The sequence below is a fragment of the Pseudoalteromonas sp. G5_S1_54_S4 genome, from assembly GCF_054968565.1.
Genome location: NZ_JBQKUL010000029.1, coordinates 1 through 53,387, shown reverse-complemented (window position 1 = coordinate 53,387; position 53,387 = coordinate 1). Strand labels below are relative to the sequence as shown.

The window sequence follows — 53,387 nt, the reverse complement described above, 5'->3', positions numbered from 1 at the left end:
GTCACACTTTTTGGTTTGTTAGGGTAAGCATTGAGGATAAACTTATCACTGTCTATGAAGGTATTAGCAATAATTTTTACGTTAGAGTAATAAGTAATTTCTATAGCGGTGCCTTTGGTGTTTTTGAAAGTGTTATATCTTACTAGAGCCTTTGATACAGGTTTAACCGTGGCAAATTTCAATGATCCCTTCAATCCCTCAAAAATATTATCTTCAACTGTAATATCATGCGTACCTCCATAGTTATTATTCCACGGGTGAGTAGTTGATACTTGTGTGACATTTTCAAAGTAATTATTACGAATATCAATTCTGAAAGAATTGATATTCGTATCATGGGATGATAAGTGTTAAGATGTTGCTCTTATAGCCGCATCGCCAAAATCAAAAAATTGATTATGTTTAATTGAAATATCTTCGGAGCCTGCAAAAAGGATACCTTGCTCACCCCAAACATAATTAATTGTGTCTGTGGTTAACCCTCTAAAAATAAAACCATTAATTTCTATGAAGCGTGAATTATAAAAGGATAAAATATACTCTCCTTCAAATTGGTCACACTTTTTTAGTATAACGCCAGTATTAGCTGTAATAACAATATTGTTAAGATTTCTAACAATAATAGCTGAGCAGATGTCATAAACTCCTGGCTCTTCTATTTTTAGCGCGGAATTTTCTGCAGTGTTTAAAATCAAGTCTTTTAGTGCTTCTGAGTCATCAATGCCATCATCGGGGATCATTGAGCTCGATGCTTGGCTACTAAATAAAATACTTAAAGAAAGAGCGATAAATAGAAATAAAGATTTAGGCATAAGATTGTCCTTCTATGTAAGAGTTTAATAGGACGTAGTTGCTTTTATATTAAAAAATGAGCCAGACAATTCATTCATCGACTCTTAAAAGTGAATGGTTAATAGCTCTACTCAAAGTGTTAGTAGAGATAGAGCATAATTGCAATAATTACGCTCCAATTCAGGGTAGGATTAATTTTAAAATGAGAAGCGATTATTAACGAGGCTTAACAATCGCAGCAGTTTTGGCTAAAGCGTCATTATCTAAAATAGTAATAAATTTACCTTCTACTTTAATTAAGTCGGCTTTTTGAAAACGGCTTAATAAACGGCTGATAGTTTCTACTGTTAAACCAAGGTAGTTGCCAATTTCGCCGCGAGTCATGGTAAATCTAAATTCTTTACGTGAAAAACCACGCTCACCAAAACGCTCTGATAAGTTATAAATAAAGCTAGCAAGACGTTCTTCAGCTGACTTTTTATTAAGTAATAATAGCATTTCCTGATCGTAGGTTATTTCGCTACTCATTAAACGCATTATTTGTTGGCGCAATTTAGGCAGTTTACCGGCTAGTTCGTCAAGAGTTTCAAAGGGAATTTCACATACCATTGAGGTTTCTAGTGCTTGAGAAAAACTTTGATGTTGCATTTTATTGATGGCGTCAAAGCCAACAAGGTCACCCGCTAAATGAAAGCCTGTAATTTGCTCATCGCCTTGCTCTGACAAGGTATACGATTTAAACGACCCCGAACGAACTGCATAAATTGCATTTAAAGGTGCGCCCGATTCAAATAAGTAGTCACCCTTGTGTAATGGTTTTTTCCGCTCAATGATCTCATCAAGTTTATCCATTTCTTGGCCATTTAAAGAAAATGGTAAACATAACTGGCTAATACTGCAGTTATTACAGCTAATGGCACAATTACCTTTAGCACGACTTTGAGAAAAATCCATAAGTTCAATCCGTTAAATTTCTATGCACAACATTTACCAATGTTAATGCACTAGCTTGTCTGTTGCAATGATCAAAAGGTAGATACCATACCAGATGATAACACTGCCTAATATTATTCGCGTCCAAGGGTGATTAAAAAGCGTATTGAGCTTTTGTGCAGCCACACCTAAGGTGATCATAGCAGGGAACGTCCCTAGGGCAAATGCCAGCATAACCAGAGCACCATTTATGGCAGTGCCACTGGTCATCGCCCATGTGAGCGCAGAATATACTAAGCCGCACGGTAACCAGCCCCATAGTGCGCCATAACCAAGCGCTTTCAATGGGGAATCAATGGGCATTAAATATTTATTAAGTTTAATTAAGTGCTGCCAAATGAGGGTTTTGCCAAGTTTTTCGAGCCATTGTAATGTCGCGGCTAAGCGCATGATATAAACGCCGACCAGTAACATAAACACGCCCGCTAAAAATGATAAAAACAGCGCAAAGGCCGAGTTTTGTGTGGCAAATTGACTACTAATACCGGCAACAAGGGCACCAGCTAGCATATAACTTAGCGCTCTGCCGCTATTATAGGCTAGAGAATATAACCAAGTTTGGCGCTTGTTACTGGCTAACTGTAATGAGCTGGCAATGCCGCCGCACATAGCAATGCAATGGCCACTGCCAATCAACCCCATTAAAAAAGCACTAACAAAAATCGGGTCAATCATTACTTTTATTATGTTGCTCTTTATCGTCTTCAAACAAAATACTGTGGCCTTGCTTGTTTAAATCAGAGAATTGCTCGCCTTTTACTGCCCAAAAAAACACGCCAATGGCAATTAGTACAAACAAGATAGCGATAGGAACTAAAATATAAATTATGCTCATAACTTTAATAGCCTTAGTGAATTACATATCACAATAATAGAGCTGGCAGACATACCAATTACCGCCATCCATGGCGCAACTAAGCCCATAGCCGCTAGCGGTAATATAGAGCCATTATATAATAAAGAAAGCGCCAAGTTTTGCTTAATTATACGCCGTGTTTGCTTAGCAATCGTCAACAAATGATCAATAGAGGCTAAATCACTGTTAAGCAGCACAACATCGGCACTGTTTTTAGAGATATCAGCTCCTGTTTCCATGGCGATTGATAAGTGGGCGCTGGCAAATACTGGGCTGTCGTTTACGCCATCGCCAACCATAGCAACAACTTCACCTTGAGTTGACCAATGATCAACGGCGTCTTGTTTATCTTTTGGACTACAACTGGCTTGTACTGAATCAAGCTTTAATTTTTTTGCCACCTTGGCACCGGCATCTGAGGCGTCACCTGTTAGCATATGACAACTTAGATTGGCAGCCTTTAACGAGTTAATGAGTTTATCGGCATCTGTTTTTACTTTATCAACAAAGTAAAAGCGTGCAACGGGTTGCTTGTTTATGTAAAGGGTAGCTTGCGCATTGGTTTTTTTGGTATCAAACCAGCCACTTTTACCAATAGCGTAGTGCGTATTATCGTATTGAGCGCTGATCCCAACCCCTGGATGGAGCTGTACATCGTCAAATTTACGCTGACCTTTAAACTCTTTAAAGGCACTAGCAATAGGGTGCTCAGAATAGCTCTCAAGCTGTGCTGCAATATCAAGAATTTGCTCTTTGCTGTATTTACCATCAAGTATGTCAACAACGTCGAGGCTAAATTTACCTTGCGTAAGCGTACCGGTTTTATCAAAAGCAACTAAAGTAAGTTTTGAGAGTGTTTCGAGCACATGTGCTTGCTTAATTAATATACCTTTACGAGTTAAGGTAGCCACAGCACACGTTAACGCGGTTGGAATAGCTAAACTTAATGCGCACGGGCAGGTGGCCACTAACACCGATATAGTGATCCAAAAAGCGACATCAGGGTCAATTTGATACCAGCCAATGGCGGTTAGAGAGGCAAATACCAGTAATACGGCAACAAACCACTGCGCTACTTTGTCGGTAATTTCTACTAACCGTGGGCGTTTTGTTAGGGCATTATGTTGCAGGCGAATAATTTGATTAAGCAGGGTATTTTGGCCCAGCTTATTGATTTTTATTTCAATAATACCATCATGATTAACCGTGCCCGCATACACGTTATGATCAATATACTTTCGTACTGGCTGATGTTCACCAGTCATCATAGACTCATCAACACTGGTGCTGCCTTTGACTAAGATGCCATCGGCAGGGATAGTTTCGCCTGCTTTTATTAAAACGATATCGTTAAGCTTGAGCTTTTTAGCGGCAATTATGTGCTCTTTGCCGTTTTCATCGAGTGTACGGGCAGTCAGTGGCAGTAGCTTTTGTAAGTTGGCTGTAAATTCACTAGCCTTTAAGCGCGCTCTAAATTCTAAGTATTTACCTAATAAGAGTAAAAAGGTAAACATACAAATAGATTCAAAGTAAACTTCACCGACTTCCATTACGGTGGCGTAACAGCTTGCGCCATAGGCACCAAAAATCGCCAATGATACCGGTAAATCCATATTCAGTTGTTTTGCTTTTAAGCCGTTAATTGCATTACTTAAAAAGGGCAGGGCGCTGTATAAAATAACGGGCGTTGCAAGGATCAAGCTGATCCATCTAAAGTACTGTTCAAAATTACTGTCCATCCCAGAGAACATGCCAAAGTACATAGCAAAGGCAAACATCATCACTTGCATGGTCATTAAGCCTGCCACGCCGAGGCGGCGAATATAGGCTTTAGCTGTTTGTTGTTTTTGCTGGGCTTCTACATCTGATTGGAATGGATAGGCTTTGTAACCTATTTCAGCCAGTGAGGTGATTAGCTCACTTAAAGGGGTTGCGCTTTTATCCCATTGGATCATAGCGCGATTAGTTGAGGTGTTTACATCAACGCGCTTTACCGATTTAAGGTTAAGTAATTGCTTTTCAATAAGCCAGGCACAGGCGGCGCAGGTAATGCCCTCAACACTGAGAAGCACCTCAGAGTTGTCGTTATGCGTACTGATAAACTCATCTTGAATATCTTCATTGTCATAGCTTTTAATAAAAGCGAGTTGTTCAGGGACGAGTTGCTCTACTTTACCGGCACTAACAGTGCGATATTTGTAGTAGTCGGTCATCCCTTGGTCAATGATATTTTGTGCAACAGCTTGGCAGCCAATGCAACACATTGGCTCAGCGATATTGTCTATAACAACATGTGCGTTAAATCCAGCAGGCACACTTTCAAGACAATGAAAGCAATTTTTAGACATACTAAATACTACTTATAGTTAGGAGTCACTAAAACGGTGGCGGTGGTTGGTAAACTAACGTTTTCTTTCATTTTCCAACTGTTATCAACGGGTTCAATAAACACCGAATATGCGCCTGGTATATAGCTTTCTAATAATGCAGTGAACTCTTGATTAGCATTTGGGGTGAGAGTGGCCTCAAAATCGTGCGCTTTTATGGTACGGTGAAAAAACGACAATCTTAATGCGTGTATATTACTGGTATCGCCTTTGGTAAATTTAAAGCTGACACGCTCATCTGATATATTTAGGTCGCCATGTAAATACAACGCTTTTGCTTTATCAAACTTAACGAGTTCTAAGTTGATTGCTTTGCCTTTTTTATAGTAATCATCTACAACCATATCTGGGCCGTTACCAATGGCTGTAATAAATAAACTAATGCAGCCAATAATTGCAGCTAAAGGAAAGAAGATTAAAAACCAAGGCCAAAAATTTTTATACCACGGAGTCGGTTGCATAGTCGCTCTAAAATTAATTAATGTGCGGCTATATTATAATAAATAGAATGAAAAGACTAAAAAAAAGCCTCCGAGTGGAGGCTTTTTTGATCTGAATTAATCTACTGAAATAAAAAGATTAAAACTGAAACGTTTTGTTAACTTTATCGTTATTTATCTTGCGATAAGCTGTAAACGTAAGCAGTTAATAGGTGAATTTTATCTTCGCCTAAAATCTCTTTCCATGCAGGCATTACACCAGCACGGCCATGGTTAAGTGTTTCTTCAACAGCGCGTTGAGAGCCACCGTATAACCAAATGTTATCAGTTAGATTTGGTGCACCAAACGGTAAGTTGTGCGCTACTGAACCTTTACCATCTGCACCATGACATGCTGCACACATCGCGAATTTCGCTTTGCCTGCATCGGCATCTTTTTGGTTAACAGTACGGCCAGATAGGCTAAGTACGTAAGCCGTCATTTCTTTAACGCCTTGCTCACCTAATGCATCACCCCAAGGTGGCATTGCTGCAACACGACCTAAAAGTAATGTTTCTCTGATCTTGTCAGGAGAGCCACCGTACAACCAATCGTTGTCAGTGAGGTTAGGGAAGCCAGTACCACCACGAGCATCAGAGCCATGACATTGTGCACAGTTTTGTGAGAACAAACGTTGACCAATTTCAACTGCGAGTTGACCTTGAGTTTGCTCATGTTTAGTGCCGCTTTCTAGCGCAACTTGCTGTGCTGCATCACCAGCAAATTTAGACTCTACTAAATCTAGAACAGGTATTTGAGCCAATTCATTAAAAATAGGACCAAAACGTTCTTCAGCAGCGCGGTATTCAGCATCTAGCTTTACAAAACGGCCATCTTCTTTCGCTTCAAGGACTGCTTCTTTCGATTCAGTTAAAGAGGTAATACCTTGGTTTGAGCTTGTCCATTTTGCTAAACCTTCCCAATTACCTAAACCTGGGTAGGCTGCTAAGTAATAAACAGACCACACAAACGTTGCGAAGAACATGTAAGTCCACCATTTTGGTAGTGGATTGTTTAATTCTTCAATGCCGTCAAACTCATGTCCACAGCTTTCACCTTCTTTTACGCCTACATAGTTTTTTAAGTTCCAAACTAGTAGACCAAAGATAATGATTAAGCATGCAAGGGTTAATACAATAACCCATATACTCCAAAAGCTAGTCATTTCTCAGACCCCTTTTCCTCGTTAGAGAGTGTATTGTTGTGTTTTTTTTCATCTTCAAATATGACATTAGCAGCGTCTTTAAAACGACTTTTACTACGCTTGCTATATGCCCATCCAACAATCACAATAAATAATACTAAAATTACCAGAGTCAAAATGCCTCTGTATGTCCCGTAGTCCATAATAATCTACTTCAAATGTGTGCCAAGTTGTTGCAAATAAGCGATAAGGGCTTGCATTTCTGTTGCACCTTTACCGTCATTCATTGCGTCAACTTTAGCAATGTCAGCGATTAATTCCTCGTCACTGCCATAACCTAGACCCGGGTGTTTTGGGTTTTCTGGATTGATAGCAAACGTGTCACGGAAAATTTGTAGTTTTTTCAGAGTCAGACTTGTATCAAGCGTGTTCTCTGCTAACCAAGGGAAACTTGGCATATTAGACTCAGGAACCACGGCACGTGGATCCATTAAGTGCGCATAATGCCAATCATCTGAGTAACGTTTACCTACTCGTGCTAAGTCAGGGCCAGTACGTTTAGAACCCCAAAGGAAAGGGTGATCCCATACTGACTCGCCTGCTACAGAGTAGTGACCGTAACGCTCAACTTCATCACGAAATGGACGGATCATTTGAGAATGACAGTTAGCACAACCTTCACGTACATAAATGTCGCGACCTTCAAACTCTAGTGCGTTTAACGGGCGTAACCCATCAACTGGCTTGGTTGTATCGTCTTGGAACATTAGCGGCGTAATTTCTACTAATGCACCGAAGCTGATTGCGAAAACAGTCAAGATGGCCATGAGGCCAATGTTTTTCTCGATAATTTCGTGTTTGTTTTGTGAATTTTTATTGCTCATTATCTAACTCCGTTATGCTAACTGCGCTTGTTCATCAAGTTCTAACGAGTTATTTTTCGCTGAAACTGTACGATAAACGTTATAAGCCATAACCAGCATACCTGTAACGATGAACACACCGCCTAAGAAACGCATAACATAGAAAGGATGAGAGGCTTCTAACGACTGTACAAAGCTGTACATTAATGTACCGTCAGAGTTAACTGCACGCCACATTAGACCTTGCATTACACCTGAAATCCACATTGCAACAATGTATAAAACAACACCCACTGTGTGTAACCAGAAGTGTGTATTGATTAATTTGATGCTGTACATACGACCTTGCGAGAATAACGCAGGGATAAGGTGGTAAATAGCACCGATAGAAATCATCGCAACCCAACCTAATGCACCTGAGTGAACGTGACCTACAGTCCAATCTGTGTAGTGCGATAACGCATTAACAGATTTAATTGCCATCATCGGGCCTTCAAATGTCGACATACCGTAGAAAGACAATGAAACCACTAAGAAACGTAAAACTGGGTCAGTACGTAGCTTATGCCATGCACCTGAGAGCGTCATAATACCGTTGATCATACCCCCCCAAGACGGCACGAATAAGATAATAGACATCACCATACCTAAGCTTTGCGTCCAATCAGGAAGCGCAGTGTAGTGAAGGTGGTGAGGACCTGCCCAAATGTAAAGCGAGATAAGAGCCCAAAAGTGAACAACCGATAAACGGTATGAGTAAACTGGACGACCCGCTTGCTTTGGTACAAAGTAATACATCATACCTAGGAAGCCAGCAGTTAGAAGGAAACCTACTGCATTGTGTCCGTACCACCACTGAACCATTGCATCAACCGCACCGGCGTAAATTGAGTATGATTTAGTTAGTGAGACAGGAACAGCCATGCTGTTAACAATATGAAGTACTGCAACAGTAATAATGAAACCAGCATAGAACCAGTTAGCTACATAAATATGCGCTACTTTGCGTTTTGCAATAGTGCCCATAAATACAATAGCGTAAGTTACCCAAACAACAGCAATTAAGATATCGATTGGCCACTCAAGTTCTGCATACTCTTTAGAACTTGAAATACCCATAGGTAGAGTAATTGCTGCTAGAACAATAACTAACTGCCAACCCCAAAAGGTAAAGGCGGCTAATTTGTCTGAAAGAAGGCGCGTTTGACATGTACGTTGTACGACGTAATAAGACGTCGCAAAAAGTGCACTTGTACCAAATGCGAAAATTACTGCGTTCGTGTGTAACGGACGAAGTCGAGAGTAAGTTAACCATGGTGTGTCAAAGTTAAGAGCTGGCCAAGCTAATTGGGCAGCTATCAGAACCCCAATACCCATGCCAACGATGCCCCAAATCACTGTCATAATAGCGAATTGGCGTACAACTTTATAATTGTACTCAGTTTGTGATGCTACTGTTTGGCTCATTTTCTGGCTTCCGCTGCAATAAATGCGTTTAGAAATGAATTACCTACTTGTAAAAGTAGGACCTACTATTATTCCAAAGTATACTATCTAAAACCCACAATATGTGGTTGTTAAAGATAATAATCTCAAGAAATACTTGTTTTTTTTGCGGTTGAAATGATAAATTTTTTGGCCTTAAAAAGATAGGTCAATTGCGTAATAATATGACATCAATCAAACTTTATTAACTTGCTGTCTATTTTTTGAGGTGATTTGTACCTTACTTGCCCATTAAAGCCGATAATCAACCAACGTGTCCAAATGTTGGACTAATACATTAGATACTTTGAGAACCTGCATGTATATATATAGAGTATGTTTACTTTCTTTTCTACTATTCTTACTAGGTTGTGACTTTTCTGGATCAACACCAACACCAAAAGTAAATCAATCACAAACAGAGTGTAAAAATAACAACCCGTGTATTTTTCCAAATCAAGTTAAAGTTTGGCTAAGCGAAGAAACCCTATCACCAGAGACACCGTTTTCAATTTACACTCAGTTTCCGACTGGTGTAACAATAACTGCAGCTAAATTAGAAGGCGTTAGCATGTATATGGGTTACATTCCCGTACAATTTAAAAATCAGGGCAGCGTTTGGGTAGCTAATACTATGGTAGGGATTTGCTCAGAAAAGAACATGGTGTGGAAGCTTATTCTTACTACTGTCGATACAAACACTGGCATAAGTGAAAATGTTGAATATTTTTTTAACGTTACCTATTAAAGGCTTTCTACTCAGGCGTGGGTTTTAACTGCGCCATTCCCGTAAAATTATAGCGGCAAAGCCAAATGCCTCACATTTAATAGTTATTTGCAATTAAAGTCTATCTGATAAAATAACCATTCTTAATATAGCTTTTACATATCCATTTACCTTCCAAGTTTATAACTTAAGCTCTGCTTGGCTTACTTATTCAATTGTGCTCATACGTGCAATAAAGCACCCATGTCATTAATATGTAGATTTATCTAATGGATCCACTTTGATAGCCGTTTTTAGTTTAAGCAGCCCGTCTTAAACCTTCAATACACATAAAATTTGCATGATTAAAACTTATAACAAAAAAATTCAGACTAAATAAACAATCTACTTGCATAAATATGGTTAGTAATTAACACCTAGTTTTACCGTTTTAATAACGAGCTGTGATTAACATGTTAATTTTCCTGTTTAGGGCACATTATTGTAATAATTACATTTGATTACAAACTCTACTCATTTGATTTCAGCTGTGTTTTTTATGTGATTGCTTGGTCTTTAGTTTATGATTTTTAAATGTTTTTATTAATTAACAATGAAACATACTGTAACCTTTGTTCCTTTCGTGGGACGTCTTAATTTTCATTGATTGCATGGTGATCGTTCGTTAAGTTTTCATTCAGTTAAAGGCGCCTAAGTTGCTCTCGCTCACTCAAAATTCTCATAAAAGTGAGCATTACCAATTTAGGTAAATTTTCAACAAGTAGGGTTCATCCATGAAAAAATCAACTCTTGGTTTAGCTGTAATTGCAGCGATCCCAATGTTCTCAAGTGTTCAGGTTTTAGCTGCAGACGAAGCAGCAAAGTCAATTGAAAAAATTCAAGTAACGGGTTCTCGTATCAAGCGTTCAGATATGGAAAACGCAAGCCCTGTTACACTTATCGGTGCAGACGACATCAAAGCAATGGGCGCTACAAGTATTGATAGCGTATTACAGAAAATGACCGCTACAGGCGGTGCAATGACAAACCCAGGCGTTAATAATGGTTCTGGTGGTAATGCCCGCATAGACCTTCGCGGTCTGGGTTCAAGTCGTACTCTAGTACTTGTAAACGGTCGTCGCATGATTGCATCGGGTACTGGTGCAGCATCAACTGTTGACTTAAATACAATCCCTGTTTCTATGATCAAATCAGTGGAAGTACTAAAAGATGGCGCTTCTGCAGTTTATGGTACTGATGCAGTTGCTGGCGTAGTAAATATTATCCTAAAAGATAATTTTGAAGGCCTAGACATGAATGTTAATTCAGCAATTACTGGTGAAGGTGACGCAACAGAGAACTCAATTGATTTCACTGTTGGTAGCTCATTCGATAAAGGTAACATTGTTATCGGCATGCAATACACTGATCGTGGTAAAGCATCTCAAGCTGATCGTGATTTCTCAAACTGCCCAATTGCTGAAGGTGCTAACGGTTTATATTGCACTGGTTCTTCATACAATGAAGGTGGTCATATCTGGAATGGTACAAGCGAGAAAGGGACTATCCTTGATGCTAAAGGTGAAGAAATGCAAGTATCTCTAATCAATGATAATGGTGTAACAGGACGTGGTGGCGATTACCATCGTTATACTAACGAAGATGCTTATAACTATTCACCAGCAAGCTACCTGTACACGCCAATGGAGCGTTTAAACTTAACAGGTATCGCTACATACGAACTATCTGATGACACGAGTGTATTTGCTGAGTTTACTTATACGAAGCGTTGGTCAGAGCAACAGATGGCACCACAGCCAGTTTGGTTTGATTTTGAGTACGACACTGCGACTATGGGTAACTCATTATTAAGTCAAAGCTATGATAAGCGTGTTGATTTAGATGGTGACGGCTATTTAGATAAAGATGCTGATGGTAATTACATCACACAAGAAACGAATTACGTAAATGGTGATGCAATTTCTTACGGCCGTCGTATGTCTGACACCGGCGCGCGTTACTTTGAACAATCAGTTGATACTGTTCGTGCAGTAGTGGGCGCTGAAGGTTTTGTTGGTGATTACTCTTGGGACGTGTCAGCGAACTTCGGCCGTAATGACTCTGTTGACAAGCTAAGCAACTTACACAATATGGGTGCTATTCAAGATCAAATCCTTGAAGGTAAATTTAACCCACTTGATCAATCAGCTTGGGTTTCTGAAGATTTCCGCAAAAATGTGTACACTGAAGTTAATAACGGCGGAAGCCAGCTGTTTATTCTTTCAGCATCTGTATCGGGTGAGTTATTCGAATTACCAGCAGGTTACTCTGCATTTGCTGCAGGCATAGAGCGTCGTCAAGAAAAAGCATGGTTTACACCTGACTCTTTAACTGCACAAGGCCTTGCAAACGACCCTATGGTTGAGCCAACAGCCGGCGGTTTTGACGTAAACGAAGCTTATGTTGAATTTGCTATACCTCTACTAGCAGATGCTCCTCTTGCACAAAATGTTGAATTAAGTGCAGCTATTCGTGCATTTGATTACAGCACATTTGGTTCAGATGAAACTTGGAAACTAGGTCTTACTTGGAAAGTAAATGATGAACTAATGCTACGTAGCGTCGTTTCAACAGCATTCCGTGCGCCAACGGTTTCTGAGTTGTACTCTGGCAATTCACCATCGTTTGACCAAATTGATTATCCAGGTGCTCAAGACCAAGCAGAAGTAACTGTGGGTGGTAATGATTCACTTACTCCTGAAGAAGCAGATACTTTAACTGCTGGTGTCGTATACGAGCCACAATGGCTTGACGGCTTCTCAATGACGCTTGATTACTATGAAATCGATATTGAAAATGCAATCACTAAAGTAGATAGCCAATATATTGTTGATCAGTGTTTAAATAATGGTACAAATGCTAGCACTGCACTTTGTCAGTCAGCAGGCGTATCTATGGATGCAACTGGCCGTGTTAAATTCAATAATCAATTACAAAACGTTGGTTCTGAAAAAACATCTGGGGTTGATTTAAATCTTGCATACAGCTTTGAAGTGGCTGGCCTGAACTGGAAAACAAGCTTAGACACAACTTACTTAGATGAATATGTTGTAGAAGTTACTGGTGACCCAGTTGACTATGCAGGCATTATTACATCAGGAACGGGTGGATATGCTGACTTTAAATCTAACTTAACTGTAAGTGTTGCAGGCGATAACTGGGATGCACAATACCAAGCTCGTTACATAGCTGGTATGGATAGCTTCGCATGTATCGGAAAAGAAGATTCTTGTTATGCACCAAGCACTCCAACAGTAGTTTACCATGATATCAGCGGTAATTACTTAGTGAATGACACAGTAACTTTATCTGCAGGTGTAAACAACTTATTTGATAAGCAACCTCCTTACTACACAGGTAATAACGATTCAAATACTGACCCGTACACATACGATGTACTAGGTCGTCGTTTCTTCGCAGGTGTAAACGTTAAATTCTAATTTTAACTAATTAGAACCATTAAAAGGCCTAGTATTTACTAGGCCTTTTTTGTTGAACAAAATTAAAGAGGCACGTAAACTCATGTAGATAATCAAAGGAGGCATCATTGTTAAAGCAAGACGAAAATTTATCGTTTGTTATTGAACCGCAATTATCACCGCGTGCAGAGCAGCGTCTCGATCTTTATTTTTCTATCCCAAATGAAATGGGTATTAATGCACAAACACTTAGCGAAGAGTCTTACTTTAATAATCAATTTAAATCTTTTGTAGCCTACAACGCTAATAATATCCATCTTCCATTGGTAAGAAGCCGCTTTGTGAGTAAAAACAAAGGGGAGCAACAAGACTACCGACAAAATCTAAATTTATATTGTTATCAAGTACGCCTTGCTATTGATGCTGATATTAAAGATGCGTTAAAAATTCAAGAAAGCGATGAATTTTATCAACGGGCTATGGAGCTTTGCGAGCAAAGCCAAAGTCTACTCAGAAAACTCAGACGTTACACCCCTGATAACGAAAAGCTGATCCCGTTTTATACCAATGCCGATAACTACCTAAGCTGGCAGATTGAACAAACGTTTTTAAAGCTGCTTGATGAAGGGCCGCGTAGTAGCGATCACGCTAAAGAGCGAAATGACTTATTAAACTTTTGTAAGTCAGAAAGTGAGTACCGAGCAGAGCAACAATATAATTCTGACCCAACACTTAAAGACGCCAACAGAATCACCAATAAAATGCGCCTATTGCAGCGTTTAATAGAGCATGGGGTGATTTTACAGCGCCAAACCCGTTATCTTAATAGTTATTTAAAACGCTTGGTAAAAGGCTCTGTAACAGCCGTTATAATGGCTTTTGTGATGGTGGTTATTTTAAATGCACGTTCTACCTTTACTGAAATAACCGCTTCATTGATTTTGATTTTAGGGGTTATTTACGGGTTAAGAGAGATATTTAAAGAGGATATCACTCGTATTATTTGGCGTGCTATTGTGCGAGGGCGGCCAAAATGGCGCTTTATTTTTAAAAACAGTATCACAAAAGATAAAGTAGCGAGCCAGTTTATTTGGTTAGAATATACGCGGTTTAAAAAAATCCCTAAAGAAGTGAGGAAAATTTTTTCTAAGCGTCGTCAGCAAAACAAACAGGCGGCGCAATGGCTGCATTTTGCTAGTGAAACCCGGGTAAGTGCTAAAGAATTTTTGCCAGGCTACGATAGCTTGCAGCAAACGCTGCAATTTAATCTCGCGCCGTTTGCACGTTATTTAAAAAAAGGGGAAGGGAAGCTCTATCATTTAGAAAACAATAAAATTTCTAAACAGGGAGTAGAAAGGCGCTATCAGTTAAACATGGTATTGGTTCTAACCGAACCGGATAAAACGCTCTATCAGCGTTACAAAATCACTTTAAACCGCAGTAAAATAGTCAACATAGAGCTTATTTACACCAGCGATGCAAAAAAAGAGGAATAACATACGTTATTCCTTTGTTGTCCTTATTTATCCGTTAGCCCTTTTTTGCTGAAAAGCGTTACTTTGTCTGATACCAGGGTAATTTCGATGTTTTTAGCGTCATCACCCCAAGTACAGCTAGTATGTAATGTTTTTTCTACACAGTTATCAGCACTGCCTAAAAGTGCTTCAACTTCTGTTTTGTCCATACCAATTTTAATTTTTTCGTAATTTTCCATGCTTACTTTTGAACAAGCAGCAAGACTCAGTGCTGCAGCAATTATTAGGAGCTTCTTCATAATTATTTTCCTACTGTTAATGGTTAAATTTTCGAATTTGTACAATCATACCCATACGTGGATGATCAAAGTAATGAATATCTTCGCTGAAAACGCGTCTAAATTGTGAAAAACGGGCTGATTCTAGCTCACCATTATCTTGCTTTTCACTAATATCGAAATCCGCATTAATGTATAAATAATGGCGTAAATGTATTTTCAATAAGCCATCTAACTCCCATTTCATGGTCGGAGACTGTGCTTCATTAAACAATGGCTCAGGAGTATCAAGTAAGCTAATAAAGTCGGAATTGGCGTAACTAAAACCGGTGTTCATATTGTTTTTTAATTGGTTGCCTGCAAATAAGTGCATACTAGGGGAGCGTGATTGACTTGCGCCTTCAAACCGCCAGCCGGTATGTAATATAGGGGTGAGTCCTTTGCGGTCTAAAGCTTGGCGTTGTTGTTCAAACTGCAGTTGTTCAGGAGCGAGCAGGTAAGTTTGCTCCATCGTATCTTGTACTGGTGCTTGAGGGGTTACTGGCAGCACATCGTAACTTTTTACATAATCAATGCTGTCATTACACGCTGCAGACTGTGGGTTTGAATTAACCAAAGTGTCAGCAAATGTACGTGTTTGAAAGCGTGGGTCACCGTTTATACACGCGTCCATTGCTTGGTTTTTATAAGCAGAGGCCAATAAATCTAAGGTGTTTTTATCTTCAATGGCGTCATGCTTTAAGCTAAAGTCTTCTTGTAAGTAAGGAGCAGGGTGCTGTTTAAATATTAACACCTCTACTTCAAACCAGCGCTCTGCAAATGCAGTACTGCTAAATAAGCAGCATAAAATAACCAGCGATTTTTTCAGCAACATTAATGGCTAACCTTTTTTTCGAAATCTGCAATCATAGCAGTGATCATTTTTAAGCGTTCACGGGCATTCGCCTCGCTAATGGCAAAGCGTAATTTATTTGCGCCATCCATTTTATAAATGTGTGGCGCACTTTGTATCAAACCAATAATGAAGCTAGGATTAACCTTGGTATTTTGACTAAACTCAAAGTAGCCTCCTTTCGGGTTAGCTTCTATTTTGGTTATGCCCAAATTGCTCGCCTGCATTTTTAGTTGTTGTAAACTAAATAGGTTTTTAGCTGCATCAGGTAATAAACCAAAGCGGTCTATCAATTCTACTTGCAGTTCATCAATATCAGCAAGGTTAGCACAACTTGCTACACGCTTGTACATACCTAAACGCGCGTTAACATCATGAATATAATCATCAGGTAACAAGGCAGGTAGCTTTAAATCAACTTCGGTTTGTTTTTGTAATAGATTTTCAAGGGTTGGCTCTTGACCATTTTTAAGCGCGTTAACAGCCTGTTCAAGCATTTCCATGTATAAATTAAAGCCAATGGTTTGCATTTGTCCAGATTGATCGTCTCCTAATAGCTCACCGGCACCACGAATTTCTAAATCGTGGGTTGCTAAGGCAAAGCCTGCGCCTAAATCTTCTAATGAGGCAATGGCATCTAAACGCTTTTTCGCATCTTTAGAGAGCGCTTTAGGGTTACCTGTGAGTAAATAAGCATAGGCTTGGTGATGACTTCTACCAACACGTCCGCGTAGTTGATGCAGCTGAGCAAGACCGAGTTTATCGGCTCTGTCCATAATAATGGTATTTGCTGTGGGTACATCAATGCCGGTTTCAATAATCGTAGTACATACCAGTACATTGTATTTTTGGTGATAAAAATCGGTCATGATCTGCTCAAGCTCTTGCTCTCGCATTTGCCCGTGGGCTGAGGTAACTGTTGCCTCAGGCACCCATTCGCTAATTTCTTGAGCAACACGCTCAATGGTTTCTACATTGTTGTGTAAAAAGTACACCTGGCCGCCGCGTTTAATTTCACGCAGTACCGCTTCGCGAATAAGCTCTTCGTCGCGTTGGCGCACAAAAGTTTTAACGGCTAAGCGTTTAGCTGGTGGGGTAGCAATAATAGATAAATCGCGCATACCACTCATGGCCATATTTAAAGTACGGGGGATAGGCGTAGCGGTCAGGGTGAGTATGTCAACATCAGCTCTCAGGGCTTTAATTTTTTCTTTTTGGCGCACCCCAAATCGGTGTTCTTCATCAACAATTAACAGGCCTAAATCTTTAAAGTTGATGTCTTGTTGAATTAGTTTGTGCGTGCCAATAACCACGTCAAGCTTGCCATTACTCATTTTTTCAAGGGTTTCTTTTTGCTCTTTAGTTGAGTTAAACCGAGACAATACACCCACTTCAATTGGAAAATCAGCAAAGCGGTCTTTAAAGTTATCGTAGTGTTGTTGAGCAAGTAGGGTGGTAGGGACTAAAATAGCCACCTGCTTATTATCGTTAACCGCAACAAACGCTGCACGCATTGCTACTTCGGTTTTACCAAAGCCTACATCACCACAGACTAAGCGATCCATGGCTTGTTTTGATTGCATATCACCCAGTACAGCTTCAATAGCGTTACGTTGATCATCCGTTTCTTCAAACGGGAAGCTATCACTAAATTGACGATAAGCTTGGCCATCCAGCGTAAATTTATTACCCGGCTTTGCTTGGCGCTGAGCGTAGATATCGAGCAATTCAGCAGCGACATCGCGTACTTTTTCAGCGGCGCGTTTTTTTGCCTTATCCCACGCATCAGAGCCGAGCTTATGCAGTGGGGCACTGGCTTCTTCACCGCCAGAGTAACGGCTAAGCATATGAAGCGCTGATACCGGCACATAGAGCTTTGCTTCACCGGCATAAATAATGGTTACAAATTCAGTAACCACACCGGCAGCATCAATTGTTTGCAGTCCTTGATAACGGCCAACACCATGGTCAAGGTGCACAACCGGTTGGCCTTCTTTTAACTCTGCTAAGTTACGAATTAGCGCATCTTGGCTTGCTTCATATTTGTGCTTACGGCGTCTGCGTTGTGATACTTTAATTCCAAGCAATTCTTGCTCAGTAATAATGCTCAGGCTAGGTTTTGTGCTAAGCACGACACTTTGTTCAAGTGGGCTTACAATTAAGCCAACGTCACTACTGCTGTTGGTAAATTGCTCAAAAGTATCAAATTCTTTAAATTTTAAGCCGCTGGGTCTTAATATACTCAGTAAGGATTCACGTCGACCATCCGACTCAACACTAATGACAACTCGGCCTTTTTTCTTTTTTTGCTCTGCCACATAGCTAATGAATGCGTTGTAAGGTTCATGTTGTTTATGATCAATGCGGACATTGGGTAATTCATTAACGGCAAGGTTTTTATTGCCGGCTTTAGTACCTAATTTTGCTTGCGATAAACGAATGCGGCCATAATTACCTAAGTTTGAAAATAGCTCATTGATTGGCTGGTACAATTCATCCGGTGGTAAAAGTGGGCGCAAGGGGTCCACACGGCGGTTTTCATAGCGTACATTAACATCGTGCCAAAAATTATCCGCCGCATGTTCTAAATCGCCTAATTGCATCACGGTTGTTGATTCAGGCAAATAGTCAAAAATAGTCGCCAAGCCATCAAAAAATAATGGCATGTAGTATTCAATACCTCCAGGCCAATTACCTTTACTAACTTGCATATAGACAGAGTCTTGCTCTGCGCTTGCGCCAAACTTTTCACGATAGTTTATTCTAAAGCGTTCAATATCCGTGTCGTTAGTGGGGAATTCATGGGCAGGGAGTAACTCAATTTTTTCAACTTTTTCGTCTGAGCGTTGTGTTTCCACATCAAATAAGCGAATGGTATCAAGCTCGTCATCAAAAAAATCGAGCCTAAATGGGTGTTTACTGCCCATCGGATATAAATCAACAATAGAGCCACGTATTGCATATTCGCCATGCTCCATAACTTGTTGCACGTGCATGTAACCCGCTTGCTCTAAGTTTTCACGCAAAGCGTGGGTGTCTAATCTATCGCCCACTTTAAAATTAAGCGTTGAACCGTATATAAACGAAGCTGGGGCCGTGCGCAGCATCAGCGTTGATACAGGCATAATGAGCACGCTTTGTTGCTCGTTTTTCAGGGTATTAAGTGTTGCTAAGCGCGCGGAAATAATATCTTGATGGGGAGAGAAATGATCATAAGGCAATGTCTCCCAATCCGGAAATATCATTACCGGGTTATCCGGAAGCAAATACTCTAATTCGGTTTCAAGGCGCAAAGCACTTGGTGTATCTGGCGTAACTATTAACACTAAGTTATCTTGTTGTTTTACACCTTGTGCAATGGCAATGCTCAAGCCACTGCCTAAAAGCTCGCCCCATTGAATTTTATCTTTTTGAGATTTTACCCAAGGCAAGGCTGCCCATTGCTCAAACGCCATTAATTACTCCATTAAATTAGGCTCTTAGCTGCTAAGAGCCATACTATTATTTAGTCGCGATAGATTTTTGTTAAATCTTGATAATGATCAATTCTGCGGTCGCGTAAATACGGCCAGATACGTCTTACGTTCTCGCTGCGTTTTTGATCAAGTTCAACCATTAATATTTGTTCACTTTGGTTATCAGCCTCTGCCAATATTTCGCCTTGGGGACCTGCAATAAACGAGTTACCCCAAAATAGAATGCCGTCACTTTGTCCACTCGGGTCGCGCTCAAGACCAACACGATTACAGCTAATCACTGGAACGCCATTGGCTACCGCATGGGCTCGTTGGCTAATAACCCAAGCATCTTTTTGGCGGGTTTGCTCATCTTTATCATCGCGTGGATCCCAGCCAATGGCTGTTGGATAAATTAAAAGCTCTGCACCTGCCATCGCCATTAAACGCGCCGCTTCAGGAAACCACTGATCCCAACACACCAGTACGCCAAGTTTGCCCACTGAGGTTTGAATAGGCTCAAAGCCTAAGTCGCCAGGAGTAAAGTAAAACTTTTCATAAAAGCCAGGGTCATCCGGTATATGCATTTTACGGTATTTACCGGCAATACTGCCGTCTTTTTCGAGCACCACTGCGGTATTGTGATAAAGGCCTGTAGCGCGCTTTTCAAATAAAGACGCGACAATCACGATACCAAGCTCTTTAGCAAGTTCACCTAACGTATTACTACTCGGCCCAGGTATTGTTTCGGCTAAATCAAAGACGTCGACATCTTCGGTTTGGCAAAAGTATAAACTACGGTGTAACTCTTGTAGCACAACAAGTTGTGCACCTTGACTGGCTGCATCGCGAATGCCAGCAATTGATTTTTCAATATTGTGTTCAGCGTTGTCACTGTTGCTTTGTTGCACTAAGGCAACTGATAAATTTGCAGGGCTTGTCATTGTGCTGCTCCAGCTAAAAATCCACGAGGTAATTGCATTGTAATGCAGTGAAGACTGCCAAATTGCTCAATAATAGGTAAACAATTTACCCCAATAATTGTGTGACCTGGGTATGCTTTTTGAACCTGTGTTAACGCGCGTTGGTCGTTTACATCGTTATAAGTAGGCACTAATACCGCATTGTTAATAATTAAGTAATTTGCATAGGTGGCGGGTAAGCGCGTGTTTTCATCATCGTACACGGCTTTTGGCCATGGCAACTCAATTAGCTTATATGGGGTGCGATCGGCAGTTTTAAAGCTTTGTAGTTGCTTTTGCATGGCATTAAGCGCGCTGAAGTGCTCATCGCTTTTATCGTCACATTGCACATACACAAGGGTATTATTTGGTGCAAAACGCACTAAGGTATCAATGTGGCTGTCGGTGTCGTCACCAGCTAGATAGCCATGATCAACCCATAAAAAATCTGTTGCGCCCAAGTGCGCTTTTAAAAGCGCTTCTATGTCACTTGGGTTTAAATTTGGGTTACGGTTTTTATTAAGCAAACATTCGCTGGTTGTTAGCAACACACCATGCTCGTTTATTTCAATACCGCCACCTTCAAGTACCATATCGAGCGCTTGATAGTGGTTTTTTTTGCTACTTAACTCTTTTACCAAAGTACGATTAATTTGATTATCTAATGCGCTTTCAAATTTATTGCCCCAACCATTGAAAGTAAAATCATATACTTTTAGTTGCTCAGGTGAGTCAATAGCGCTACAAGTAAGCGGGCCATGATCGCGAGCCCACGTATCATTGGTAGGGGTTACTACAAAATGAACACGATTCAAAGGGATGTTAGCGCTATTTAGCAATGCTGTAATATGCATTTTTAAGGCGCTATTATGCGCCACAATCACAAGCTTTTGCTGCGTTGTTATATGCTTAGCAAGCTCAATATATACAGGTTCTACACGGGCTAAATTATCAGCCCAATCTGTGTCTTTATGCGGCCATGTAAGCAGAACAGCGTCTTGCTCGGCCCATTCAGGTAAAAGTCTAAAGTTCATGGATTTTTAATACAAATAAAGATGGGGCTAGTTTAGCAGTTCAATTACTGCTAAGTCACTTCTAAATGAGCGTTTGGCTCACAATTTTAAAGCGATTTGAGAAGTAAATAAACGCTAGCTTTTATCGTTTGTACTCTCTTTGGCTTTTTCAAGTTGCTGGCGTTTTTTAAGCTGGCGAGTTTGCGCATGTAAGCTGGCTCTTACAACCAGCTCTTGGTCGCTGTCTCTTATTGATACAAATAACAGGGTATATTGGTAATGTTCATTATCTTGTTTTTCAATGGCAACCACTTCGCTATAACAATACACTGCAGAGGCCTCGTGTTGTAAAAAAAGTTTAGTACGAAACTTTTGCCCTAATGTATACAAATGTTCACTGGTAAACTTAATGCCGCCACCGCCGTAACTGTCGCAATAGATTGAGTTATCTTCTGGTTGTTCAGAGGCTAAAATATGACTCATGATCAAATCTATTTTGCGCGACTGAGCTTGTAAAAAAGTAGTTAGTTCTTGGGCAATATCACCTAAATTACGCAAAGGGCCTAAGGCGCTTTGCTCTAAACTGCTTACTTCGTTAGCAAGTTTAAATAAAGGCGGAATATCAGCCTCAAGTTCAGCTAAGCTTTTTGGCACAGCCGAATCATCTACGGCAAACAGATTGACGCGATTACTTTCATCAATTTGAAAATAAAGCTCAAAATCTGATAATTTTTGATTATTCATATGTAACTCCTATCCGTTAATAGTAGCGTTGCGACTACTAAATTACTACACAACACGCCAATAAAATTAAGCTAAATATCTGTTTGCCCTCATTATAAAAAGCCAAATCAACTAAAATTGCGCTAACTTTCAATATTTACCAAACAGGCATAATGATTAAAAAAGTTTTAAAAGGTAATACGTTTACATTGCACTATGTATGTTAGCAACTAATAAATAACCAATAATTAACAAAACTCCTTGTAATTAGCCCTAAAACTCGTAATCTTACGGTAATAATAATAACAAGGGACTACCCACGTGGCTCGAGGACTTAAATTAGCCAGTACATTCTCAGACATATCCACGCAACTGCGGCGCTTCGTGTCTAAAATTGTGTTGCCTGACGATGTTGATGATATTGTTCAAGAAACCTTTGTTAAAAGTTATGAAGCTGAATTAAAGCAAGATATTCAATACACCCGTAGCTACATGTTAAAAACAGCTAAACACCTAGCACTTAATCATATAGCTAAATGGGATAATAAATTTAGTACCCCTTTAAATCACGAAACTGAACTCCCCAAATTGCTTAAATCAATGCAATTAGAAGACGAATACACCTCTAAAGAGCGTTTTTTATTATTTTGTCGGGCGACTGAGCAATTAAGTCCTGTTGTAAGAAAGTGCTTTATTTTAAAAAAAGTCTATGGAATGAGCCAAAAAGAGATCGCACAGCAAATGCAGCTAAGTCAAAGTACGGTAGAAAAACACATTGCCAAAGGGTTATTAAATACCATGCTATATATGCGCGAACAGTCACACGATGAGAGCGACCATTGCCAACAAAGTGCGGACATAATGAGGGCAGCAAAATGAATAACATCCATCAATTTACCTCAAAAGAATTAATATTAGAAAAAGCATCGCAATGGATCAGTGCTATTGACCGTGGCCTTACAAAAGAAGAGCAAGAACAATTTAAACTGTGGATGCTACAAAGTACTGCTCATCAAAATGCGGTGTATGAATTAGCTCAGCTTTGGGATGACCTGAGTGTACTTAATGAACTCAGCGTATTATTTCCAAATAAACAATCGGCTAATAGCAAAACAAAGCCTGCGTATGTATTTGGCATGGCAGCAAGTATTGTTGCTGCATTAATGATGTGCAGCTATTTATTGCTAAATATAGATAGCAATTTCAACAAAAATTTAGCCAAGGTAAATTATACAAAAATTTATAAAACAAAAGTTGGCGAGCAAGCAACCTATGTTTTACCAGATGGCACAATTGTACAACTTAATACCAATAGCTCATTGGAAGTCGCTTATAGCCAAGGCCGTAGGCAATTGTTACTAAGTCGTGGCGAGGGGCGTTTTAATGTTGCTAAAGATGCATTACGCCCATTCAGCGTGATGGCCGGTGATAAAAGCTTTACCGCTCTCGGCACTGTATTTAATGTGCAGCGCAATACTTCGTCAGATCTAGAGCTGGTTGTTACTGAGGGTAAAGTGATGATCACCGATCCTAGCGTTGCTGTTAATGCTGATGATTTTAAAGCGTATCAACAAGCTGATAATAACAATCATGAAATTCGTCAAATTAATGCCAATATTGTGATTTCCGGTGAAAAAGCCATTATTGAACAAAGCGTTACCAAACCAATCACACAGTTATCGGTTGATGATGTACAGCGTGACTTAGCTTGGCAAAATGGCATGTTGATATTTAATGGTGAGCAACTGGTTGATGCCTTAAACGAAGTCAGCCGTTATACCGCTACGCGGTTTGAACTATCATCTGATGAGTTAGCCCGTATAAAAGTGGCCGGTGTTTTTAAAGCGGGTGATGTGGCAGGGCTGTTAGAGAGCTTGCAAAATAATTTTTCGATTGAACATGAACGTTTAGGCGAGCATGTTGTTAGCCTAAAATATCAAAAAAAATCATAGGTAATCGTAATGAAAATCACACCATTGTTAATCAATGTTGCTCATAAGAGTGTAAAAAGTAATTTAAAGATTAAAAAAATGATAAAAAACTATAGAGGATTTTTGTTTGCTAACTGTTTATATAAGTTGCGCAGTAACCATACGTGCCATTTAACTCAATTTGGCCTTGTTGCACCGCTGTTTTTTAGTATCAGTGTGTATGCAAGTCAAACCGAGGGGCAAATGATGCAATTTGATATAAAAGCGCAACGAGCAGACAAAGCCTTAATAGAATTTGCTAAGCAAACAGAACAAACTGTGGTTTTTTCGTATGAACTTGCCAAGCAATACGAAGCAAATTCGTTGTATGGATTTTATTCTCAACTTGATGCACTAAAAGCATTACTGGCTGAGACACAGCTCGATGCGGTTGTTGATCAAAATGGTTTACTGAGTATTAAACTCAAACAAATCAATAGGAAAGATAACAACATGATGAAGCTTTCAGGAGTTAGTGCAGCTGTATTACCTGCTTTACTTGCAGTTAATTCACAAGGAATCAATGCCGCTGAACAAAGCGCAGAACAAAACATCGAAAAAATTGCTATTGTAGGTAGTCGTGTGGCAGGGCGCTCAGTTGAAGACTTACCTGTCCCCGTTGATATTTTAAGTGCAGAAGCACTCGAAAATACCGGCCAAACAGAAGTTGGCCGCATGCTTCAAGCTATTGCACCTTCTTTTAACTTTTCAAGTTCATCTATCAGTGATGGTACTGACGCATTAAGACCAGCAACGCTACGTGGCCTAGGGCCAGATCAAACGTTGGTATTGATCAATGGTAAGCGTCGTCACCAAGCCAGTATTATTCATATTAATACTTCGGTGGGGCGTGGTACGGCGGGTACCGATATGAACGCTATTCCAGCCTCAGCAATTAAACGTATTGAAGTACTGCGTGATGGCGCTGCGGCTCAATATGGTTCTGATGCAATTGCCGGTGTTATAAATATTGTGCTCAAAGATGGCAGCGAAGGTGGTAAAGCCGCTATTAACTACGGTGAGTATTCAGAAGGTGATGGCGAAACTGTTAACATCGACTTTAATAAAGGCTTTGCTTTAGGTGACAATGGTTATTTAAATACAACTATAAACTACCGTGACCGCGCACCAACTAACCGTGCAGGGCTTCATGGTTCATGTCAATTTTATGGTTGTACTGAGCTCAGTGACGGCACGTTACTGGCAGGCGACCCGCGTGAACTAACCGCGCCACGCGATACATTTAGAATTGGCGATGCCGACTCTCAACAATTTGGTTTAACGGTTAACACCGGCTACGAATTAGGAGCGGGTGAACTATACGGTTTTATTACCTACTCAACGCGTGATAACGAATCAGCAGCATTTTTCCGTCATAATGCCAATGCCGGTGGTAACCCAGTATTACAAGATGGTGATGCGACAGTTCCGGCTGGCTTTTTACCAAAAATAAACACTACGATTGACGATATTTCATATAATTTTGGTTATAAAACGCAGTTTGATAACGACTCAAGCTTAGACTTATCGTACACCTATGGTGAAAACAGCATTGATTACACCACTAGCGATACGATTAATGCCTCTTATGCCAACTTCTTACGTTACGACCAAGGCTTGAGCGCCGCAGATATTCGCGCCACTATTCCACGTGAAGGTTACGCGTATGGTATGGAGTTATCACTGCAAACAATTAATCTTGATTTTACTCAAAATTTTGATGATTACTCATTTGCAATGGGCGCAGAAATACGCACCGATGAGTACCGTATTCTAGAGGGCAGTGAATACGCATACCGCGATTACGATACCAACAATGGTGTTAATATTTATGATGGACTGAGCGGTGGTATTGGTAGCGAAAATGCATCAGGTGGCACACAAGGCTTTGGTGGTTCATCGCCAGCATCGTCGGTTGATGAGTCGCGCGATGTGATCTCGTTTTATTTAGACGTTGAAGCTTACGTTATTGAGGATGTGATTATCTCAGGGGCGTTACGTTACGATAATTACAAAGGATTTGGCGATACAGTTAACTTTAAACTCGCGGGTAACTGGTCATTAACCGAAGATATTTCACTTCGTGGTGCATTAAGTTCAGGCTTTAGAGCGCCTTCAATGCAGCAGTTGTACTTTAACAATATCAGCACGCAGTTTGTTGTTGGCCCTAATGGCAATTTAGTGGCTGAAGAAGTGGGCACGTTTAGAAACGATTCAACCCTGGCGCAAAGTTTAGGTATTCCTAAGTTAACAGAAGAGAAATCTCAAAACCGCAGTTTAGGTATTGTTTATAATGTAAGCGATAATATTAATGTAACGCTTGATTACTACTCAATCGATATTGACGACCGTATTGTAATTAGTAATCGCTTAGGCAAAGGTTTATCAAACAGCCTTGATGCCGCGTTACTGAGCTCGGGTGCTGGTGCAGGACAGTTTTTCTTAAATGGGGCTGACACAGAAACGCAAGGTATCGACTTTGTAGCTACATGGAATACAGAAGGCCTAGGCGGCACACTTGATTTTACATTAGCGGCCAACTTTACCGAAACCGATGTGGTGTCGTTATTTACACCTGCAGGTTCTGGTCTTGAAACCGTGCCAGTCGATGATGTGTTTTCTGATCAAGAAATTTCTATCATTGAAGAATGGCAACCAGAAGATCGCATTAACTTAAGTGCGCTTTATCGCCGTGACGATTGGACTGTTAATTTATCACTTAATCGTTTTGGTGAGTACACAGTTGAAGATGGCGGCCGCCAGACTTACGGTGCTGAAATTTTAACTGACATTAAAGTTAATTATTTTGTAACTGATAACTTATCGGTAAATATTGGCGCAAATAACTTATTTGATGTTTATCCAGATGAAAACACCATAGGTAATTCACGTTCAGGCACTATTGTAGATGCTCAAGGTAATACCATTGTCAGCAGTGATGGGGTATTTAAGTACTCTCGTCGTTCAGCGCCATTTGGTTTTAACGGTGCTTACTACTACGTAGGTGCAGAATACCGCTTTTAATAAGGGTCTGTTGACCTTTTTGGATTAAAATTTGTTCAAACTAGGAGCGGTTTAATCGCGGCGCGAGGTTTGTAACCTAGTGGGCTCGATAACTGCTCCTGCGTTATTCTACTGGCTTACATCCATGTAAGAATAAGTAAAAACCGAGCAAAGCTTCCGCGTCCTGCTCACGCCCCTTACCTACATCCATGTAGGCAACAAAGGGTAAATCGCCCCTAGGCAAAACCCTTCGGGCAGCGCCTGTTTGGTATTGATGCTGCGTTATCGCCTATTTATGGGGAATAACCACACCACATAGGCTCTGCCTTGCCTAAATACCAAACAGACTGCTGCAAATTCAACCTTAAAAGGTCAACAGACCCTAATAACTTTCCTATTGTTATTTAACAACCAAAGGGCCGTAAGGCCCTTTTATAGTTTTTAAACTTAATGTTTTTGCATTTTACTCATTTCAGCATGACAGCTTTGCATGGTAAGCAATACCTTTGACAGCGCCGCTTCACAATCATGTGATTGAGGCTTTTTTAACGCTGTTTTGATTTCTTCTAAGGTTTTATCTTCTACTTCTTCAAGCTCTTTAATGTAGGTTTGGTCGTTATCGCTAGTGAATGTACTGAGCAAAGCGGTAAATGCTCTGCGTGCTTCTACCGCGAACGAAGAGCCATCTTCACGTGCACCTTGTTGATTAATTGCATAGGGTTGTAAGCTTTCAACACTTACTTTGCGGGCGTCGATCATGCGCTGAAATAATGCACTTACGCTAGGATCTTGTACTTTATCTTGTGCTTTTTCGTAAAAGTCGATACCGCTATTCATTACTTGGATAATGTCGGTGATATGATTTATCTCTTGTCCTTGATGGGTGCTCATAATAATGACCTCTGTTAATTTAAAATACATAGATAACTGAGCAAGCGGCATTCCAACGCGGTTTTATTTTTTAACTAATTGTTTTTCATGGCTTTATTATTGTGAGGGGTCTAGGCAAGCTTGCTAACATGCTGCTAGCAAGCAAAATTTACATAAAAGCATGTAAGAAGGTTATTTAAGCTCTTCAGCTACTTCGGCTACTTTTTGACGTAACCAAATATGGCTAGCATCTCTGTGTAACAAAGGGCTCCATATCATATCAAGTTCAAATGGTGGAATTGGAAAGGGTGGTTCAAGTATTTTAAGCCCCGGATCGTCTACATAAATATTGGCCGCTTTTGAGGGTAAAGTCGCCACGAGGTTTTTTTCTTTCGCTAAATGAATAGCAACATGGTAGTTACGAGTAAAGGTGGCAATATTTCGATGCTTCCCAAAATGTGCGAGCGCTTCGTCAACCCAACCCAGCTTTTGCACATCTTTTGGATCCATGCCAACCCCAACACCAAAGCCTGTTTTACTTACCCAAATATGACGGGCTTTTAAATAGCTATCTAGGCTAAAGTTTTCAATAATAGGGTTGTCGGATCTTACTAAACAGCAAAAGCTATCTTTCCAAATTCGCTTATGATGAAACGATTGCGGTAAATTTTCAAAGCGGTTAATTGCCATGTCTACTTTACCGTTTTCTACATCATGAAAAGTTACATCGCTGGGCGTTAAAATATCTAATGTGGTGTCTGGGGCTTCTTCATGTAATTTCCCTAACAAACGCGGTGCCATGGTACTGGCTGCATAGTCACTGGCCATAATTCTAAACACGCGTTTACTTTGTTTAGCTTCAAATTCGCGATTAGGTGCTAGCGTTTCTTCAAGCGTCATCAAAATACCGCGAATAACAGGCTGTAACTCAATAGCGCGCTCGGTCGGCACCATACCATCGCTGGTACGCACTAAAATAGGATCGTTAAAAAGGTTACGTAGGCGTTTAAGTCCATTACTCATTGCCGGTTGAGTAATACTAAGCTGGTTAGCAGCACGAGTAACGTTACATTCGCGCAGTAATGTATCGAGGTAAACCAGTAAATTTAAATCTATTTTACTTATATTCATTGTGTGTCCTTAACGTTTACCAGTAATGGATAAAACGCTGTGCTGTAGGATAGGGATAAATATGACTCACCTTTCCATTTTTTATATTTTGTTGTGCTTGTTTCCAAAAGCTCACATCAAGTAGTTCTGGGTGCGTACTGGTTAAAAATTGTTTATATGTTGGGTTAGGCATTACAAAGGTACATAATTGCTCTGGAAATACATCTTGCGGAGCAACCGAGTAACTTTGTTCATCCATCAAATAATCATCATAACTTTTTGCTTTGGGTAGTGCTCTAAAGTTCATGTCTGTTAAATATTGCACTTCATCGTAATCATAAAAAATAATACGTTTGTGCTTACTTACACCAAAGTTCTTTAACAGCATATCGCCAGGGAAAATATTCACGGCAATCATTTCTTTAAGCGCCTGGCCATACTCTTCAATGGCATCGGCGGCACTTTTTTCGTCTGCATTTTCTAAAAACAAATTAAGCGGTGTCATTCGCCGTTCAATGTATAAATGTTTTATGATTAACCAGTCACCCTCAATCACCATCGATGAGCCAATGGTTTTGTGCAACTGTGCTAACAAGTTACTATCAAATCGTGCCAAAGGAAATACGACGTTTGAATACTCTATGGTGTCAGCCATTCGGCCAACACGGTCATGACTTTTAACCAGTTGATAGCGTTTTAATACCGTATCGCGACCAAACGGCTTACTTTCACCAAATTTATCTTTAATAACTTTAAATACATAACCAAACGAGGGTAGGGTAAATACCATCATCACCATACCCGGTGTACCGGGAGCAATGGTAAATTCGTCATTAGAATGGGTTAAATGATTCAAAAACTCGCGATAAAACTCGGTTTTACCTTGTTTATGAAAGCCTATGGCGTTGTAAAGCTCGGCGAGGGTTTTATTAGGCATAAGTTGATTTAAAAACCGCACTAACGCTGAAGGAGCATGAGTTTCTACCATAAAATAGGCACGCGCAAAGCCAAAAATAACGCGCATTTGTGACGACTTTGTAAGTAAGGCATCTAAATAGAGGCCTTTATCTTCATGGTGTAACACCGCAATAATAAAAGGCTGAACGCCACTTTGCGATACAACGCGCCCCACAATGTAAGCGGCTTTATTACGATAAAACGGGGTATGTAATATATCAAAACGCATTTGCCAATGCTGGTGGTGTGTATCGGGTGCTTGTTTATAAAAGGCTTTAACTAATAAACGAATATCGCGTTCTAGATTGACAAAGTCGGCCTTAAAATCAAAGTGATTAATAATACGCTTAATGGTGGGCTTTAAACCATCTACAACAGGAAAATAACTACGGTATTCAGCTTCAACGGGCACAGAAGGCGCATCTTTGAGCGTGGCTTCTACAAAAATAAAGTCATTGTGAAAATAGCGGCGGTGGTACAGGCGGCAGAATACTGAATTATAAAATGTTTCAGCAAGTTCTGCTTGCGGATGAAAACATAAAAAGTGTTGGTAAAGCTTTTTCACTTCAAGCCATAAGCTCTCGTTTAGCGCGTCTGTTTGCTGGCGTTCTCTTAGTGTTTTTGTTGTTTCGTTTACCCGATCATCGTAATAGCTTATACGCAGGCGACTTATATCATTAATAGCTTGCCAGTCTCTTTTAGCAAAAGCGTAGGGAGCCTTGGCTGTTGTTCTTTGAAACAGCAAATAATGCTTTTTAAAACCGGTTAAAATTAATTCAGCAATTTGGCGTGGTTGCATCAGTACTCCTTAATAGACGCCTTTAGGTGTTTAGGATAATGCCGGTGGTTATACCAATTTTATTAAAAACATGATCATTCTAGCGTTTTAAATAATCCGCTAGCTGCGTTAAAAATTATTTATATAGAGCAACTATGTATCATAATTTTCGCCTTGTTATCGACTTATTTCTTTGTCGCTATAATAGATCACTAATTTAATGCAATTGGTATTAGTATTAAATCCGAAAAAGGTGGTCAAAGGAAATTACACCACTAAACACACAATAGAGTTTATGCTCTATAGATGTTAAGGGTATGTTATTTTATATTTAAAACCAAGCTAATTAAGATGATATTTATTGAAGTTAGTCTGATTAAGGTTGATAGGCATCAATCTCTTTTTGTAACTTTTTAATACGCTTTTCAATCAATGTTTTATCTTTTTTATATTGCTTATCTAATTTTTTCTGTGTGTTTCTAATATCTTTGCTAATACGCTTTTTATCATCTGCGCTCAATATATGATTTAAACGCTGCTGTTGTTTAAAATCAGCCCTGTCTTTTTCTCGTAAAAGTATTGCTAACTTATGCTGATTACTGCGCAGCTCTGCTTCTAGGTTGGAAATAATCGTATCTCGTTCCAGCTCGTTTAACTGTTTGGTATAGTTTATTTCTTTACCGGTTTGCTTAGGCTCAGTGGCGGTTATTGTGTGTGAGGTAGCATTATCACTACAGGGAAACTGAGAGAAAGTGGTGCCTTTGGGAGTGACGCACTTGAAATAGGTGGTTTGAGCTAATGCAAGAGAGCTAAAACATAAAATACAGACAGTAATGATCAGATTAATAACGCTGAACATAATGATTATCCTTTGTATATTCTGATCGAGTTAATAATTTTTAATGATAAAAACTATAACCTAGCTTGGGGGGATAGCAAGTGCAAAGGAGTAATAACAGAAACTAAGCGAGTCAGTTTTAATGACTCGCTCGCATTATGAGGTGCTATTGAGAAAATGTTTTAAGCTTTTTAATACCATGCACTAAAAATGGAATATCAAGCCCTTGTTCAATTGAAAATCCTTCAGCGGCAGAGATATTTCTAAAATTTCCATCACGATCAATAAGCGTGATTCTATCTTTTTTGTAAGCAATCACCACGCCTTGCGAGTAATTAACCCCAATATTATTACTTTTACTGTACAAGTTTTCGCCCAGCATAGTTTGTTGCGCAAGCGCATTACAGTTTAAGTATTGGCCAAGGCTCGTAGCGATAATATCGCTAGGCTGAATTAAACCGTTCACCTTAGAAATAAATTTATCGGAACTGTACAATGTTGACGTGGTTACAATTTCATTGCTATTTTGCGAGATACTAAAAGCAAAAAATTCAGTAGCGTCATCACGTACAGTGGCGTTTTCAGCCCCTTTGACAATTCTTATTGCACTGTCTTTGTGTGCTTGCTCGTTAATAAAGCTCAGCTCATCAATACCGGCCACTTCCACACTACGACGTTGGCTTTGCCAAACGGGTAAAGTTTGCTGCTCAATAATGTTCGTTTTGTAAAATGCTGGCAAGCCGTACACAAGCCCAAATAACATATCACTATGATCGGTGGGTTGTAAAAATTGCGTGTTTTTATAAATACTTTGTTGGCTGGCAACAAATTTTGCTAGCTGCTCGTCATTATCAAACACCAATATATCAACTTTTGCTGCGCTGTAATCTTCACATTTTTCTAATGGAGCAGGTGCTTGATAATTAATACCTTGGTTATTAATTTTAACGTTGTGCGCTTGCTCGTAGCTTTCAACATCCAGCAAATCGTTTTTAGCGAGTAAGCTTTTTGCCGTAGTCGGGTACGAAAGCGGTAGTACATTATCTTGTTTAGTGATATCAAATTTTAAATTGGCATCAGCCCAAATATGAATGCTGTGGCTGAGCGCAAAACAAATCACTAAAAATGAACCAGCATAACGGGCAAATTTAAACTGTTTCAAACGCCCTAAATGATGCCAAGTAAAATTACTAACAGTCAATTGAAACGCTAATATTGCTAACACTATGCTGCCTGCTAGCAAGGTAGTAAGTGCGGGTGAGTTTGTTACACGATGCCACAACAGTGAAATAATTTCAGGCAGTGCAGAGGCATTTAAGTGATAACCTAAGTTAAAGTAGACGTAAGCGTCTAAAGTCAGTATTGAGGCCCCGACAGTTGCAATCACTGCTGCCATACCACGTATATGCCGTGGGTAGGGGAATACTAAACTCAAAGGGAAAACCGTCAGCACAAACGCTAAAAATGCAATAAAGCTAGTGTGGCTTAGCCAAGTAACCATCATATAGGTTATACCCATATAAGTGGTCGGTGGTGAATCGGCAAATAAATAGCTTAAGCTAATTAAAAGCGCTAAGCCAATATTGGCAAATGTAAACCAATGACCCCAACTTAATAATTGACTCGCTTTCGATGAAAACTGGTTGTGCTGCGATAAATTCATAGAGTTTACTTAACCGACTGCGCGAGTGCTTTTGCAAAGTTCTCGGTAACGGCTTGTCTTTTCCCTGTTGGTACATGCTCTTTTAAGATATGCGTGATAGAATTTCCTAAACACATAAGACTTAAATCAACCGGCGCATTATGTTTTGATAAAACATCAATAAGCTGATCGACGATTTGTTCTACTTCTTCATTAGAGTATTTTGATAAGATTGGCATCAGTTGGTTCAATAAAAAGAGTTATATTCCCGTATTTTAACACCAGAGGCGTGAAAAACAAAGATGGCAATAGATGTTAAAAAATTAGTCGTTCACTATGTAGACAAAAAAGACGACGACACTCAAATTCACCTTCGTAACGACGAAATGACTATCAACGATAAAGTGGCTGTATTCATTGAGCAATTACACCATGCCTACAATGGCAAGCCAGGCAAAGGGTTTTGTGCTTTTAGTGGCGAAAAAAACAGTATTGTAGCCTCTACCATGCAAAGCTATCGCAATAATGAGCTTGGCTTTTGGCATATGACCGAGCAAGCATCAACGGTATTAAAAGAAGAGTTAGATAAATATGCGTTTAACGAAACGGGCTATTTAGTATTTTGTCACTATCAGTACGTGGCGACTGATTATATGTTGATTGCTATGATCAATATTAAAGAGCATTACTCAATGACCTCTGAGCTTGATTTAGCCGCATCGCGTCATTTAGATATTTCGCGTATGCAATTGGCTGCTCGTATTGACTTAACCGCATGGGATACCCAGACAGAAGACAATCGTTATATTTCATTTATTAAAGGTCGTGCAGGGCGTAAAGTCGCTGACTTTTTCTTAGACTTTTTAGGTTGTGAAGAGGGCATTGATCCTAAGCAGCAAAGTCAAGTGATGCTCAATGCGGTAGAAGACTACTTATCAGAGCAAGAGTTTGATAAATCTGAAAAAGACGAGTTACGTAAGCAAGTATTTGATTACTGTAACGACTGTGTTACCACGGGTGAAGAAGCTAATGTGAGTGAACTTTCAGCAACGCTTACCAAAGGCGATGACAACCCGTTTGAAAGCTTTTGTAAAGAGCAAAGCTATGACTTAGAAGAGTCATTCCCGGTTGATAAAAAAACGGTAACCAGCATGGTTAAATTTTCAGGCCTTGGCGGTGGAGTCAGTATCAGTTTTGAGCGTAAGCATTTAGGCGAGCGTGTAACTTATAATGAAGCCACTGATACGTTAGTGATCAAGGGCATTCCACCAAACCTAAAAGATCAGCTACAGCGATTTATGGAACAACAGCAAGATTAAACTCACAGCGGGTTGCGGGATCAGGCTCGTAACCCGATCCCCGTAGCCCGCTCCCCGCAACCCGTTAACTTTCGATTGTAACTTTACCCTCTAAAAACGCAGCGTCTCTTAGCCCTCTTTGTGAATAATTTTCTTAAAGATCTAATTGCACTGAGAGAAGAGAATGAGGAGTAAATGAGAAGATAAAACAGGTATTAGCAGATAACTTGTAGACATAGAGCTTGATCTCGTGTGAAGCGAAGCTTCGAATGTTTTAACCTTTAACCTTTAACCTTTAACCTTTAACCTTTAACCTTTAACCTTTAACCTTTAACCTTTAACCTTTAACCTTTAACCTTTAACCTTCAGTCTTTACTCCTTACCCGATCCTCGCAGCCCGAACCCCGTTGCCAGTTACATAAATGCCAGACAATAAAAAACCGCGTTAAAATCAATTAACGCGGCTTTTTTATGCTTTGAGCTAAACTCAGTGCTTATTCAGCACTCAGCGTTTTAGTCATTGCTGAGCTTGCACGACCGGCAGGTCTTACCGAGCCAGGGCGAAGGCCGCTGTCAGGGATTAACTCACGTTTGTCATGTGCCATTGCAACCGATGTATGCTTGGTTTCGCTATCGGCTACAGGCGTAGGCTGTGCCATTGGCGCACTTGCATGTCCTGCTGTAATCACAGTTTTAGCGTTTACATTAGCTGAACTCGTTTGCGAAACTGCCTTAGGTTTATTTTCAACCACAGGTGCTTCTTTCGCTTCTACAGGTGTTTCAGTAGCACTAGCCGGTGCAGTTTCTGCTTCAACAGCAACTTCTTCAGCTGGTACTGATTCTTCAGCTTTTACTGGTTCTTCAGCTTTTACTGGTTCTTCAGCTTTTACTGGTTCTTCAGTTTTCACTGGTTCTTCAGCTTTCACTGGTTCTTCAGCTTTCACTGGTTCTTCAGCTTTCACTGGCTCTTCAGTTTGCACTGGTTCTTCAGCTTGCACTGGTTCTTCAGCTTTTACTGGTTCTTCAGCTTTCACTGGTTCTTCAGTTTTTACTGGTTCTTCAGTTTTTACTGATTCTTCAGCTTTTACAGGCTCTTCAACTTTCGCTAATTCTTCTTCAACAATGTTTTGTTCAACTGCATCAGAGGCATCAACGGCCGTTTTATGTGCTTTTGCTTTTAGCTCTGCTTCGTATTCAGCAGCGGCTTGATCCGCAACTGGAATGAAAGCAGGCGCTTCATCAGACTTCTCTTGCGCGTTTTCACCTTCAGGACGACGACGACGTTGGCCAGATGCACGAAGATGACGCGGTGAACGACGTGAGCGGGTACGTGTTTGCTCTTGCTCTTCATCTTGTGTTGCCACGTTATCGTTTGCATCAACAACAGCCTCAGCTTGTTCTTTAGCAGGTGCAGGTGCTTTTTCATCAGATACCGGCGCTTGCTTTTCAACAACAGGAGCTTGCTCTTTCACTTGTGGCTTGTCTTCTTTAACCACTGGTTGCTCAACAGCTTGCTCAGTTGTTTGAACTTGCTCTGTGCTTTCGTCTTGTACGCGAACTTTTTTACGTAAATTACGACGTTGACGACGTACCTTAGGCTTTTGCTCTTTTGGCTCAGCATTCTTATCAGATTTAACTGCAGTATCCGCGTTTTGAGTTGCCTCTGCTTTTACTTGCGTTTTATCTTCAGTTTTATGCTCAGGACGTTTACGCGTATTTGAATTACGACGGCGCTTATTGCGATTCTCATTCTTTTCTTGCGTATCATTTACAGGCGCCGACTCATTTTTAGCTTCAGTGTCTGCAGTACGTTCGTTACGCGGTTTATTACGAGGGTTATTATTACGACGACGTTGGTTGTTATTACGACGACGATTATCATTACCACGGTTATTACTAGGGTGATCTTGCGATTGCTTTTCAGTCTGTTTTTCTGATTTTTGCTCAGTATCAGACCCAAATAACGACTTAATCCATTTACCTAATGCGGCAAATAAACCAATTTCAGCTTTTGCTTCTACTACCGGCGCAGCTTTTGCTGCCGCTTGTGGAGCAGGCGTTGAAGGCATAACGACGCCTTTAAGCTTCGGCTCTTCACGAACAGGTGCCGCTGGCGATTTAGACATTTCAAATGCTTCAGGCTCAGGCGCAACAACTTGCTCGTAGCTTACAGTTTCAAGCGTTTCATCTTTACGTAAACGCATTACTTCGTAGTGAGGTGTTTCCATGTGTTGATTAGGAATAATCACTACATCACATTTATGATGCTTTTCAATACGGTGAACGCTACGACGTTGCTCATTCAATAAATAAGCGGCAACAGCAACAGGCACTTGAGCATTAACTTGAGCGGTGTTGTCTTTAATCGCTTCTTCTTCAATCAAACGTAAAATCGATAGTGCAATTGACTCGTTAGAACGAATTGTACCTTGACCACTACAACGTGGACAAACACCTTGGCTTGCTTCGCCTAGTGAAGGGCGTAGGCGTTGGCGCGACATTTCAAGTAAGCCAAAGCGAGAAATTTTACCAATTTGTACGCGCGCACGATCTGGGCGAGCAGCATCTTTCAAGCGGTTTTCTACTTCACGTTGATGACGTGGAGGTGTCATATCAATAAAGTCGATAACAATTAAGCCACCTAAATCACGTAAACGAAGTTGACGTGCAATTTCATCTGCCGCTTCTAGGTTGGTGTTAAGCGCTGTTTCTTCAATATCGCCGCCTTTTGTTGCTTTAGACGAGTTGATATCGATAGAGGTAAGTGCTTCAGTAGGGTCAATTACAATAGAACCACCTGAAGGTAAGCGCACTTCACGTTGGAACGCAGACTCAATTTGGCTTTCAATTTGGTAATGTGTAAATAACGGTGTATCACCTTGATAAAGCTTAACGCGACTCATGAAATCAGGACGAAAACGCTCTATGTGCGCTTTAGCTTCTTCAAAAACACGAGGCTTATCAATTAAAATTTCGCCAATGTCACGACGTAAATAATCGCGAATTGCACGGAAAATTACGTTGCTTTCTTGGTGAATTAAAAATGGTGCTTTAGCACTGTCTGCCGCTTGTTGAATGGCTTCCCAGTGGACTAATAATGCTTTTAAATCGTAGTTTAGTTCTTCAAACGATTTACCTACACCCGCAGTACGTACAATTAAGCCCATACCTTTAGGCAGTTCTAAGCGGCTTAGCGACTCTTTAAGTTCAGTACGCTCATCACCTTCGATACGACGAGAAATACCGCCAGCGCGAGGGTTGTTAGGCATAAGCACTAAATAACTACCGGCCACGCTGATAAAGGTAGTCAGTGCTGCCCCTTTTTGGCCGCGCTCTTCTTTATCAACTTGTACAATAACTTCTTGACCTTCTTTGATCACGTCGCGAATATTCGGACGACCATGAAAGGTGTAACCTTGTGGGAAGTAAGTACGGGCAATTTCTTTTAAAGGAAGGAAACCATGACGATCAGCACCGTAATCAACAAATGCTGCTTCTAAAGATGGTTCAATACGTGTGATTTTACCTTTGTAAATATTGGCTTTTTTCTGTTCGTGACCTGGGCTTTCTATATCTAAATCATATAGGCGCTGGCCGTCAACCAGTGCTACGCGCATTTCTTCTTGCTGCGTTGCATTGATTAGCATACGTTTCATAATGTTACTCTACTAGTTTGTGTCGCTGACATGACGATGTTTTCTCGCCTGTTCAGGTGTTCCTATTTTTAGAATGTGCAGCCTCACGACTGGGTCTTTAACGGAACGGCTCTGTATTTAGTAAGCAGTATTTTAAATGCCGGCAAACAATAGGGTGTAATCACGCTATTAAATTCTAAGGGGATACAAACGTGTCGGCTGTTTAGCTCAATACTCGTTTTATCCAGAAGTTGGCCTGTCATAACAATCTTATTAAATGCATTCATATTAGGTGCGTAGGGCTCTTTAGCTTCAAACCATAGTTTCGTTTTTAAAACTACCGTTATCGTTTTTATGAGCAAAAATCGCTACCGATGTTAATGAACGCTTATTTATTAGATTTTTTTAGTTCTAAATAAGCTGCTGTACGGTACTACAATATTTGAGCGAATTCTGAACGGCGTTTTTTTACGCCGCCACTATCAGACAAATTATCTGTTCATTGCTTTTACTATCACTTTAAAAATCAATTCATGTTCAAACTTAAGCAGCAATATATTACGCGCATTGCCGTTAGTTGTGCGCACGTGTTAACTGGGTATGTATAAAAGCTTTGGAAAACTTAACTCGGATCTGTATGATCGGTTACCCAGAATGTGCATCACGAATGTTTTGTTGTGTTAAAAAGCACCGTTGTTATTTGCAAATACTAAATATTTGCGCTGCTGATTATCCCACTATTATAACCGTGTTAGCAACTAAATTATTTTACTTAAATCAGTGATTAGGCAATGTCAGAAAAAACCGGCTTACAAGTAACTTTTGTCACTATCAACGAAGACCACCTAGGTCAGCGTATTGATAACTTTCTTATTACCCATTTAAAAGGGGTGCCTAAAAGCGCAGTTTACAAAATTCTTCGTAAGGGTGAGGTGCGTGTAAATAAAAAACGTATTAAGCCTGTGTATAAATTGCAGCTAGACGACGTTATTCGTATACCACCAATCAGAGTGTCAGAGCGTGAAGAGTTTGTCCCTTCAAAACTCGATAAAGTAACGCGTCTCGAAGACGATATTCTATTTGAAGACAAATACCTGATGGTTATTAACAAGCCATCGGGTATGGCTGTGCATGGCGGCAGTGGTCTAAGCTATGGCCTTATTGAAGCATTACGTGTTTTACGCCCAGAAGAGCGCAGCCTTGAGCTTGTGCATCGTTTAGACCGTGATACATCAGGTTGTTTACTAATCGCTAAGCGCCGCTCTGTGCTGACTGCGTTGCATGAGCAATTACGCGAAAAAACCATGGAAAAAAATTATTGGGCACTTGTTGAGGGTCAATGGGACTCTAAAACAAAAAATGTGACTGAAGGCTTGCGCAAAAACACCCTAAAATCGGGTGAGCGCGTAGTACGTGTTGATAACACTGAGGGCAAACCGTCGCATACCCGCTTTAAAGTGCTTGAGCGTTTTAACGATTGCTCATTAGTACAAGCATCCCCTGTAACCGGTCGTACTCACCAAATTCGTGTGCATACTCAGTGTCAAGGCCACGCTATTGCCTGTGATGACAAATATGGCGATCAAGGGTTTGACGAGTCAATGCGTAAACGTGGTTTAAATCGCTTATTTTTACACGCCCATGATTTAAGTTTTTACCACCCTAAAAACGAAACCACTATGCGAGTAGAAGCACCGCTTGATAAAGCACTATCAAGTTGTTTAGTTAAACTTAGAGCAGCAAAAGCGTGATCTCACCCACCATGAAAAACTACAAGCTGGTGATTTTTGATTGGGACGGCACCATTATGGATTCAATTAGCAAAATAGTTAATTGTATCCGCAAAAGTGCACAGTTACTCAATATTGAACCGCCGAGCGATACTGCCAGTAAAAATATTATTGGCTTGTCGCTTGAAAACGCAATCGCAACTTTGTTCCCTGATTACAGTGAGCATCACGAAGCGCTTATTGCAGGGTATAAACAGCAATATGCACTTGATACCACCCCAACACCGGTGTTTGATCACGTTGCACAGGTACTCACTGCGTTAAAAAATCAAGGCGTAATATTGGCGGTTGCCACAGGTAAAAGCCGAATAGGACTGGAACGCCTTCTAGATGAAAGCCAGTTGCGTCACTTTTTTAGTGCTACGCGTACCAGCGACGACGCTAAATCAAAACCCGCTCCCGATATGCTCTATCAACTACTTGAAGAGCTGGCTATTAGCGCCGACGAAGCATTGATGATAGGCGACACGCAAATAGATATGGCAATGGCAAAAGCCGCAGGTATGGATAGGCTAGGGGTAACCATGGGCGTGCACAACGCTGCGCAATTAAACGAGTTTACGCCTATTGCAACCGCTGACAACTATCAGCAGTTGCAACAACTTTTACTTAGTTAGTTTGTGCGCTTAATACATCTAAGCCAAACTCAGCCAATAATTGGCTGAGTTTAATGAGTGGTAAACCAATTAAACTATTTGGGTCATCACCACTAAGCTTTTCAAATAAACAAATACCCAAGCCTTCACTTTTAAAACTTCCTGCACAATTATAAGGTTGCTCTGCATCGCAATAAGCACTTATTTGCGCCGTTGTTAACGTTTTAAAAGTGACATTAAAGGGCTCAACAAGGGTTTTGCTTTGCTTAGTGTCTATATCGTACACACACAAGCCAGTTAAAAAAGTGACCGTTTGCCCACTAAATAAGCTGAGTTGTTTCATGGCGTTTTCTTTATTGTGTGGTTTACCTAATATTTGGTCATTAAATACAGCAACCTGATCGGAGCCAATCGCTAAGCCTTGGCCAAAATGCTCAACCGCAGCTGCGGCTTTTAGTTCGCTTAAACGCTTAACAAGATCGTTAGGTGTTTCGTTGCGGTGAGGCGTTTCGTCAACATCGGGCGAAAACGTTTCAAAAGGCAGATTAAATTTTTGTAATAAAGACTGCCTAAAAGGCGAGCTTGAGGCTAATATAAGAGAGTGCTTCATGGCATGTTTTCCTAGCGTAAATCAGATTGAGTTAGGATAAATCAGATCCGTGAGTAAAACACGTGAAAAACAACGTAAAATTGGTTTTTTACTTTGACTAACCCACTAACTATCTATATGATGCAGCCCCTATGCAAAAGGTGAAAATTCCCATCACCCTTCATCCTGGCAAAGCAGCGCAACACCGTTTAAAGTATGACGGCATTGTACCGCTTGAGAAACTTCCTCGTTTACGAGGGGTTATCCAGGAAGAAGTAGGTGAAATAGCGGTAAAAATTCATTGCAAAAACGATGAGCAAGGTTTAGTTGTGATTAGTGGCAATTTGTCCACACACGTAACTGTCACTTGTCAACGTTGTAATGGTGATTTAGGGTTGGATTTGGATCAAGACTTTGTGTATTCGCCAGTCGGTTTGGATGCAGAGTCAGATGATCTTCCAGAAAGCTACGACGAAGTAGCACTTGATGAAAATGGTGAAATAGACGTGTTTGAGTTAATCGAAGACGAGCTCATTTTAGCAGTGCCATTAGTGCCTACCCACAACGAAGCTTCATGCAGTTATACAGCAGAGCCTGCCAGCTTTGGTGTTTTAAAGGCGGAAGATGATAAACCAAATCCATTTGATATTTTGAAACAACTTAAGAAAGATTCTTAGGAGAAGACTATGGCTGTACAAAAAAGCAAAAAGTCTCGTGCAAGACGCGGCATGCGCCGTTCACACGATGCGATCAGTGGTCCAACTTTAACTGTAGACCAAACATCTGGTGAGACTCATCGTCGTCACCATGTGACTGCAGATGGTTACTACAAAGGCGTTCAAGTAATTTCTAACTAAGAGATTGCTTATATGCTGACCAATCTAACCATAGCGTTAGATATGATGGGGGGCGATTATGGCCCCCGTTCATCTATCCCCGCAGCCGTTTCCGCGGTAAATGCTAATGCCAACTTAAAACTCATTTTATGTGGCAACGAGCAAGTAATAGCTAAACAATTAGAATCACTCGATTCACTTTCTCATCCCAGATTAATAATTCGCCATTGTAATGACGTTGTCACAAATGCCTGCGAACCCGCTGTTGCTATACGCTCAAAAAAAGATTCCTCAATGCGTGTTGCCCTTGATTTAGTTAAATCGGGTGAAGCGCAAGCCTGTGTTAGCTCTGGCAATACAGGGGCGCTATTTTTTATGGCGCATTACGTATTAAAAATGCTTCCAGGAGTGAAACGTCCCGCACTCATATCGGCTGTACCGACTGAACGTAAAAATCCTGTTTACTTACTCGATTTAGGTGCCAATGTGCACTGTGATGCGCAAATGCTGTATCAGTTTGGCATTATGGGTTCGGTAGTGGCAGGACAAGCACTTGGGTGTGATAACCCAAAAGTCAGTTTATTAAATATTGGCGCCGAAGACATCAAAGGTCACGACGAAATTAAGCAAGCCGCGCAGTTAATGCAGCAAAGCGAGCTGATTAATTATATTGGCTACAGTGAAGGTAGCGATATTTTTTCTGGCAAAGCCGATGTTATTGTCTGTGAAGGGTTTGTCGGTAACGTTGCACTTAAAACCTGCGAAGGTATTGCCAAACTTATCATGAAAAAGTTCACTCGTGCCCTCGAAAAACACGTTGTTTATAAGTGCATGGCGTTTATGTTGGCGCCAATCATAAAAAAACTCTATAAAAGAGTGAACCCCGACCAGTATAACGGCGCTTCTCTGGTAGGATTGCGCGGTATTGTTGTTAAAAGCCATGGAAATGCCTCAGCTAAAGCATTTCATGCCGCAATCGACGAAGCAGTGAAAGAAGTAGAACGTCAACTTCCAGATAAAATAGCTGCTATCTTCGAAAAAACACATTCTAAAGACACGGTGGCCAATCAGTAAATTGATGTGCCGTGTTATACATTATTTATTTTGTTTAATTAAAAGAGCAAACTATGGCACAAAAAATTGCACTTCTTTTTCCAGGTCAAGGCTCGCAAACTGTGGGTATGTTAAACGAGCTACTTGAAAGCTCAGACATAGTAAAAGCCACATTTGCAGAAGCATCAACCGCACTTGGTTACGACCTAGCAGACCTTGTACTTAACGGCCCAGAAGAAAAACTAAATCAAACTCACCGTACTCAACCTGCTTTATTAACAGCAAGCGTTGCTATTTACCGTCATTGGTTAGCAGCAAATCCAGATGCAGACGTTGTCATGGCAGGGCATAGCTTAGGCGAATACTCAGCACTAGTATGTAGCGATGTGATCAGCCTAAGTGAAGCTGTAAAACTGGTTGAAAACCGTGGTTTATACATGCAAGAAGCTGTCCCTGCGGGTGTGGGTTCTATGGCCGCTATTATTGGTTTAGGTGATGACGAAATTAAAGCAGCATGTGAAGCCTCTGCACAAGGTGAGGTTGTTTCACCGGTTAATTACAACTCGCCAGGCCAAGTGGTTATTGCCGGTCATAAAGATGCAGTAGATAGAGCATCAGTCGCCTGTAAAGAAGCCGGCGCAAAACGTGCACTGCCATTATCGGTTAGCGTACCGTCGCATTGTGAACTTATGAAACCTGCGGCTGAAAAATTAGCCGCCGATTTAGCGGCTTTAACATTTAATTCACCTAAGTGTGATGTAATTAATAATGTTGATGTAAAAGCTGAAGGTTCAGCCGATGCAATTAAAGACGCATTAGTACGTCAGTTATATAGCCCAGTTCGTTGGACTGAAACAGTGCAAGCATTAGTTGCACAAGGCGTAACGCAAAGTTATGAATTTGGCCCTGGTAAAGTATTAACAGGACTTGCAAAACGCATTGATAAAGCGATGGTGTGTGGCTCAGTTAACGACCTTGCATCAATCGATACAGCTAAATAAGAGTATATAATATGAGTAATTTATTTTCTTTAGAGGGCAAAGTTGTCCTGATCACCGGCGCTAGCCGTGGTATTGGTAAAGCGATTGCAAACACCTTAGTGGCGCAAGGCGCAAAGGTAGCGGGCACCGCGACAAGCGAGTCAGGTGCGGCTAAAATTAGCGAATACTTAGGTGATAACGGTAAGGGTTATGCGCTTAACGTCACCGATCCTGCGTCAATTGAGGCAACATTAGCAGCAATTAAAGCCGATTTAGGTGATATTGATGTTTTAGTAAATAACGCCGGTATTACGCGCGATAATTTATTAATGCGCATGAAAGAGAGTGAGTGGGACGATATTATCGACACCAACTTAAGCTCTATTTTCCGTTTATCTAAAGCGGTACTTCGCCCAATGATGAAGAAAAAGAACGGCCGTATTATCAATATTGGCTCAGTAGTGGGCACTATGGGTAACGCTGGCCAAGCGAACTACGCGGCAGCTAAAGCGGGTGTTATCGGTTTTTCTAAATCATTAGCGCGTGAAGTTGCTTCTCGTGGTATTACTGTTAACGTGGTTGCACCGGGATTCATCCAAACAGACATGACGGATGATTTGACAGATGAGCAAAAAGCAGCAACGCTTGCAAACGTACCTGCGGGTCGTTTAGGCCAGCCAGATGAGATTGCAGCAGCTGTGTGTTATTTAGCATCTGACGCTGCTGCGTACGTATCTGGTGAAACTTTGCATGTAAATGGTGCGATGTACATGGTTTAGCTTCGCAATGCGAAATAGTTAAACCACAAATTACCGATGAGTTTGCTAAAAAATATTGAATTTTTCGCAAACTTGCTTTAAACATACTTGAAATCGCTGTGAAAATAAGCGATAAAAGATAAAATAAACACTCAAGAGGTTTGACCAGCAAATTATTTATGGTCAAAAGATTGAATCAGAGAATTATCGGACGTAAACTACGCCGCAATCTGAAAATAACGCATTGGCGTTTTTAATAAAGGAAAGAAGAATGAGCAATATCCAAGAACGCGTAAAGAAAATTATCATCGAACAGCTAGGTGTTAAAGAAGAAGAAGTTAAAAACGAAGCTTCATTCGTTGATGACCTAGGTGCAGACTCTCTTGATACTGTTGAATTAGTAATGGCTCTTGAAGAAGAGTTTGACACTGAGATCCCAGATGAAGAAGCTGAAAAGATCACTACAGTACAATCTGCAATCGATTACGTTACAGCTCACGCTGAGTAATTAATCGCAAATTAAGGGCAGCATCCGCTGCCTTTAATCTTTATATCCAAACCACCTCAAAGTACATGATTCAATTCCAAACCCTCACCTATCATCAGCAATTAAGTTGTTATTGCTCAGCGTTGGTTATTGGTTTGAGACTCGCACTTTGAGGTAGCTTGGGTATGATCATCCCCAATACTAATAACATAACTAGCAACAGCGTTAACGCTGAAATAAACTGAGCTAAGTTAATTGGTATAATAATAATTCCTTATTGGAGGCAAACCGTGGCTAAACGTCGTGTCGTCGTAACTGGCTTAGGAATGTTGACGCCGCTAGGCAATGATGTGCAATCAACCTGGCAAGGCTTATTAGATGGTAAAAGTGGTATTCAAAATATTACCCACTTTGATACATCAAAATTTGGTACTCACTTCGCTGGTTTAATCAATGATTTTGATGCATCGGCTTATATGTCGCCAAAAGATGCTAAAAAAATGGATTTATTTATCCAGTATGGCATTGCAGCGGGTGTTCAAGCTTTTCAAGATTCAGGCCTCGAAGTAACAGACCAAAACGCAACCCGTATTGGTGTAGCGGTAGGTTCAGGCATTGGTGGCTTAACCCTAATCGAAGAAAACCACATTAAATTACTAAACAGCGGTCCACGAAAGTTATCGCCGTTTTATGTACCGTCTACCATTATTAATATGATCTCGGGTCACTTATCAATAATGCACGGTTTGCGTGGTCCTAATATTTCAATTGTGACGGCATGTACCACAGGCCTGCACAACATTGGCCATGCAGCACGTATGATTGCCTACGGCGATGCCGATGCAATGGTTGCCGGTGGCGCAGAAAAAGCGTGTACGCCAATTGGTATGGGTGGCTTTAATGCCGCACGTGCGCTTTCAACACGTAACGACGACCCACAAGCAGCGTCTCGTCCGTGGGATAAAGACCGTGATGGCTTTGTGCTTTCTGATGGCGCTGGTGTTGTGGTTGTTGAAGAATACGAACACGCTAAAGCTCGTGGTGCTAAAATTTATGCAGAGCTTGTTGGCTTTGGCATGAGTGGCGATGCCTACCATATGACCTCGCCACCAGAAGACGGCGCAGGTGCAGCACTGGCTATGGAAAACGCATTAAACGATGCGCAAGTAAATGCAGAGCAAGTTGGCTACATTAACGCACACGGTACGTCTACTCACGCGGGTGACAAAGCCGAAACCTCAGCGGTTAAAACCATTTTTGGTGATTCAGCGAAAGATGTGATGGTAAGCTCATCTAAATCGATGATGGGTCATTTACTAGGTGCAGCGGGCTCTGTTGAGTCGATAGTGTCTATCTTATCGTTGACCGAGCAAAAAGTAACACCCACAATTAACCTAGACAACCCAGATGAAGGCTGTGATTTAGATTACGTACCGCACACAGCACGAGACGCCAAACTTGATTACGCGTTGTGTAACTCATTTGGTTTTGGTGGTACTAATGGCTCGTTACTGTTTAAAAAGGTATAATCTTTTTTAACAACGAACGACAATAAGAACCCAGTTGTTTAACTGGGTTTTTTTATGTGTAAAAAAATATGCAAACAATAATAACAGCAAGTGAAACCAGTACCGTAAGTACCCGCGATAGAGGCTTAAACTATGGCGATGGCTTTTTTACAACCGCAATTATTACTCATGGACAGGTTGAGCATTGGGCTTATCATAAAGCGCGTTTAATTGAATGCGCGCAGCGTTTAGGGTTTCCAGCGCTTGAGTTTAAAGCACTTGAGTCGCACATTACTCAGCAAATAGCATCACAGGTTCAAGCGGTTCTTAAAATAGTGGTAACACGTGGCGAGGGCGGGCGAGGCTATGCGCCGCCAAGCGAATGTAATTTAAACATTATTGTGAGTGTTTTACCTTATCCAGCGCATTATCACAGCTTACACGAGACAGGAATTAGTTTAGCCATCAGTCCAATTAAACTGGCTTTACAACCGCACTTAGCAGGGCTTAAAACCTTAAATAGGCTTGAGCAAGTATTGATTAAAAATGCCCTACAAACCCAGCACAGCGATGATGCGTTAGTGCTTGATTACAACAACAATGTAATTGAAACCTCAGCGGCTAATATTTTTGCGATAAAAAATAATAAAGTAATTAGCCCCAGGCTTGATGAGTGCGGCATTAAAGGTGTTTTTCTGCAATCTTTATGTGATAAATTAGCAATTGAATTTAAAACTATCAGCGTTGATGAGCTTACCCAAGCAGACGCGGTATTTGTATGTAATAGTTTAATGAAAATTGTGCCGGTAAAAAGCATAGGCGAGCACTGTTTTGATATTGCTCACAGTCAGTCATTACTAACAGTAGCCAAGGAGGCTTAGTGTTAAAAGTTATAGTATCAGTATTATTGCTGGCTTTTTTTAGCTCAGTGATTGGCTATCAGCAATTACAGGCAACCATTCAAACGCCATTACAGATAGCCGATAACACCCAATTTGAAGTTAAAAAAGGCACCGGCTTTAATAAATTGTGTCGTCAGTGGCAGCAGCAACAGTGGGTAGAAGACTGTTGGCGTTTTCAAATATTAGCTAAGCTCGACCCAACCTTGACCGATTTAAAAGCAGGTTTGTACGAATTAAGCTCAGATAGCGTGCTTAATAACATCAAAAAAATTAACCAAGGTCAGCAAATTAGCTTTAGCTTTACCATTATTGAAGGCCAAGCACTTAGAGATGTTTTAAATACTCTGAGTACTTCTACACACTTACAAAACGATTTAAAACTTGAGCAACTTGGCGAGCAAATAATAGGTAAGCAAACCCATCTAGAAGGGTGGTTATTCCCCGATACCTATCATTACCATAGCAATGATACTGCCAGCAGTTTACTAAAACGTGCTGCGCAAAAAATGCAGCAAACATTAGCAGATGCTTGGCAGCAACGGGCAAGTGATTTACCTTACGATACTGCCTATGAAGCACTGATCATGGCCTCTATTATCGAAAAAGAAACCGCGCTTGCCAGCGAACGTCCGTTAATTGCATCGGCGTTTATAAATAGATTAAACACCAATATGCGCTTACAAACCGATCCAACCGTAATATATGGCCTAGGCGAAGATTTTGACGGTGATATTAAACGTAAAGACTTGAGAAATTACACACCGTATAATACTTATCGTATTAACGGATTACCGCCCACACCCATTGCCATGCCATCCAAAGAAGCGATTTTAGCCGCGGTAAACCCGCCTAAAAGCGAGTATGTTTACTTTGTAGCAAAAGGCGATGGCAGCCATCAGTTTTCAACCACATTAAAGCAACATAATGCGGCGGTTAACCGGTATATTTTAAATAAAAAGAATTAGTGTTTATGAAACCAAAATTTATAGTTATAGAAGGCCTAGAGGGCGCGGGTAAATCAACCGCTATTGCCTTGTGCCAAGACTTTTTAAACCATCATCATATTGATTTTATTAATGTGCGTGAACCCGGTGGTACGCCATTGGCTGAATCGTTACGTACCTTAGTAAAAGCAGAGCATCAAGAAGAAATCGCCTTTGAAACTGAGCTACTTATTATGTACGCAGCTCGCTCACAGCTAATGCACAATGTAATAAACCCTGCACTTGAGCAAGGGCAATGGGTATTGGCTGATCGTCACGATTTATCGTCACAGGCGTATCAAGGCGGTGGACGCGGAATTAGTGCAAACACGTTAGCGTCGTTATCCTCTATGGTGTTAAAAGGATTAAAACCCGATTTAACCATTTACCTTGATATTGACCCTGTTATTGGTCTTGAACGTGCAAAAGGCCGGGGTGAACTCGATAGAATTGAACAAGAAGCCATTGAGTTTTTTCAGCGCACTCGTATGCGTTACATTGAACTGGCAAACGATGATGAAAGCATTAAAACCGTTGATGCTAACCAAAGTATTGATAAAGTACACCGCGATATTACCAATGTACTGCGTACGTTTTTTTCAGGGTTAAAATAATATGGCATTGCCATGGCTTAACGATGTAGAGCAACGCTTAGCGCAAAGCTATAAAGCGCAGCGCTTTCATCACGCGCAGCTATTTTGCGGGCCTATTGGGGTAGGCAAGTTTGAGCTAAGTGAGCAATTAGCTAACAGTTTGTTATGTCATAATACACAATCGCAGTTAAGTGCACCTAACAGCGTGTTAACGCCGTGTGGGCAGTGTAAAAGCTGCTCGTTAAACCTAGCTGGGACGCACCCAGATAAACGCGTTACCCAAGTAGAAGGGCAAAGCATAGGTGTAGACGACATACGCGGTATAAGCGATTTTATGCACCAGTCGGCGGCGCAAAATGGCAATAAAGTGGCGATTATTGAAAACTGCGAAAAAATGACAACGGCGGCAGCAAATGCATTATTAAAAACCTTAGAGGAGCCAAGTAACAGCCGGTTTTTAATTCTCACAACCAGCCAGGCGGCGCAATTACCAGCGACTATTTTAAGCCGCTGTGCTAAAACCGAGGTCAAAGTAACCAATAGCCAGCTAGCACAACAGTGGCTTGAATCGTTAGCTATTGAAAGTTACCCATGGTTATCATTGTTTTACAGCCAACCCCTGCAAGTAAAGCAGTGGCAACAGCAAAATCAGCTAGAAAGCATTGATACACTCTATAAATTTGCAACTGAGTTTAAACAAAGCCATAATTTCAATGCGTTAGTCGATATAATAAATAAACAGCCTGAGCTGGTTCGTATTTTTACCTTATTTTTAAGTGAGCAGCTAAAACAGCAGCTTTTAAACGGCATGAGTTTTGAAGCTTACCAAGTTGCACAGCAAGCCTTGAATGATTTTTTACAAAATAATATACAAATTCTTGGGCTAAACTTACCGCTTGCGGTATCACGACTAGCGTATACATTACGCAACCAATAAAAAGGATTAGATATGCAAGAGCTATTAGTTGATATAGATGACCTTGACGAACTATATCGCTGCTACATGCCTTTTTTAAAAAAAGGGGGGCTATTTGTACGCACCAATATGCGTTATGAGCCTGGGTATTCACTCGCTTTACGAGTAACCTTACCTGATGCCTTAGAAGACGATGTGGTCACCGGTAAAGTCACGTGGATCACTCCGCAAGGTGCACAAAGCTCAAACCCTCCGGGGATCGGCATTAGCTTTTTAGATGATAAAACAAACCTAAACGCGAAGATCGAAAAACTGCTGGGGACTATGTTAAACTCCGGCAATCCAACTTATACCATGTAGTAAAAACAGGCCTTATTTTGATTGTAGATTCTCATTGCCATCTAGACCGTCTTGATTTTGATAAACTCGATTTAAACCTAGACCAAGTACTTGATAACGCCCGCGCAAAAAAAGTAGAACACTTTTTATGTGTGAGCGTCACACTTGATCAGTTCCCTAACATGCTAGAGCAAATTAAGCATTACGACGACGTATCAGCGTCATGTGGTGTACATCCGCTTGATCAAAAAGACGCGCTCAACAAACAGCAACTAATTGATTTAGCCTCGCACCACAAAGTAGTGGCTATTGGCGAAACCGGGCTTGACTACTATTACGCAAAAGACACTCACGCAGTGCAGCAAGCAAGCTTTGTTGGCCATATTGAAGTAGCCAACGAATTACAAAAGCCACTTATTATTCATACCCGCGACGCACGTGCCGACACCATTAATTTAATGCGTGAACACAAAGCAGAAAACTGCGGTGGGGTATTACATTGCTTTACCGAAGATTGGGATATGGCTAAAAAAGCCATTGATATGGGTTTTTATATTTCTATTTCAGGTATTGTAACCTTTAAAAACGCGATAGAGCTTAAAGAAGTGGTAAAACAAATCCCACTTGATCGACTGCTTATTGAAACCGACTCGCCGTATTTAGCCCCAGTACCGTACCGTGGTAAAACTAATCAGCCAGCGTATGTGGAAGACGTTGCTTACTATATTAGTGAACTAAAAGGGATTAGCTTTAACGAGTTGGCAAAGGCTACTACCGATAATTTTTATTCTTTATTTAAATTAGCAGCTAAAGGCTAACCTCATGACGACTCTCTCGGTGCAACACCCGCTGTTACTTATGGGGCCTATGGTGCGCCGAGCAGAAAAAACCACAGTTTGTATTCAGTTTGCTACCTCAAAGCAGGTAAACGGCCGTATAGAGCTAATGGGCTACGAATGCTATAGCGAACAAAACAGCGTTAGACTGGGTGAACATTTATTTTTACAATTCATAGTTATTAAACCCATAAACAGCCAGTTCCCGCGCGACATATTACTACAATATCAGTTATTTTTTGATGACAGCCCCGTTGATTTATCAGCGTTTAGTTTTAATGATGGCGCGTTACCTGCGTTTGTGATCCCCAAAAGACTGACGCAAATATTACATGGCTCGTGTCGCAATGCACATCATCCCGCAAAAGACAGCCTAGTTAGTTCAAGTCAGTGGCAAGCTACTCAACGCAGTCATAATCAGCAAGGTGCGCAGTTGCTATTGCTCTCGGGCGATCAGGTATATGCTGACGATGTAGCAGGGCCTATGTTATTAGCTATCCATCAACTCATTAAGCAATTAGGCATTTACAAAGAGCAACCGCTTGCGCTGGATTTACCCGACGATATTAGCCAACAGCTTTATGGCCGCCATCATTTACTCCCTACCACCTCGTGGAAAAAGCGCTCTAAATTAGGCATAGGTTATTGGTTAAAAAAAGACGAGCCGCATTTTTCTAGCGTAAAAGCGTATAACCACCTTATTCATTTTGAAGAATTTGTAGCATTGTACTTACTTAATTTTAGTAGTGCCGCGTGGCAATATGTTGACTTATCAAAGCTAAATTACTCAGGCGGTAACGAAAAAAGCCAATCATTGTTTAGCACAGAAAAAGCCACACTCATTGATTACGCTAAAGGCTTAGCTGAGGTAGAGCGATTATGTGCCAATGTGTCTACCTTAATGATGTTTGACGATCACGATGTAACCGATGATTGGAACCTCACCGCCGGGTGGGAGCAAGCCATTAATCAAAACCCCAGTAGCAAGCGTATTGTAAATAATGGCTTAGCAAGCTATTGGCTGTTTCAGGGAATGGGGAACGACGCACTGCAAAAAACCGGTGCGCTACTTACTCCATTTACAACAAGTCTAGCTGGGGATAAGCAATGGCAATTCAAAGCATTTGATAAACATCTAAACGATTTTAACCATTGGCATTATGAGCTAACAACTATTCCTAAAGTGGTGGTGCTTGATACCCGAACACACCGCTGGCGTAACGAGCAGAACTTTAATGAACCCTCAGGCTTGTTAGATTGGGAGCGTCTCACTGAGCTTGAAGAAAGCCTACTCAGCCATGACCAAGTCATTATTGTATCGCCCGCACCGGTGTTTGGGGTTAAATCAATAGAGGCAATTCAAGCGGTGTTTAACATGTGTGGGCAACCGCTTATGGTCGATGTAGAAAACTGGATGGCGCACGAAGGCTCAGCTAAAAAATTGCTCGACACATTTAGACGTACCGACACCCCAAATGAAACGCTGATTTTATCAGGCGACGTGCATTATTCGTTTTGTTTTTCAGTGCAAAAGCGTTTTGGCGATCACCCCAACAGAATTTGGCAGCTCACAGCCAGTGGCATTAAAAACGAGTTCCCGCGTAAGCTAATAAATGTGCTTGATAAGCTCGACTCCATTTTATATGGCCCTAAAAGTCCGCTTAACTTTTTTACCAAACGCTGGCACATGGAAGTCGACAAACACCAAACTAAAGGCAAAGGGCAAAAGTACCTAGTAAGTGATTCGGCTATTAGTTTGGTTACCCTTAAAGGCGGTAATTTAGACCGTTACCAGCTCATACACGGCGACGGCCACACCACCGAATTTGATTTAGAAGAGCAGTAAATTGGAACAGGCGATAGGTTTTAGGTGCTAGGTATCAGGTTGATATTATTGCCGATTTGTAGCAGCGACTTCATGTCGCGTCATTTTTAATGTCGTGAGCGACGGGCGAAGAGCTTCGAGTTGCGGGCTAAATAACTAAAAGCGCAGCGTCTCTTAGCTCTCTTTGTGCATCATTCACTTAGGTCTAATTGAACTGAGAGAAGAGAATAAGAAGTAAATGAGAAAATAAAGCCACTAACCCAAGTGATTAATTGTTTTGTTACTGCCTCTAAAAGCGAAGCGTCTCTTAAC

The 53,387-nt window shown here is 40.8% G+C and carries 47 protein-coding genes and 1 pseudogene; 23 read left to right on the top strand and 25 right to left on the bottom strand.

Annotation, left to right across the window (positions count from 1 at the left end):
• The 11 genes and pseudogenes from ACTRWE_RS12135 to ccoN form a co-directional block, all read right to left on the bottom strand.
• A pseudogene (locus tag ACTRWE_RS12135) lies at window positions 1-182 on the bottom strand (hypothetical protein); the annotation flags it as partial.
• A 168-nt stretch (window positions 183-350) separates the two neighbouring features.
• Window positions 351-812 carry a hypothetical protein gene (locus ACTRWE_RS12130; RefSeq protein ID WP_262976558.1) on the bottom strand — a complete coding sequence of 154 codons (462 nt, stop codon included), beginning with the start codon at window positions 810-812 and terminating at the stop codon, window positions 351-353.
• A gap of 196 nt (window positions 813-1,008) precedes the next feature.
• A complete protein-coding gene (locus ACTRWE_RS12125; RefSeq protein ID WP_013464664.1) occupies window positions 1,009-1,746 on the bottom strand; it encodes an FNR family transcription factor in 738 nt (245 codons plus the stop codon).
• A gap of 42 nt (window positions 1,747-1,788) precedes the next feature.
• Window positions 1,789-2,460 (bottom strand): sulfite exporter TauE/SafE family protein, encoded by a 672-nt coding sequence (locus tag ACTRWE_RS12120; RefSeq protein WP_024601376.1) that lies wholly within the window; start codon window positions 2,458-2,460, stop codon window positions 1,789-1,791.
• Complete coding sequence (ccoS, locus tag ACTRWE_RS12115; RefSeq protein WP_008109812.1) at window positions 2,453-2,620, bottom strand: cbb3-type cytochrome oxidase assembly protein CcoS; 168 nt, start codon at window positions 2,618-2,620, stop codon at window positions 2,453-2,455. Before ccoS ends, ACTRWE_RS12120 begins: the two co-directional genes overlap by 8 nt.
• Window positions 2,617-4,989 (bottom strand): heavy metal translocating P-type ATPase, encoded by a 2,373-nt coding sequence (locus ACTRWE_RS12110; protein WP_462880086.1) that lies wholly within the window; start codon window positions 4,987-4,989, stop codon window positions 2,617-2,619. The genes ccoS and ACTRWE_RS12110 overlap by 4 nt, the downstream gene beginning before the upstream one ends.
• 8 nt (window positions 4,990-4,997) lie before the next feature.
• Window positions 4,998-5,489: a FixH family protein gene (locus ACTRWE_RS12105; RefSeq protein ID WP_462880085.1), complete on the bottom strand. Its 492-nt coding sequence runs from the start codon at window positions 5,487-5,489 to the stop codon at window positions 4,998-5,000.
• A 149-nt stretch (window positions 5,490-5,638) separates the two neighbouring features.
• Complete coding sequence (gene ccoP, locus ACTRWE_RS12100; protein ID WP_462880084.1) at window positions 5,639-6,673, bottom strand: cytochrome-c oxidase, cbb3-type subunit III; 1,035 nt, start codon at window positions 6,671-6,673, stop codon at window positions 5,639-5,641.
• The gene (locus tag ACTRWE_RS12095; protein WP_010389598.1) at window positions 6,670-6,855 is read right to left on the bottom strand and encodes a cbb3-type cytochrome oxidase subunit 3; all 186 of its coding nucleotides are present in this window, start codon (window positions 6,853-6,855) and stop codon (window positions 6,670-6,672) included. Before ACTRWE_RS12095 ends, ccoP begins: the two co-directional genes overlap by 4 nt.
• A 6-nt stretch (window positions 6,856-6,861) precedes the next feature.
• Window positions 6,862-7,536: a cytochrome-c oxidase, cbb3-type subunit II gene (ccoO, locus tag ACTRWE_RS12090; RefSeq protein WP_033102690.1), complete on the bottom strand. Its 675-nt coding sequence runs from the start codon at window positions 7,534-7,536 to the stop codon at window positions 6,862-6,864.
• A 12-nt stretch (window positions 7,537-7,548) separates the two neighbouring features.
• On the bottom strand, window positions 7,549-8,982 hold the full coding sequence (ccoN, locus tag ACTRWE_RS12085; protein ID WP_013464670.1) for a cytochrome-c oxidase, cbb3-type subunit I: 1,434 nt from the start codon (window positions 8,980-8,982) through the stop codon (window positions 7,549-7,551).
• 337 nt (window positions 8,983-9,319) lie between these two features.
• On the opposite strand from ccoN, the gene ACTRWE_RS12080 reads away from it, so the two are divergent.
• The 3 genes from ACTRWE_RS12080 (at window position 9,320) to ACTRWE_RS12070 (ending at window position 14,681) form a co-directional block, all read left to right on the top strand.
• Window positions 9,320-9,748 carry a hypothetical protein gene (locus tag ACTRWE_RS12080; protein ID WP_262976555.1) on the top strand — a complete coding sequence of 143 codons (429 nt, stop codon included), beginning with the start codon at window positions 9,320-9,322 and terminating at the stop codon, window positions 9,746-9,748.
• A 752-nt stretch (window positions 9,749-10,500) separates the two neighbouring features.
• Window positions 10,501-13,206 carry a TonB-dependent receptor gene (locus ACTRWE_RS12075; protein ID WP_462880083.1) on the top strand — a complete coding sequence of 902 codons (2,706 nt, stop codon included), beginning with the start codon at window positions 10,501-10,503 and terminating at the stop codon, window positions 13,204-13,206.
• Window positions 13,207-13,313: 107 nt separating this feature from the next.
• Window positions 13,314-14,681, top strand: a complete 1,368-nt coding sequence (locus ACTRWE_RS12070; RefSeq protein WP_262977286.1) for a hypothetical protein — start codon at window positions 13,314-13,316, stop codon at window positions 14,679-14,681.
• Window positions 14,682-14,704: 23 nt separating this feature from the next.
• Here the strand turns inward: ACTRWE_RS12070 and ACTRWE_RS12065 are convergent, their stop codons facing one another.
• From ACTRWE_RS12065 to ACTRWE_RS12040, 6 genes are all read right to left on the bottom strand, one after another.
• A complete protein-coding gene (locus ACTRWE_RS12065; RefSeq protein WP_262977285.1) occupies window positions 14,705-14,959 on the bottom strand; it encodes an outer membrane protein assembly factor BamE in 255 nt (84 codons plus the stop codon).
• 16 nt (window positions 14,960-14,975) lie between these two features.
• Window positions 14,976-15,812, bottom strand: coding sequence for a peptidoglycan binding protein CsiV (locus tag ACTRWE_RS12060; RefSeq protein ID WP_262977284.1), 837 nt, complete (start codon window positions 15,810-15,812; stop codon window positions 14,976-14,978).
• Window positions 15,812-19,285, bottom strand: a complete 3,474-nt coding sequence (gene mfd / locus ACTRWE_RS12055; protein ID WP_262977283.1) for a transcription-repair coupling factor — start codon at window positions 19,283-19,285, stop codon at window positions 15,812-15,814. The genes ACTRWE_RS12060 and mfd overlap by 1 nt, the downstream gene beginning before the upstream one ends.
• Window positions 19,286-19,335: 50 nt before the next feature.
• Window positions 19,336-20,229, bottom strand: coding sequence for a carbon-nitrogen hydrolase (locus tag ACTRWE_RS12050; protein WP_064662847.1), 894 nt, complete (start codon window positions 20,227-20,229; stop codon window positions 19,336-19,338).
• Entirely contained in the window at window positions 20,226-21,281 is a 1,056-nt protein-coding gene (locus ACTRWE_RS12045; protein WP_262977282.1) for an agmatine deiminase family protein, read from the bottom strand. The genes ACTRWE_RS12050 and ACTRWE_RS12045 overlap by 4 nt, the downstream gene beginning before the upstream one ends.
• Before the next feature lie 114 nt (window positions 21,282-21,395).
• On the bottom strand, window positions 21,396-22,004 hold the full coding sequence (locus ACTRWE_RS12040) for a PilZ domain-containing protein (protein ID WP_024601385.1): 609 nt from the start codon (window positions 22,002-22,004) through the stop codon (window positions 21,396-21,398).
• Between the two features lie 300 nt (window positions 22,005-22,304).
• Between ACTRWE_RS12040 and ACTRWE_RS12035 the strand changes: the two genes are divergently transcribed.
• Genes ACTRWE_RS12035 through ACTRWE_RS12025 form a run of 3 tightly spaced genes read left to right on the top strand, consistent with a single transcriptional unit; the run spans window position 22,305 to window position 26,977 of the window.
• A complete protein-coding gene (locus tag ACTRWE_RS12035) occupies window positions 22,305-22,862 on the top strand; it encodes an RNA polymerase sigma factor (RefSeq protein WP_013464680.1) in 558 nt (185 codons plus the stop codon).
• Window positions 22,859-23,935 (top strand): FecR family protein, encoded by a 1,077-nt coding sequence (locus ACTRWE_RS12030; RefSeq protein WP_462880082.1) that lies wholly within the window; start codon window positions 22,859-22,861, stop codon window positions 23,933-23,935. Before ACTRWE_RS12035 ends, ACTRWE_RS12030 begins: the two co-directional genes overlap by 4 nt.
• A gap of 9 nt (window positions 23,936-23,944) precedes the next feature.
• Window positions 23,945-26,977, top strand: a complete 3,033-nt coding sequence (locus ACTRWE_RS12025; protein ID WP_462880081.1) for a TonB-dependent receptor plug domain-containing protein — start codon at window positions 23,945-23,947, stop codon at window positions 26,975-26,977.
• Between the two features lie 426 nt (window positions 26,978-27,403).
• Here ACTRWE_RS12025 and ACTRWE_RS12020 read toward each other — a convergent pair whose 3' ends face one another.
• The 6 genes from ACTRWE_RS12020 to ACTRWE_RS11995 form a co-directional block, all read right to left on the bottom strand.
• Entirely contained in the window at window positions 27,404-27,847 is a 444-nt protein-coding gene (locus ACTRWE_RS12020) for a ferritin-like domain-containing protein (protein WP_024601388.1), read from the bottom strand.
• A 171-nt stretch (window positions 27,848-28,018) separates the two neighbouring features.
• Window positions 28,019-28,957 carry a LysR family transcriptional regulator gene (locus ACTRWE_RS12015; RefSeq protein ID WP_028835763.1) on the bottom strand — a complete coding sequence of 313 codons (939 nt, stop codon included), beginning with the start codon at window positions 28,955-28,957 and terminating at the stop codon, window positions 28,019-28,021.
• 16 nt (window positions 28,958-28,973) lie between these two features.
• Window positions 28,974-30,692 (bottom strand): bifunctional isocitrate dehydrogenase kinase/phosphatase, encoded by a 1,719-nt coding sequence (gene aceK / locus ACTRWE_RS12010; protein ID WP_013464685.1) that lies wholly within the window; start codon window positions 30,690-30,692, stop codon window positions 28,974-28,976.
• Between the two features lie 355 nt (window positions 30,693-31,047).
• Window positions 31,048-31,530 carry a DUF4124 domain-containing protein gene (locus ACTRWE_RS12005; RefSeq protein WP_462880080.1) on the bottom strand — a complete coding sequence of 161 codons (483 nt, stop codon included), beginning with the start codon at window positions 31,528-31,530 and terminating at the stop codon, window positions 31,048-31,050.
• 145 nt (window positions 31,531-31,675) lie between these two features.
• The gene (locus tag ACTRWE_RS12000; protein ID WP_013464687.1) at window positions 31,676-33,172 is read right to left on the bottom strand and encodes a DUF3413 domain-containing protein; all 1,497 of its coding nucleotides are present in this window, start codon (window positions 33,170-33,172) and stop codon (window positions 31,676-31,678) included.
• Window positions 33,173-33,177: 5 nt separating this feature from the next.
• Window positions 33,178-33,390 carry a YejL family protein gene (locus ACTRWE_RS11995; RefSeq protein WP_008109847.1) on the bottom strand — a complete coding sequence of 71 codons (213 nt, stop codon included), beginning with the start codon at window positions 33,388-33,390 and terminating at the stop codon, window positions 33,178-33,180.
• A 63-nt stretch (window positions 33,391-33,453) separates the two neighbouring features.
• Between ACTRWE_RS11995 and yejK the strand changes: the two genes are divergently transcribed.
• Complete coding sequence (yejK, locus tag ACTRWE_RS11990; protein WP_462880079.1) at window positions 33,454-34,470, top strand: nucleoid-associated protein YejK; 1,017 nt, start codon at window positions 33,454-33,456, stop codon at window positions 34,468-34,470.
• A 473-nt stretch (window positions 34,471-34,943) separates the two neighbouring features.
• Here yejK and rne read toward each other — a convergent pair whose 3' ends face one another.
• Window positions 34,944-38,105, bottom strand: coding sequence for a ribonuclease E (gene rne / locus ACTRWE_RS11985; protein WP_462880078.1), 3,162 nt, complete (start codon window positions 38,103-38,105; stop codon window positions 34,944-34,946).
• 770 nt (window positions 38,106-38,875) lie between these two features.
• Between rne and rluC the strand changes: the two genes are divergently transcribed.
• On the top strand, window positions 38,876-39,835 hold the full coding sequence (gene rluC, locus ACTRWE_RS11980; protein WP_036982979.1) for a 23S rRNA pseudouridine(955/2504/2580) synthase RluC: 960 nt from the start codon (window positions 38,876-38,878) through the stop codon (window positions 39,833-39,835).
• Between the two features lie 11 nt (window positions 39,836-39,846).
• Complete coding sequence (locus ACTRWE_RS11975) at window positions 39,847-40,491, top strand: HAD-IA family hydrolase (RefSeq protein ID WP_248474606.1); 645 nt, start codon at window positions 39,847-39,849, stop codon at window positions 40,489-40,491.
• On the opposite strand, the gene ACTRWE_RS11970 is transcribed toward ACTRWE_RS11975, so the two are convergent.
• Complete coding sequence (locus tag ACTRWE_RS11970) at window positions 40,484-41,080, bottom strand: Maf family protein (RefSeq protein WP_013464693.1); 597 nt, start codon at window positions 41,078-41,080, stop codon at window positions 40,484-40,486. The two genes, ACTRWE_RS11975 and ACTRWE_RS11970, sit on opposite strands and share 8 nt — an antisense overlap.
• Before the next feature lie 131 nt (window positions 41,081-41,211).
• Between ACTRWE_RS11970 and yceD the strand changes: the two genes are divergently transcribed.
• From yceD to ACTRWE_RS11900, 14 genes are all read left to right on the top strand, one after another.
• Window positions 41,212-41,736: a 23S rRNA accumulation protein YceD gene (yceD, locus tag ACTRWE_RS11965; RefSeq protein ID WP_013464694.1), complete on the top strand. Its 525-nt coding sequence runs from the start codon at window positions 41,212-41,214 to the stop codon at window positions 41,734-41,736.
• 9 nt (window positions 41,737-41,745) lie between these two features.
• A complete protein-coding gene (gene rpmF, locus ACTRWE_RS11960; RefSeq protein WP_008109865.1) occupies window positions 41,746-41,916 on the top strand; it encodes a 50S ribosomal protein L32 in 171 nt (56 codons plus the stop codon).
• A 12-nt stretch (window positions 41,917-41,928) separates the two neighbouring features.
• On the top strand, window positions 41,929-42,969 hold the full coding sequence (plsX, locus tag ACTRWE_RS11955; protein WP_013464695.1) for a phosphate acyltransferase PlsX: 1,041 nt from the start codon (window positions 41,929-41,931) through the stop codon (window positions 42,967-42,969).
• Between the two features lie 53 nt (window positions 42,970-43,022).
• Window positions 43,023-43,949, top strand: a complete 927-nt coding sequence (gene fabD / locus ACTRWE_RS11950; RefSeq protein ID WP_036956225.1) for an ACP S-malonyltransferase — start codon at window positions 43,023-43,025, stop codon at window positions 43,947-43,949.
• A gap of 11 nt (window positions 43,950-43,960) precedes the next feature.
• Window positions 43,961-44,707, top strand: a complete 747-nt coding sequence (gene fabG, locus ACTRWE_RS11945) for a 3-oxoacyl-ACP reductase FabG (RefSeq protein WP_013464697.1) — start codon at window positions 43,961-43,963, stop codon at window positions 44,705-44,707.
• 250 nt (window positions 44,708-44,957) lie between these two features.
• The gene (gene acpP, locus ACTRWE_RS11940; RefSeq protein WP_138687148.1) at window positions 44,958-45,194 is read left to right on the top strand and encodes an acyl carrier protein; all 237 of its coding nucleotides are present in this window, start codon (window positions 44,958-44,960) and stop codon (window positions 45,192-45,194) included.
• A gap of 269 nt (window positions 45,195-45,463) precedes the next feature.
• Complete coding sequence (gene fabF / locus ACTRWE_RS11935) at window positions 45,464-46,702, top strand: beta-ketoacyl-ACP synthase II (RefSeq protein ID WP_350314641.1); 1,239 nt, start codon at window positions 45,464-45,466, stop codon at window positions 46,700-46,702.
• A 68-nt stretch (window positions 46,703-46,770) separates the two neighbouring features.
• On the top strand, window positions 46,771-47,562 hold the full coding sequence (gene pabC, locus ACTRWE_RS11930) for an aminodeoxychorismate lyase (protein WP_462880077.1): 792 nt from the start codon (window positions 46,771-46,773) through the stop codon (window positions 47,560-47,562).
• A complete protein-coding gene (gene mltG / locus ACTRWE_RS11925; protein WP_016899837.1) occupies window positions 47,562-48,548 on the top strand; it encodes an endolytic transglycosylase MltG in 987 nt (328 codons plus the stop codon). The genes pabC and mltG overlap by 1 nt, the downstream gene beginning before the upstream one ends.
• Window positions 48,549-48,553: 5 nt before the next feature.
• Window positions 48,554-49,180, top strand: a complete 627-nt coding sequence (gene tmk, locus ACTRWE_RS11920; protein ID WP_016899838.1) for a dTMP kinase — start codon at window positions 48,554-48,556, stop codon at window positions 49,178-49,180.
• 1 nt (window position 49,181) lies between these two features.
• On the top strand, window positions 49,182-50,096 hold the full coding sequence (locus ACTRWE_RS11915; RefSeq protein WP_427564882.1) for a DNA polymerase III subunit: 915 nt from the start codon (window positions 49,182-49,184) through the stop codon (window positions 50,094-50,096).
• Between the two features lie 12 nt (window positions 50,097-50,108).
• Window positions 50,109-50,435 carry a PilZ domain-containing protein gene (locus ACTRWE_RS11910; RefSeq protein WP_008109887.1) on the top strand — a complete coding sequence of 109 codons (327 nt, stop codon included), beginning with the start codon at window positions 50,109-50,111 and terminating at the stop codon, window positions 50,433-50,435.
• Between the two features lie 17 nt (window positions 50,436-50,452).
• On the top strand, window positions 50,453-51,232 hold the full coding sequence (locus ACTRWE_RS11905; protein WP_350644589.1) for a TatD family hydrolase: 780 nt from the start codon (window positions 50,453-50,455) through the stop codon (window positions 51,230-51,232).
• 4 nt (window positions 51,233-51,236) lie between these two features.
• The gene (locus tag ACTRWE_RS11900) at window positions 51,237-53,096 is read left to right on the top strand and encodes an alkaline phosphatase D family protein (protein ID WP_462880076.1); all 1,860 of its coding nucleotides are present in this window, start codon (window positions 51,237-51,239) and stop codon (window positions 53,094-53,096) included.
• Window positions 53,097-53,387: the final 291 nt, after the last annotated feature.

What these genes read in the sequence shown, in the direction of transcription:
- ACTRWE_RS12130 (WP_262976558.1), bottom strand. Translation starts at nt 812, where the DNA reads ATGCCTAAATCTTTATTTCTATTTATCGCTCTTTCTTTAAGTATTTTA.
- ACTRWE_RS12125 (WP_013464664.1), bottom strand. Translation starts at nt 1,746, where the DNA reads ATGGATTTTTCTCAAAGTCGTGCTAAAGGTAATTGTGCCATTAGCTGT.
- ACTRWE_RS12120 (WP_024601376.1), bottom strand. Translation starts at nt 2,460, where the DNA reads ATGATTGACCCGATTTTTGTTAGTGCTTTTTTAATGGGGTTGATTGGC.
- ccoS (WP_008109812.1), bottom strand. Translation starts at nt 2,620, where the DNA reads ATGAGCATAATTTATATTTTAGTTCCTATCGCTATCTTGTTTGTACTA.
- ACTRWE_RS12110 (WP_462880086.1), bottom strand. Translation starts at nt 4,989, where the DNA reads ATGTCTAAAAATTGCTTTCATTGTCTTGAAAGTGTGCCTGCTGGATTT.
- ACTRWE_RS12105 (WP_462880085.1), bottom strand. Translation starts at nt 5,489, where the DNA reads ATGCAACCGACTCCGTGGTATAAAAATTTTTGGCCTTGGTTTTTAATC.
- ccoP (WP_462880084.1), bottom strand. Translation starts at nt 6,673, where the DNA reads ATGACTAGCTTTTGGAGTATATGGGTTATTGTATTAACCCTTGCATGC.
- ACTRWE_RS12095 (WP_010389598.1), bottom strand. Translation starts at nt 6,855, where the DNA reads ATGGACTACGGGACATACAGAGGCATTTTGACTCTGGTAATTTTAGTA.
- ccoO (WP_033102690.1), bottom strand. Translation starts at nt 7,536, where the DNA reads ATGAGCAATAAAAATTCACAAAACAAACACGAAATTATCGAGAAAAAC.
- ccoN (WP_013464670.1), bottom strand. Translation starts at nt 8,982, where the DNA reads ATGAGCCAAACAGTAGCATCACAAACTGAGTACAATTATAAAGTTGTA.
- ACTRWE_RS12080 (WP_262976555.1), top strand. Translation starts at nt 9,320, where the DNA reads ATGTATATATATAGAGTATGTTTACTTTCTTTTCTACTATTCTTACTA.
- ACTRWE_RS12075 (WP_462880083.1), top strand. Translation starts at nt 10,501, where the DNA reads ATGAAAAAATCAACTCTTGGTTTAGCTGTAATTGCAGCGATCCCAATG.
- ACTRWE_RS12065 (WP_262977285.1), bottom strand. Translation starts at nt 14,959, where the DNA reads ATGAAGAAGCTCCTAATAATTGCTGCAGCACTGAGTCTTGCTGCTTGT.
- ACTRWE_RS12060 (WP_262977284.1), bottom strand. Translation starts at nt 15,812, where the DNA reads ATGTTGCTGAAAAAATCGCTGGTTATTTTATGCTGCTTATTTAGCAGT.
- mfd (WP_262977283.1), bottom strand. Translation starts at nt 19,285, where the DNA reads ATGGCGTTTGAGCAATGGGCAGCCTTGCCTTGGGTAAAATCTCAAAAA.
- ACTRWE_RS12050 (WP_064662847.1), bottom strand. Translation starts at nt 20,229, where the DNA reads ATGACAAGCCCTGCAAATTTATCAGTTGCCTTAGTGCAACAAAGCAAC.
- ACTRWE_RS12045 (WP_262977282.1), bottom strand. Translation starts at nt 21,281, where the DNA reads ATGAACTTTAGACTTTTACCTGAATGGGCCGAGCAAGACGCTGTTCTG.
- ACTRWE_RS12040 (WP_024601385.1), bottom strand. Translation starts at nt 22,004, where the DNA reads ATGAATAATCAAAAATTATCAGATTTTGAGCTTTATTTTCAAATTGAT.
- ACTRWE_RS12030 (WP_462880082.1), top strand. Translation starts at nt 22,859, where the DNA reads ATGAATAACATCCATCAATTTACCTCAAAAGAATTAATATTAGAAAAA.
- ACTRWE_RS12025 (WP_462880081.1), top strand. Translation starts at nt 23,945, where the DNA reads ATGAAAATCACACCATTGTTAATCAATGTTGCTCATAAGAGTGTAAAA.
- ACTRWE_RS12020 (WP_024601388.1), bottom strand. Translation starts at nt 27,847, where the DNA reads ATGAGCACCCATCAAGGACAAGAGATAAATCATATCACCGACATTATC.
- ACTRWE_RS12015 (WP_028835763.1), bottom strand. Translation starts at nt 28,957, where the DNA reads ATGAATATAAGTAAAATAGATTTAAATTTACTGGTTTACCTCGATACA.
- aceK (WP_013464685.1), bottom strand. Translation starts at nt 30,692, where the DNA reads ATGCAACCACGCCAAATTGCTGAATTAATTTTAACCGGTTTTAAAAAG.
- ACTRWE_RS12005 (WP_462880080.1), bottom strand. Translation starts at nt 31,530, where the DNA reads ATGTTCAGCGTTATTAATCTGATCATTACTGTCTGTATTTTATGTTTT.
- ACTRWE_RS12000 (WP_013464687.1), bottom strand. Translation starts at nt 33,172, where the DNA reads ATGAATTTATCGCAGCACAACCAGTTTTCATCGAAAGCGAGTCAATTA.
- ACTRWE_RS11995 (WP_008109847.1), bottom strand. Translation starts at nt 33,390, where the DNA reads ATGCCAATCTTATCAAAATACTCTAATGAAGAAGTAGAACAAATCGTC.
- yejK (WP_462880079.1), top strand. Translation starts at nt 33,454, where the DNA reads ATGGCAATAGATGTTAAAAAATTAGTCGTTCACTATGTAGACAAAAAA.
- rne (WP_462880078.1), bottom strand. Translation starts at nt 38,105, where the DNA reads ATGAAACGTATGCTAATCAATGCAACGCAGCAAGAAGAAATGCGCGTA.
- rluC (WP_036982979.1), top strand. Translation starts at nt 38,876, where the DNA reads ATGTCAGAAAAAACCGGCTTACAAGTAACTTTTGTCACTATCAACGAA.
- ACTRWE_RS11975 (WP_248474606.1), top strand. Translation starts at nt 39,847, where the DNA reads ATGAAAAACTACAAGCTGGTGATTTTTGATTGGGACGGCACCATTATG.
- ACTRWE_RS11970 (WP_013464693.1), bottom strand. Translation starts at nt 41,080, where the DNA reads ATGAAGCACTCTCTTATATTAGCCTCAAGCTCGCCTTTTAGGCAGTCT.
- yceD (WP_013464694.1), top strand. Translation starts at nt 41,212, where the DNA reads ATGCAAAAGGTGAAAATTCCCATCACCCTTCATCCTGGCAAAGCAGCG.
- rpmF (WP_008109865.1), top strand. Translation starts at nt 41,746, where the DNA reads ATGGCTGTACAAAAAAGCAAAAAGTCTCGTGCAAGACGCGGCATGCGC.
- plsX (WP_013464695.1), top strand. Translation starts at nt 41,929, where the DNA reads ATGCTGACCAATCTAACCATAGCGTTAGATATGATGGGGGGCGATTAT.
- fabD (WP_036956225.1), top strand. Translation starts at nt 43,023, where the DNA reads ATGGCACAAAAAATTGCACTTCTTTTTCCAGGTCAAGGCTCGCAAACT.
- fabG (WP_013464697.1), top strand. Translation starts at nt 43,961, where the DNA reads ATGAGTAATTTATTTTCTTTAGAGGGCAAAGTTGTCCTGATCACCGGC.
- acpP (WP_138687148.1), top strand. Translation starts at nt 44,958, where the DNA reads ATGAGCAATATCCAAGAACGCGTAAAGAAAATTATCATCGAACAGCTA.
- pabC (WP_462880077.1), top strand. Translation starts at nt 46,771, where the DNA reads ATGCAAACAATAATAACAGCAAGTGAAACCAGTACCGTAAGTACCCGC.
- tmk (WP_016899838.1), top strand. Translation starts at nt 48,554, where the DNA reads ATGAAACCAAAATTTATAGTTATAGAAGGCCTAGAGGGCGCGGGTAAA.
- ACTRWE_RS11915 (WP_427564882.1), top strand. Translation starts at nt 49,182, where the DNA reads ATGGCATTGCCATGGCTTAACGATGTAGAGCAACGCTTAGCGCAAAGC.
- ACTRWE_RS11910 (WP_008109887.1), top strand. Translation starts at nt 50,109, where the DNA reads ATGCAAGAGCTATTAGTTGATATAGATGACCTTGACGAACTATATCGC.
- ACTRWE_RS11900 (WP_462880076.1), top strand. Translation starts at nt 51,237, where the DNA reads ATGACGACTCTCTCGGTGCAACACCCGCTGTTACTTATGGGGCCTATG.